The organism is Rhizobium etli CFN 42, from assembly GCF_000092045.1.
Lineage (GTDB): Bacteria > Pseudomonadota > Alphaproteobacteria > Rhizobiales > Rhizobiaceae > Rhizobium > Rhizobium etli.
In genome coordinates this window covers 65,001-122,377 of the sequence record NC_007761.1, presented here as the reverse complement: position 1 = coordinate 122,377, position 57,377 = coordinate 65,001, and the positions used below count along the sequence as shown (strand labels likewise).

47 protein-coding genes, 2 tRNA genes, 2 rRNA genes and 1 pseudogene (1 of these 52 only partly in view) are annotated in these 57,377 nt (G+C 60.8%); 20 read left to right on the top strand and 32 right to left on the bottom strand.

The annotated features are described in order from the left end of the window. The 3 genes from rpsO to RHE_RS00565 all read left to right on the top strand — a co-directional run. Positions 1 to 198, top strand: partial view of a 30S ribosomal protein S15 gene (gene rpsO, locus RHE_RS00575; protein WP_009997779.1) — the 3' portion only. It extends 72 nt beyond the left edge of the window; the window shows 198 of its 270 coding nt (coding positions 73-270); its start codon lies off the left edge, out of view; it ends in the stop codon at positions 196 to 198. A 349-nt stretch (positions 199 to 547) separates the two neighbouring features. After that, complete coding sequence (gene pnp / locus RHE_RS00570) at positions 548 to 2,686, top strand: polyribonucleotide nucleotidyltransferase (RefSeq protein ID WP_011423507.1); 2,139 nt, start codon at positions 548 to 550, stop codon at positions 2,684 to 2,686. A gap of 75 nt (positions 2,687 to 2,761) precedes the next feature. Next, positions 2,762 to 3,778: a class I SAM-dependent methyltransferase gene (locus RHE_RS00565; RefSeq protein ID WP_011423506.1), complete on the top strand. Its 1,017-nt coding sequence runs from the start codon at positions 2,762 to 2,764 to the stop codon at positions 3,776 to 3,778. A 96-nt stretch (positions 3,779 to 3,874) separates the two neighbouring features. On the opposite strand, the gene fabI is transcribed toward RHE_RS00565, so the two are convergent. From fabI to fabA, 3 genes are read right to left on the bottom strand one after another with little or no spacing between them, the layout of a single operon-like run. Then, on the bottom strand, positions 3,875 to 4,681 hold the full coding sequence (fabI, locus tag RHE_RS00560) for an enoyl-ACP reductase FabI (protein ID WP_011423505.1): 807 nt from the start codon (positions 4,679 to 4,681) through the stop codon (positions 3,875 to 3,877). A gap of 4 nt (positions 4,682 to 4,685) precedes the next feature. Continuing rightward, positions 4,686 to 5,918: a beta-ketoacyl-ACP synthase I gene (fabB, locus tag RHE_RS00555; RefSeq protein ID WP_011423504.1), complete on the bottom strand. Its 1,233-nt coding sequence runs from the start codon at positions 5,916 to 5,918 to the stop codon at positions 4,686 to 4,688. A 45-nt stretch (positions 5,919 to 5,963) separates the two neighbouring features. After that, a complete protein-coding gene (gene fabA / locus RHE_RS00550) occupies positions 5,964 to 6,479 on the bottom strand; it encodes a 3-hydroxyacyl-[acyl-carrier-protein] dehydratase FabA (RefSeq protein ID WP_011423503.1) in 516 nt (171 codons plus the stop codon). Positions 6,480 to 6,780: 301 nt separating this feature from the next. On the opposite strand from fabA, the gene irrA reads away from it, so the two are divergent. Continuing rightward, positions 6,781 to 7,200, top strand: a complete 420-nt coding sequence (gene irrA / locus RHE_RS00545) for an iron response transcriptional regulator IrrA (protein ID WP_011423502.1) — start codon at positions 6,781 to 6,783, stop codon at positions 7,198 to 7,200. Between the two features lie 120 nt (positions 7,201 to 7,320). On the opposite strand, the gene RHE_RS00540 is transcribed toward irrA, so the two are convergent. After that, on the bottom strand, positions 7,321 to 7,956 hold the full coding sequence (locus RHE_RS00540) for a trimeric intracellular cation channel family protein (protein ID WP_011423501.1): 636 nt from the start codon (positions 7,954 to 7,956) through the stop codon (positions 7,321 to 7,323). 115 nt (positions 7,957 to 8,071) lie between these two features. On the opposite strand from RHE_RS00540, the gene RHE_RS00535 reads away from it, so the two are divergent. Then, a complete protein-coding gene (locus RHE_RS00535; protein ID WP_011423500.1) occupies positions 8,072 to 8,545 on the top strand; it encodes a hypothetical protein in 474 nt (157 codons plus the stop codon). A 2-nt stretch (positions 8,546 to 8,547) separates the two neighbouring features. On the opposite strand, the gene RHE_RS00530 is transcribed toward RHE_RS00535, so the two are convergent. Both RHE_RS00530 and RHE_RS00525 read right to left on the bottom strand, forming a co-directional pair. Further along, entirely contained in the window at positions 8,548 to 9,336 is a 789-nt protein-coding gene (locus tag RHE_RS00530) for a YdcF family protein (RefSeq protein ID WP_011423499.1), read from the bottom strand. Between the two features lie 67 nt (positions 9,337 to 9,403). Then, the gene (locus RHE_RS00525) at positions 9,404 to 10,126 is read right to left on the bottom strand and encodes a YoaK family protein (protein ID WP_011423498.1); all 723 of its coding nucleotides are present in this window, start codon (positions 10,124 to 10,126) and stop codon (positions 9,404 to 9,406) included. A 235-nt stretch (positions 10,127 to 10,361) separates the two neighbouring features. Between RHE_RS00525 and RHE_RS00520 the strand changes: the two genes are divergently transcribed. Next, complete coding sequence (locus tag RHE_RS00520) at positions 10,362 to 10,598, top strand: DUF2798 domain-containing protein (protein WP_011423497.1); 237 nt, start codon at positions 10,362 to 10,364, stop codon at positions 10,596 to 10,598. 126 nt (positions 10,599 to 10,724) lie between these two features. On the opposite strand, the gene RHE_RS00515 is transcribed toward RHE_RS00520, so the two are convergent. The 3 genes from RHE_RS00515 to RHE_RS00505 form a co-directional block, all read right to left on the bottom strand. Further along, the gene (locus RHE_RS00515) at positions 10,725 to 11,018 is read right to left on the bottom strand and encodes a GIY-YIG nuclease family protein (protein ID WP_042117687.1); all 294 of its coding nucleotides are present in this window, start codon (positions 11,016 to 11,018) and stop codon (positions 10,725 to 10,727) included. Between the two features lie 101 nt (positions 11,019 to 11,119). After that, positions 11,120 to 11,195, bottom strand: a tRNA-Ala gene (locus RHE_RS00510). Positions 11,196 to 11,344: 149 nt separating this feature from the next. Then, positions 11,345 to 11,728: a TIGR02300 family protein gene (locus RHE_RS00505; RefSeq protein ID WP_011423496.1), complete on the bottom strand. Its 384-nt coding sequence runs from the start codon at positions 11,726 to 11,728 to the stop codon at positions 11,345 to 11,347. Positions 11,729 to 12,111: 383 nt separating this feature from the next. Between RHE_RS00505 and cmk the strand changes: the two genes are divergently transcribed. Beyond that, positions 12,112 to 12,759, top strand: coding sequence for a (d)CMP kinase (cmk, locus tag RHE_RS00500; protein WP_020920063.1), 648 nt, complete (start codon positions 12,112 to 12,114; stop codon positions 12,757 to 12,759). A gap of 173 nt (positions 12,760 to 12,932) precedes the next feature. Then, on the top strand, positions 12,933 to 14,636 hold the full coding sequence (rpsA, locus tag RHE_RS00495; RefSeq protein ID WP_011423494.1) for a 30S ribosomal protein S1: 1,704 nt from the start codon (positions 12,933 to 12,935) through the stop codon (positions 14,634 to 14,636). A 76-nt stretch (positions 14,637 to 14,712) separates the two neighbouring features. On the opposite strand, the gene RHE_RS00490 is transcribed toward rpsA, so the two are convergent. The 3 genes from RHE_RS00490 to RHE_RS00480 all read right to left on the bottom strand — a co-directional run bounded on the left by RHE_RS00490 (position 14,713) and on the right by RHE_RS00480 (position 17,975). After that, complete coding sequence (locus RHE_RS00490; protein ID WP_011423493.1) at positions 14,713 to 16,230, bottom strand: hypothetical protein; 1,518 nt, start codon at positions 16,228 to 16,230, stop codon at positions 14,713 to 14,715. Between the two features lie 224 nt (positions 16,231 to 16,454). Further along, complete coding sequence (locus RHE_RS00485) at positions 16,455 to 17,081, bottom strand: ribonuclease D (protein ID WP_011423492.1); 627 nt, start codon at positions 17,079 to 17,081, stop codon at positions 16,455 to 16,457. Positions 17,082 to 17,165: 84 nt separating this feature from the next. Further along, entirely contained in the window at positions 17,166 to 17,975 is an 810-nt protein-coding gene (locus RHE_RS00480; RefSeq protein WP_011423491.1) for a MerR family transcriptional regulator, read from the bottom strand. 164 nt (positions 17,976 to 18,139) lie between these two features. Between RHE_RS00480 and RHE_RS00475 the strand changes: the two genes are divergently transcribed. Both RHE_RS00475 and RHE_RS00470 read left to right on the top strand, forming a co-directional pair. After that, complete coding sequence (locus RHE_RS00475; RefSeq protein ID WP_011423490.1) at positions 18,140 to 19,420, top strand: 4-aminobutyrate--2-oxoglutarate transaminase; 1,281 nt, start codon at positions 18,140 to 18,142, stop codon at positions 19,418 to 19,420. A gap of 62 nt (positions 19,421 to 19,482) precedes the next feature. After that, positions 19,483 to 20,967 carry an NAD-dependent succinate-semialdehyde dehydrogenase gene (locus RHE_RS00470; RefSeq protein WP_011423489.1) on the top strand — a complete coding sequence of 495 codons (1,485 nt, stop codon included), beginning with the start codon at positions 19,483 to 19,485 and terminating at the stop codon, positions 20,965 to 20,967. A gap of 43 nt (positions 20,968 to 21,010) precedes the next feature. On the opposite strand, the gene RHE_RS00465 is transcribed toward RHE_RS00470, so the two are convergent. Then, the gene (locus RHE_RS00465) at positions 21,011 to 21,220 is read right to left on the bottom strand and encodes a SlyX family protein (protein ID WP_011423488.1); all 210 of its coding nucleotides are present in this window, start codon (positions 21,218 to 21,220) and stop codon (positions 21,011 to 21,013) included. 179 nt (positions 21,221 to 21,399) lie between these two features. Between RHE_RS00465 and uxaC the strand changes: the two genes are divergently transcribed. Both uxaC and RHE_RS00455 read left to right on the top strand, forming a co-directional pair. Beyond that, the gene (gene uxaC / locus RHE_RS00460) at positions 21,400 to 22,815 is read left to right on the top strand and encodes a glucuronate isomerase (protein WP_011423487.1); all 1,416 of its coding nucleotides are present in this window, start codon (positions 21,400 to 21,402) and stop codon (positions 22,813 to 22,815) included. Continuing rightward, positions 22,812 to 24,269 carry a mannitol dehydrogenase family protein gene (locus RHE_RS00455; RefSeq protein ID WP_011423486.1) on the top strand — a complete coding sequence of 486 codons (1,458 nt, stop codon included), beginning with the start codon at positions 22,812 to 22,814 and terminating at the stop codon, positions 24,267 to 24,269. The genes uxaC and RHE_RS00455 overlap by 4 nt, the downstream gene beginning before the upstream one ends. A gap of 267 nt (positions 24,270 to 24,536) precedes the next feature. Here the strand turns inward: RHE_RS00455 and RHE_RS00450 are convergent, their stop codons facing one another. From RHE_RS00450 to RHE_RS00420, 7 genes are all read right to left on the bottom strand, one after another. Further along, complete coding sequence (locus tag RHE_RS00450) at positions 24,537 to 26,987, bottom strand: GcvT family protein (RefSeq protein ID WP_011423485.1); 2,451 nt, start codon at positions 26,985 to 26,987, stop codon at positions 24,537 to 24,539. Continuing rightward, positions 26,988 to 27,863, bottom strand: coding sequence for a choline/ethanolamine kinase family protein (locus RHE_RS00445; protein WP_011423484.1), 876 nt, complete (start codon positions 27,861 to 27,863; stop codon positions 26,988 to 26,990). A gap of 99 nt (positions 27,864 to 27,962) precedes the next feature. Further along, the gene (locus tag RHE_RS00440; protein ID WP_011423483.1) at positions 27,963 to 29,039 is read right to left on the bottom strand and encodes an ABC transporter ATP-binding protein; all 1,077 of its coding nucleotides are present in this window, start codon (positions 29,037 to 29,039) and stop codon (positions 27,963 to 27,965) included. Between the two features lie 30 nt (positions 29,040 to 29,069). Further along, positions 29,070 to 30,167: a Gfo/Idh/MocA family protein gene (locus RHE_RS00435; RefSeq protein ID WP_406867023.1), complete on the bottom strand. Its 1,098-nt coding sequence runs from the start codon at positions 30,165 to 30,167 to the stop codon at positions 29,070 to 29,072. Further along, on the bottom strand, positions 30,167 to 31,054 hold the full coding sequence (locus RHE_RS00430) for a carbohydrate ABC transporter permease (protein ID WP_011423481.1): 888 nt from the start codon (positions 31,052 to 31,054) through the stop codon (positions 30,167 to 30,169). Before RHE_RS00430 ends, RHE_RS00435 begins: the two co-directional genes overlap by 1 nt. Further along, positions 31,047 to 32,006 (bottom strand): carbohydrate ABC transporter permease, encoded by a 960-nt coding sequence (locus RHE_RS00425; protein ID WP_042117684.1) that lies wholly within the window; start codon positions 32,004 to 32,006, stop codon positions 31,047 to 31,049. Before RHE_RS00425 ends, RHE_RS00430 begins: the two co-directional genes overlap by 8 nt. Before the next feature lie 6 nt (positions 32,007 to 32,012). Continuing rightward, positions 32,013 to 33,299, bottom strand: a complete 1,287-nt coding sequence (locus RHE_RS00420) for an ABC transporter substrate-binding protein (RefSeq protein ID WP_011423479.1) — start codon at positions 33,297 to 33,299, stop codon at positions 32,013 to 32,015. Positions 33,300 to 33,563: 264 nt separating this feature from the next. On the opposite strand from RHE_RS00420, the gene RHE_RS00415 reads away from it, so the two are divergent. The 5 genes from RHE_RS00415 (at position 33,564) to RHE_RS00395 (ending at position 38,869) form a co-directional block, all read left to right on the top strand. Then, entirely contained in the window at positions 33,564 to 34,241 is a 678-nt protein-coding gene (locus RHE_RS00415; RefSeq protein ID WP_011423478.1) for a TetR/AcrR family transcriptional regulator, read from the top strand. Between the two features lie 130 nt (positions 34,242 to 34,371). After that, positions 34,372 to 35,520 carry a Gfo/Idh/MocA family protein gene (locus RHE_RS00410; RefSeq protein WP_011423477.1) on the top strand — a complete coding sequence of 383 codons (1,149 nt, stop codon included), beginning with the start codon at positions 34,372 to 34,374 and terminating at the stop codon, positions 35,518 to 35,520. A gap of 3 nt (positions 35,521 to 35,523) precedes the next feature. Next, positions 35,524 to 36,687 (top strand): dihydrodipicolinate synthase family protein, encoded by a 1,164-nt coding sequence (locus RHE_RS00405; protein WP_011423476.1) that lies wholly within the window; start codon positions 35,524 to 35,526, stop codon positions 36,685 to 36,687. 28 nt (positions 36,688 to 36,715) lie between these two features. Next, positions 36,716 to 37,546, top strand: a complete 831-nt coding sequence (locus RHE_RS00400) for a sugar phosphate isomerase/epimerase family protein (protein WP_011423475.1) — start codon at positions 36,716 to 36,718, stop codon at positions 37,544 to 37,546. Between the two features lie 45 nt (positions 37,547 to 37,591). Next, positions 37,592 to 38,869 (top strand): Gfo/Idh/MocA family protein, encoded by a 1,278-nt coding sequence (locus RHE_RS00395; RefSeq protein ID WP_011423474.1) that lies wholly within the window; start codon positions 37,592 to 37,594, stop codon positions 38,867 to 38,869. 23 nt (positions 38,870 to 38,892) lie between these two features. Here RHE_RS00395 and RHE_RS00390 read toward each other — a convergent pair whose 3' ends face one another. The 3 genes from RHE_RS00390 to RHE_RS00380 are packed head-to-tail and all read right to left on the bottom strand — an operon-like array spanning position 38,893 to position 42,794. Continuing rightward, positions 38,893 to 39,903, bottom strand: a complete 1,011-nt coding sequence (locus RHE_RS00390; RefSeq protein ID WP_011423473.1) for a hydroxyacid dehydrogenase — start codon at positions 39,901 to 39,903, stop codon at positions 38,893 to 38,895. Beyond that, positions 39,900 to 41,756, bottom strand: coding sequence for a DUF2264 domain-containing protein (locus RHE_RS00385; RefSeq protein ID WP_011423472.1), 1,857 nt, complete (start codon positions 41,754 to 41,756; stop codon positions 39,900 to 39,902). The genes RHE_RS00390 and RHE_RS00385 overlap by 4 nt, the downstream gene beginning before the upstream one ends. Positions 41,757 to 41,765: 9 nt before the next feature. Continuing rightward, entirely contained in the window at positions 41,766 to 42,794 is a 1,029-nt protein-coding gene (locus tag RHE_RS00380) for a LacI family DNA-binding transcriptional regulator (protein ID WP_011423471.1), read from the bottom strand. A gap of 146 nt (positions 42,795 to 42,940) precedes the next feature. On the opposite strand from RHE_RS00380, the gene RHE_RS00375 reads away from it, so the two are divergent. Next, positions 42,941 to 44,227, top strand: coding sequence for an ABC transporter substrate-binding protein (locus tag RHE_RS00375; RefSeq protein WP_011423470.1), 1,287 nt, complete (start codon positions 42,941 to 42,943; stop codon positions 44,225 to 44,227). A gap of 156 nt (positions 44,228 to 44,383) precedes the next feature. Here RHE_RS00375 and RHE_RS00370 read toward each other — a convergent pair whose 3' ends face one another. The 5 genes from RHE_RS00370 to RHE_RS00350 are packed head-to-tail and all read right to left on the bottom strand — an operon-like array spanning position 44,384 to position 49,786. After that, on the bottom strand, positions 44,384 to 45,355 hold the full coding sequence (locus tag RHE_RS00370; RefSeq protein WP_011423469.1) for a glycoside hydrolase family 26 protein: 972 nt from the start codon (positions 45,353 to 45,355) through the stop codon (positions 44,384 to 44,386). A gap of 3 nt (positions 45,356 to 45,358) precedes the next feature. Next, positions 45,359 to 45,877 (bottom strand): DUF995 domain-containing protein, encoded by a 519-nt coding sequence (locus RHE_RS00365; protein WP_011423468.1) that lies wholly within the window; start codon positions 45,875 to 45,877, stop codon positions 45,359 to 45,361. Between the two features lie 36 nt (positions 45,878 to 45,913). Beyond that, a complete protein-coding gene (locus RHE_RS00360; protein ID WP_011423467.1) occupies positions 45,914 to 47,782 on the bottom strand; it encodes a glycosyltransferase family 2 protein in 1,869 nt (622 codons plus the stop codon). Beyond that, complete coding sequence (gene galE, locus RHE_RS00355) at positions 47,779 to 48,762, bottom strand: UDP-glucose 4-epimerase GalE (protein WP_011423466.1); 984 nt, start codon at positions 48,760 to 48,762, stop codon at positions 47,779 to 47,781. The genes RHE_RS00360 and galE overlap by 4 nt, the downstream gene beginning before the upstream one ends. Before the next feature lies 1 nt (position 48,763). Continuing rightward, complete coding sequence (locus tag RHE_RS00350) at positions 48,764 to 49,786, bottom strand: UDP-glucuronic acid decarboxylase family protein (RefSeq protein WP_011423465.1); 1,023 nt, start codon at positions 49,784 to 49,786, stop codon at positions 48,764 to 48,766. 380 nt (positions 49,787 to 50,166) lie between these two features. Here RHE_RS00350 and RHE_RS00345 point away from each other — a divergent pair, with 380 nt between their 5' ends. Next, on the top strand, positions 50,167 to 50,490 hold the full coding sequence (locus RHE_RS00345; RefSeq protein ID WP_020920042.1) for a hypothetical protein: 324 nt from the start codon (positions 50,167 to 50,169) through the stop codon (positions 50,488 to 50,490). 110 nt (positions 50,491 to 50,600) lie between these two features. On the opposite strand, the gene RHE_RS00340 is transcribed toward RHE_RS00345, so the two are convergent. Then, positions 50,601 to 51,383, bottom strand: a complete 783-nt coding sequence (locus tag RHE_RS00340; RefSeq protein WP_011423463.1) for a helix-turn-helix transcriptional regulator — start codon at positions 51,381 to 51,383, stop codon at positions 50,601 to 50,603. A 577-nt stretch (positions 51,384 to 51,960) separates the two neighbouring features. On the opposite strand from RHE_RS00340, the pseudogene RHE_RS00335 reads away from it, so the two are divergent. Next, a pseudogene (locus RHE_RS00335) lies at positions 51,961 to 53,578 on the top strand (DEAD/DEAH box helicase); the annotation flags it as partial. A gap of 225 nt (positions 53,579 to 53,803) precedes the next feature. Here RHE_RS00335 and RHE_RS00330 read toward each other — a convergent pair. From RHE_RS00330 to RHE_RS00320, 3 genes are all read right to left on the bottom strand, one after another. After that, a tRNA-Met gene (locus tag RHE_RS00330) sits at positions 53,804 to 53,880 on the bottom strand. A 94-nt stretch (positions 53,881 to 53,974) separates the two neighbouring features. Beyond that, positions 53,975 to 54,089 (bottom strand): 5S ribosomal RNA (gene rrf, locus RHE_RS00325). 199 nt (positions 54,090 to 54,288) lie between these two features. Then, positions 54,289 to 57,166 (bottom strand): 23S ribosomal RNA (locus RHE_RS00320). Between the last annotated feature and the right edge of the window lie 211 nt (positions 57,167 to 57,377).

Here is a 57,377-nt window from a genome sequence, read left to right as displayed (position 1 = left end):
CCGGAAGTTCAGGTCGCGATCCTGACCGAGCGCATCAATAACCTGACCGAACACTTCAAGGACCACAAGAAGGATAACCATTCCCGACGTGGCCTGCTGACGATGGTTTCGAGCCGCCGCTCGCTTCTTGATTATCTCAAGAAGAAGGATGAAGGCCGCTATTCCAAGCTGATCAACAGCCTGGGTATCCGCCGCTAAGATTGTCCGGCGGGCGCTTTTAAGCGTCCGCCGGATCTGTTTCGGGACGATGTTCCGATGAAATGTTCCGGCCGCGCCCTATCTCAAGCGGTGGAACGACCGGCAGACCCGGATGGGCCGGTTCTGCCAAACCAACCGCTGACCTGTCATGGGGCAGGATTGCCGGATGCTTTCGGCCAAAGTTCTCCAAGGCTTTGGCCCAAGTTTCTCAGGAACTCTCAAGTTCGGGAAACTGCCGATGAAAAGCCTCCCGTTGTCTTGCCCGTGATACGTCACATTGATTGCGGTCGACTGTGCGCTGCGCCCTGATATCGGCGATGGCGCGTGCTCCCGCATTGAAGGACAAGATATGTTTGATACACACACAGTGGAAATCGAGTGGGCCGGCCGCCCGCTGAAGCTCGAAACCGGCAAGATCGCCCGTCAGGCCGACGGCGCGGTTCTCGCCACTTATGGTGAGACCGTTGTTCTCGCCACCGTCGTCTCGGCCAAGGCGCCGAAGCCCGGTCAGGACTTCTTTCCGCTGACCGTCAACTACCAGGAAAAGACCTACGCGGCCGGCAAGATCCCCGGCGGCTATTTCAAGCGAGAGGGCCGCCCGAGCGAAAACGAGACCCTCGTTTCCCGCCTGATCGACCGCCCGATCCGCCCGCTCTTCCCGGAAGGCTACAAGAACGACACGCAGGTCGTCGTCACCGTCGTCCAGCACGACCTTGAAAACAATCCCGACATCCTGTCCATGATCGCCTCTTCGGCGGCGCTGACGCTTTCCGGCGTTCCCTTCATGGGCCCGGTCGGCGGCGCACGCGTCGGCTACATCAATGGCGAATATGTTCTCAACCCGCATCTTGACGAGATGGATGAGTCGAGCCTCGACCTCGTCGTCGCCGGCACCTACGACGCCGTGCTGATGGTCGAGTCCGAAGCCAAGGAACTGCCCGAAGACGTCATGCTCGGCGCTGTCATGTTCGGCCACAAGGGCTTCCAGCCTGTGCTCGACGCGATCATCAAGCTCGCCGAAGTCGCCGCCAAGGAGCCGCGCGACTTCCAGCCGGAAGACTATTCCGAGCTCGAAGGTGAGATGCTGAAGCATTTCGAAGCCGAACTCCGCGAAGCCTACAAGATCACCCAGAAGGCCGACCGCTACGCCGCGGTCGACGCCGTCAAGGCAAAGGTCAAGGCTCACTTCCTTCCCGAGGAAGGCGAAGCCAAGTATACGGCCGAAGAAGTCGGCGCGATCTTCAAGCACCTTCAGGCCAAGATCGTCCGCTGGAACATCCTCGACACCAAGAGCCGCATCGACGGCCGCGACCTTGAAACCGTTCGTCCGATCGTTTCGGAAGTCGGCCTTCTGCCGCGCACGCACGGTTCGGCGCTCTTCACGCGCGGCGAAACGCAGGCGATCGTGGTTGCCACGCTCGGCACCGGCGAAGACGAGCAGTATGTCGACAGTCTGACCGGCATGTACAAGGAACGCTTCCTGCTCCATTACAACTTCCCTCCCTTCTCGGTTGGTGAGACCGGCCGCATGGGCTCCCCGGGTCGCCGCGAGATCGGCCACGGCAAGCTCGCTTGGCGTGCGATCCGTCCGATGCTGCCGTCGGCTGAGCAGTTCCCCTACACGCTGCGCGTCGTTTCCGAGATCACCGAATCCAACGGCTCGTCCTCGATGGCAACCGTCTGCGGCACGTCGCTGGCGCTGATGGATGCAGGTGTCCCGCTCGCAAAGCCGGTAGCCGGTATCGCCATGGGCCTGATCCTCGAAGGCGATCGTTTCGCCGTCCTCTCCGACATTCTCGGCGACGAAGATCATCTCGGCGATATGGACTTCAAGGTTGCCGGTACGGCCGATGGCATCACTTCGCTGCAGATGGACATCAAGATCGCCGGTATCACCGAAGAGATCATGAAGGTCGCTCTCGGTCAGGCCAAGGGCGGCCGCGCCCATATCCTCGGTGAAATGGCCAAGGCCATCACCGAAAGCCGCGGCCAGCTCGGCGAATTCGCTCCGCGCATCGAAGTCATGAACATTCCGGTCGACAAGATCCGCGAAGTCATCGGCTCCGGCGGCAAGGTCATCCGCGAAATCGTCGAAAAGACCGGCGCGAAGATCAACATCGAGGACGACGGCACCGTCAAGATCGCCTCCTCTTCCGGCAAGGAAATCGAAGCGGCCCGCAAGTGGATCCATTCGATCGTCGCCGAGCCTGAAATCGGCCAGATCTATGAAGGCACTGTCGTCAAGACCGCCGACTTCGGCGCCTTCGTCAACTTTTTCGGCGCCCGCGACGGCCTCGTCCATATCTCGCAGCTCGCTTCCGAGCGCGTCGCCAAAACGACTGACGTCGTCAAGGAAGGCGACAAGGTCTGGGTCAAGCTGCTCGGCTTCGACGAACGCGGCAAGGTTCGCCTGTCGATGAAGGTGGTCGACCAGGCCACCGGCCAGGAGATCCCGAACGAGAAGAAGAAGGAAGAAGCGGCCGAATAAGCTGCCTCTGCCAGCTTCAATTCCGGGCGCGGGAATCTTCCGCGCCCTTTTTCTATTCTAAATGAGACGAGATCGATGAGCCGCGAAACGCTGAAGACCCTGTTCCATCCCTTTGCCAGCGGCACAATCGCGGCGCCCGGCGAAGGCGAGCGTGTGCTCTTCCTCGGCGCCGAGGCTGGCTTTCAGCTGCCGGAAAGCTTTGCTGCCTCGCTCAGCGCCGTCCAGGGCTTCCGGCCGCTCTACCGCCAGCTGCTGGCGCAACGGATCGAAGCGACGCCTGAGATCGACGGCGAGGACTATGACGCAGCACTCGTGCTCTGCACCAAGCACAAGGGCGAGAACGAAGCCAGCCTCGCCGCCGCAATCGCCCGCACGCGGGCCGGCGGGCTTATCGTGGTCGCCGGCGCCAAGGAGGACGGCATCCAGCCCTTGCGCAAGCGTATGGAAGGTTTCGGCCTGGCCATTGACCACATGCCGAAATATCACGGCGTCGCCTTCTGGTTCGGCCGGCCGGCCGATACCGGTGACATCATCTCGAAACTGGCGAAGGCGCCGGTGCGCGTCGACGGTCGCTTCCATGCGACAGCCGGCATGTTCTCGCATGACCGGATCGATGCCGGATCGGAACTGCTCGCCACGCGCCTGCCGCAGGATTTCAGCGGCGATGTCGCCGACTTCGGCGCCGGATGGGGCTATCTCTCGGTCGAGATGGCGCAGAGATCGCGCGGACTGGCCCGCCTTGACCTCTATGAGGCCAATCACGCGGCCCTGGAGGCCGCGCGGGACAACCTGGCGGAGAACTGCCCGGACGCGCCGGTGCGCTTCTTCTGGCACGATCTGGTGGGCGAGCCGGTCAAGGACAAATACGACCTCGTCGTCATGAACCCGCCTTTCCATGAAGGACATGCCGCCGAGCCGTCGCTTGGCCAGGCGATGATCAAGGCCGCCGCCTCCGCCCTTCGCGGCGGCGGCCGGCTGATGCTCGTCGCCAACCGCGGCCTGCCCTATGAGCCGGTTCTGGCCGCGAACTTCAGGGAAAGCGGCGAAACCTGCCGCAATGCACGTTTCAAGGTGCTGTGGGCGAAGAAATAAGGCTCAAGGCCGCTTCGCCCCGATCGTTCTTATCCGCCAAACAAAAGGCCGTGCGCAGAGGATGCGCACGGCCTTTGAATTTCCAATCAGCGGCGTTTATTCGACGTCGGCCTTGCGCAGGGTGTCCAGCGTCGGCATGGAGGTGATGTTGAAGCCGGCATCGACGAAGTGGATCTCGCCGGTGACGCCGGCGGAGAGGTCGGAAAGCAGGTAAAGCGCCGAGCTGCCGACCTGATCGATGGTGACCGTCTTGCGCAGCGGTGCATTGCGCTGGTTCCAAGAGAGGATGGCGCGCGCATCCGAGATACCGGCGCCGGCAAGCGTGCGGATCGGGCCAGCGGAAATCGCGTTGACGCGGATGCCGCGCGGGCCGTAGTCGGCGGCAAGATAACGCACCGAAGCCTCGAGCGCTGCCTTGGCGACACCCATGACATTGTAATTCGGAATGACGCGCGTCGATCCGTTATAGGTCAAGGTCAGCATCGCGCCACTGCCTTCCATCAGCGGAGCGCAGCGCTTGGCGATCTCGGTGAAGGAGAAGCAGGAGATGACCATGGTGCGGCTGAAATTCTCCCGCGTCGTATCGGCGTAGAGGCCCTTCAGCTCGTTCTTGTCGGAGAAGCCGATGGCGTGGACGATAAAATCGAGCTTGCCCCAGCGCTCGCCGAGCGCATCGACCACGGCGTCGACCGAAGCGATGTCCTCGACGTCGCACGGCAGTACGAAATCCGAGCCGACTTCGGCGGCAAGCGGCCTGACGCGCTTGCCGAGCGCATCACCCTGATAGGTGAAGGCGAGGTCCGCGCCCTCAGCGGCGAGAGCCTTTGAAATCCCCCAGGCGATCGAGTGGTTGTTGGCGACGCCCATGATGAGGCCGCGCTTACCCTGCATGATTCCAGTCATGTTGTTATCCGTTATAGCGCTGGAAGACGAGCGTGGCGTTCGTCCCGCCGAAGCCGAAGGAATTGGAGAGAGCGATATCGATCTTCGCATTGTCGATTCGCTGGCGCACGATTGGCACGCCTTCGAATTCGGGATCGAGCTCGGCGATATGGGCGCTTTCGCCGATGAAACCTTGCTGCATCATCAGCAGGGAATAGATCGATTCCTGCACGCCGGCTGCACCCAGCGAATGGCCCGTCAGCGATTTGGTCGATTGGATATGCGGGATCTTGGCGCCGAATACCTCGCGGATAGCGCCGATTTCTTTGCTGTCGCCGACCGGCGTCGACGTGCCGTGGGTATTGATGTAGTCGACATCGCCTTTGACGGTGGAAAGCGCCTGGCGCATGCAGCGGATGGCGCCCTCGCCGGAGGGGGCGACCATGTCGTAACCATCGGAGGTGGCACCGTACCCGACGATTTCGGCGTAGATCTTGGCGCCGCGTGCCTTGGCGCGTTCGAGCTCCTCGAGCACCAGCACGCCGGCGCCGCCGGCGATGACGAAACCATCGCGATTGACGTCATAGGCGCGCGAGGCGGTATCGGGCGTGTCGTTATATTTCGAGGACATGGCGCCCATGGCGTCGAAGAGATTGGACATCGTCCAGTCGAGATCCTCGTGGCCGCCGGCAAACATCATGTCCTGCTTGCCCCACTGGATCATTTCAGCGGCGTTGCCGATGCAATGAGCAGAGGTCGAGCAGGCCGACGAGATCGAATAATTGACGCCGTGGATCTTGAACCAGGTGGCAAGGGTGGCCGAGGCGGTGGAGGACATCGCCTTCGGCACGGCGAAGGGGCCAATGCGCTTCGGGCTATTGTTCTTGACGGTGATATCGGCCGCCTCGATGAGCGTGCGAGTGGACGGTCCGCCGGAGCCCATGATGATGCCGGCGCGCTCGTTCTGAGCGTAGTCCTTCTCTTCCAGGCCGGAATCGGCGATCGCCTGCTTCATGGCGACATGATTCCAGGCGCCGCCCTGCGACAGGAAGCGCATGGCGCGGCGATCGACCAGTTCGCCAAGTTCCGCCGGGCCGAGCTTGGGGCTGCCCCAGACCTGGCACTTGAAGCCGTGTTCGGCGAAATCGTTGGAAAAGGAAATGCCCGACTTTGCCTGGCGCAAGGATTCGGTGACTTCGGCTGCATCGCTCCCGATCGAGGAAACGATACCCAGACCCGTGACAACTACCCGTCTCATCTGATCAAACCTTTATTGTTTTCGTCAGCCGCGCGAAATGCGGTTTCAGGCGGTCTTGTCTTTCGATAGACCGACGCGAAGGTCGGACGCCTGGTAAATGGTCTCGCCATCCGCCTTCAGCCAGCCGTCGGCCGTGCCGAGCACGAGACGGCCGCGCATGACGCGCTTGAAGTCGATGCCGTATTCGATCAGGTTCGTATGCGGCCGGACCATGCCCTTGAACTTCACTTCGCCGGTTGAAAGCGCCATGCCCCGACCTTCCTCACCGAGCCAGCCGAGGAAGAAGCCGGTCAGCTGCCACATGCCATCGAGGCCGAGGCAGCCCGGCATGATCGGATTGCCTTCGAAATGGCAGGGAAAGTACCAGTCGTCGGGGCGCACGTCGTATTCGGCCCTGAGATAGCCCTTGTCGAAGGCGCCGCCCGTTTCGGAAATGTCCGTGATGCGGTGAACCATCAGCATGGGCGGCAGCGGCAGCTGCGCATTGCCGGGTCCGAATAGCTCGCCATGGGCGCAAGCGATGAGTTCTTCATACGAGAAGCTGGACTGTCTGGTGGTCATAAAATTTCTTTTTCCCCCCGCGTGAAGCCGATGGATGTGAACGTGTAGTCCAAGTTCTTCAGAAAATGAAGCACAAGCAAGGCAGCTTCATTCATCGGCTTGGACCAGGCTTACGCCATTATTTGGTGGTCGCATACAGGAAGGCCAGAGCTGCGACCAGACCTATTTGCATCAAAAGCCCGTTTTTGCCGCCTTTATCAGGCTCTCGTCCCCACTGAACTATTGAAAGGCTCCGATGCAAAAGTTATACCGCTTGAAGAAACATGATTGCTTTATGCAGGAATAACCGGAGTTGGTATTGATGACGGGTGCACCCCCGATCGCAATAGAGGTAAGGCTGCGCGGCGCGGGCCTGCGACCCACCCGCCAGCGCGTCGCGCTCGGCGACCTCCTGTTTGCCAAGGGCGACCGGCATTTGACCGTCGAGGAACTGCATGAGGAGGCGGTTGCCGCCGGCGTGCCGGTTTCGCTGGCGACGGTCTACAACACGCTGCACCAGTTCACCGAAGCCGGTCTCATCCGCGTTCTCGCCGTCGAGAGCGCCAAGACCTATTTCGACACCAATGTTTCCGATCACCATCATTTCTTCGTCGAAGGTCAAAACGAGGTGCTCGACATTCCCGTCAGCAACCTGACGATCGACAACCTGCCGGAACCGCCCGAGGGCATGGAGATTGCCCATGTCGACGTGGTGATCCGCCTGCGGGCCAAACAGGGCTGACGGCGCCTTAGAACAGGATGATTTTAGGTCGGTCGACCTAAAATCATCCTGTTCTAGTTTAGATAGCTAGAGCATGATGTCGTCCAAAAACCGCTTACACTTCGGCATCATGCTCGGTCTCTACATGACATCGTCGGGGTGCCGGCCGGGCTTGTGCTTGTAAATCGGGAAGGTCCAGCCGAACCACAGCGCTCCGCCGCGAACGGCAAAGGCTGCGGCGACGCCGCAGCCGGAGGCGAGATAAAGCGGCATCCCCAGCGCATTGGCGAGCGTGAACACGCCGGCGCCGATCAGGGCCGCCGTCACATAGATTTCCGGCCGCAACAGCACCGAAGGCTCGTTTGCCATCAGATCGCGCAGGATGCCGCCGAAGGTTGCGGTCAACGTGCCGGTGACAATGGCGATGGTCGGCGAGCCGGTGGCGGCAAGTCCCTTGGCAGCGCCGAGCACGCAATAGGCGGCAAGGCCGATCGCATCCAGCCAGATCAGCAGGCGATAGCGTGATTCCAACAGGTGGGCCGTGAAGAACACGATGACGCCCATAATGCAGCAAACGAGAATATAGGCAGGGTTCAGCACCCAGAAGACCGGCACGCGGCCGAGCACGATATCGCGCACGGTGCCGCCGCCGGTTCCCGTCACCATCGCGAAAAACAGAAAGCCGATCAGGTCCAGTTGCTTGCGCGAGGCGGCGAGCGCCCCTGTCGCGGCAAACAGCGCAATGCCGGCATAATCGAGATAGACGAGCAAGGACATGGAGACCCCGGAGCCGGCGAACAGTTTCCGGAAAGAACCACGGCGGCAAGGGCGGCGCAAGGCGGCGCGGCCATAAAGCCAAGCTGATAGAGCTTTATCCAACAGAGGAAAGCCCGTGAAAACGCTGGTGCTCGCCGTTCTAAATCTTCTCCTGCTTGTTATCATGCCGGCGGCGGCCCTTGGCCAGCAATCGCTGATCTCCGACCCGGAGATCTACGAGAAGAAGCATTTTCAGGCGCAGTGCAAGGCGGCCGAATTCGCCGACGGCTTCATCATCCGGCAGGACATCAACAATGACGGGCTGATCGACGCGGTGGTCAACGAAGGCGAACTCACCTGCGACGGACAAAAGGGGCCGCAATGCAACGACGACGGCTGCACCTATAATTTTTATCTGCAGGTCGCCGAAGGCGGTTATTTCATGATCGCGACGGCGCAGATCTACGGCTACGACTTCGTCAAGCGCTTCGGCAACATGGTGCTGGCGATGAAGATGCATCCGCGTTTCTGTGACCGCACCGAAGGCGATCCCTGCATCGTGACCGCGCGTGTGCGCGGCACGAAATTCGTCACCATCTCGAAGAAATAAGCTTAACGCGGATAGAGCTCCGACGTCCGGCCGGCGAGATAGTAGCCGATCAGGCCGTACCATTCGCGAATCGCCGTCGCCATGCTCTGGGCATTGAGGTTCGGCTGGGTGAAATCCAGGCCCGGCCTCACCTGTCCGTCGGTGCGATAATCGGTCGGCCAGGGCACGATATCGATGCCGAGCTTGCGGAAGATGCCGACGGAGCGCGGCATATGAAAACCCGATGTGATCAGCAGGCAATGAGATAGCCCCTGGCTTGCCAGGAATTCCCTAGTGTTGACGGCGTTTTCGAAGGTCGTGCGCGATTGCCGCTCTTCGATCAGGCGATCCTTGCCGATGCCGAAGAGCGGGAAGAAGCGCTCGGATGCCGCCGCATCGCCTTCGTAAATGCCCGAAATAGAGCCGTCGCCGCCCGAGATCAGGATGCGCGACTGCGGAAATTTCTGCGCGAGCCGCAAGGCTTCGATGAAGCGGTCGGCGCCGCCGTTGAATTCGATGCCGTGGCGCGCCGTGTTCACCTCGTTTTCGAAGGCGCCGCCGAGCACGATCACGCATTGCAGGTTCTCCGGGTCGGCGGCAGGCTTTGCAAACCGCTGCTCGAGGCCTTGCATCAGAAGGTTGCCGGCCGTGGTGTAGAGCGTGACGAAGAGGATGAGCGCGCTAGCCGTTGCGCCAAGGATACTCAAGGCACGCCAGCGCAGAAGGATGGCGATGAGGGTGAAGAAGACGAGCAGGAATGCCAGCGACAGCGGCTGGCAGAAAATCCAGACGAGCTTCGAAATCAGGAACACGATCTACTCCTTGAGGACGGACAGCGACCTTCCTATCCGATTCGAGGGTAACAGGAATGCGACGCTTCTATTTGCCGCGCACTGCGGCCGAGCGATGCGAGGCAAGCTTCTGGTTGAAGCGCCGCTGGAGCGGCCGGGGAATGAAGATGGCGGCAAACGCCAGCGCCATGGCGAAGACGGAGACCAGCCACAAGGCATGGGCGCCGGTCAGCCGCGTCAGGACGGCGCCGGCGATCGCGCCGAGCACCATGCCGCCCCAGGGCACGATCTGGATCGTCCATTCGACACGACGGTCGCCGATGATCCAGCGGCCGATGCCGCGGCCGAAGCGCGACAGGGCGCCGGTGACATAAGTCAGCCCGATCGGCAGGCCTTCGATATGCTCGACGGCGGCGTTCACCATGCCCATGGAACAGACGATCAGGTAGAAGCTCGCCAGCATCATGCTCTGCCATGTCGTCATCGATGCGAGCGCCAGGACAAGGCCGACGCAGCCGAGCACGACGAATATCCGGCGCTCGGAGACATGGGCGATAACGATTCCGGCTGCGTTGCCGAGCACGAAAACGACAATGGCGGAGATCAGCACCGCCGCATGAAAAAGGTTGCCGTCACTGACGGCGAGGGCCGCCCGCGTCGTGTTGCCGGTCATAAAGGAGACGAAATCGCCGGTCAGCAGCAGCCCGGTCGCATCGGTCATGCCGGCAAGAAACGAAATCGAGGCGACGAGGGCGATCCCGGTGACGGTTCGTCGTGTACGAATGATGCGGCGGCGTCTTGCTCTGGTCATTTGCGGGTCCTGAAGCCGAATCGCTGAGTTTCCGGAAGAAGATAAATCCTCTTCAGTGAGGAATTCGCAAAGAGGGATTGAAAGTGGTTGGGGCGGGACTTGAGAAGAGCGATATTTTCCGCCATAAAACGGCGTCGCTTCAGACCGAAGCTCCGTAAGCGTTTACGTCAATCAACGCGCAACCCGCCGATCGGCGCTGCGCTGTTGTTCTGATCGGCATCTTACGGAGACAAAAATGTCCAAAGGCAAACTCCCCAAACGCTACAATGCGGTCGTCATGCCGCTCATCCTTTCACTGCTGATGACGTCAGTCGTCTCGGCGATCAGCATCCTCAGAGCACAAGGCCTGACCGCAGCCGCCCTTGCCATGTGGCCGTCCGCATGGGCGCTGTCCTGGGCGATCGCCTTTCCCGTCCTGCTGCTTGTGCTGCCAGTGGTGAGGCGGGTGACGGCGGCCATTGTCGAGAGTTAAGCGAGGCGCCGGTGGGCTGTGGGGGCGGCCTACCGGTGTTGAGGGGATGGCTAGAGTCGTTTCTTTGCAAATGCCTCGCGCATATCAGGTGATCCAGCTGAACAGTTTTCGCGCACGCACCGGCACTTATTCGGAATCGGCCTTCAGGTTATCGAGGCGACCTGGAACCAGATTCGGTTGGATCAATCTCTTGCTGGCAAACGCCCTGCCGGAATGCGATTTCAGGTAGGTTTCGAATTCAAGCGCTTTGTGCTGGTCGGGAAAGGCGCAATACCAGAGCAATTTCCAGGGTACGATTTTGGCGGTGTGGGTGGATTTTCCGGCACTATGCGCCGCAAGGCGCTGCTTCAGATCTGCGGTAGAGCCGGTATATTCCTGATCGGGAAAATCGACACTGCGGAGAATATAGACATACCACATCAGTGTTTCAGCCCGTCGTCGCCCTTCGGGCTATGCCGGGCACTGCTTCGGCCTAACGGTTTCTCGCGGCTGCGCCACGCGAAGCCCGTAAGGGCGAAGCGTGGTGGAGCTAAGCGGGATCGAACCGCTGACCTCTTGCATGCCATGCAAGCGCTCTCCCAGCTGAGCTATAGCCCCATCAAGGCGGTCCGGCCGAGCGCCGGTCCTGGGATCTCCTCGGGGTGTTGCCCTCGGAGTGGCGGCTTCTTACTTGCGGTTTTCGCAGATAGCAAGCCTAAAAAATCCGACCCGGAATTTTTTTGTAATCCGGGCCGGCATTCGTCTGATCAGACTTCGTCTTCGTCGCCGGTCACGCCGATGATGTCGCTCATGTCGTCATCGTCGTCGTCTTCGTCGGGTGTGAGGAAGGTGTCGTCATCGTCGTCGCCTTCGATTTCGACATCGTCGTCGCCCATATCCGGAATGTCGTCGCCGCTGGCGCCATCATCGGCATCCTCGAGCGAAACCAGTTCGACTTCGGTGTTTTCGGTATCGACTTCCGCAACCTCGTCTTCCTCGGCAACATCGGCGATCGCCGAAGTTTCCTCGAAGAAGGACAGGGGATAGGACTTGCCGGTATAAGGGGAAACGATCGGATCCCGGTTCAGATCATAGAACTTCTTGCCGGTTTCCGGATCGGTGCGCTTGGTTCCAAGTTCCGCTTTCGCCACTATAAGCCTCGTGAGAATGGCCGAATCCGCGATTCGGCAAAATGCCGTGCAAGCCGGCGTTCCATCGGAAATTATAAGCCGGTCCCCTTAATCGCTGTGGCTTCCCATGTCAAAGCCAAACTTTATCATCTCCGTGCGGCCGTTTTCGCCGGCTGGCGGATGACCGCTGATGGCGTTTGTGGTAACGAGCCGCGGCAGTAGAAAAAACGGGCGAAGGCAGCAGCCGGCCAGGCCGACGCTTCGGAAGAAATGCGATGCAGTTACAGAGGATTACGCGATGCATGGCTCTGCGCCGCAGCCCGCCGCCAACTTCCTGTTCCAGCCGCATCCGCGCAATACGACCCCTTTGGCGCCTCATGGCGCATCATTGCAGGATTGATCTCATGGCAACAAAGAGTTTCACCATCGCCATCGACGGCCCGGCGGCAGCCGGTAAGGGGACGCTTTCGCGTCTCATCGCTGAACGATACGGCTTTCACCATCTCGACACGGGGCTCACCTATCGCGCGACGGCCAAGGCGCTGCTCGACGCCGGCCTGCCGCTCGACGACGAAGCGGTGGCGGAAAAGATGGCGCGGGAGGTTGAACTTGCCGGGCTGGATCGCGATATCCTTTCTCGACACGAAATCGGCGAAGCCGCCTCGAAGATCGCCGTCATGCCGGCAGTGCGCCGGGCCTTAGTAGAAGCGCAGCGCCGTTTTGCGGCAAGGACGCCGGGAACGGTGCTCGACGGACGCGATATCGGCACGGTCGTTTGTCCGGATGCGCCGGTGAAGCTCTATGTAACGGCGTCGCCGGAGGTACGCGCCAGACGCCGTTACGACGAGATCCTCGGCAAGGGGGCAACGGCGGATTTCGAGGCGATTTTCGAAGACGTCAAGCGGCGCGACGAACGTGACATGGGACGGGCCGACAGCCCTTTGAAACCAGCTGATGATGCGCACTTGCTTGACACGTCGGAAATGAGTATAGAGGCCGCGTTTCATGCCGCTCATTCGATCATCGATGCGGCCTTGAGCCGAAATGCCTAAATTCAAGCGATTTCGCGTGCGCAGAAGCACGATATCGCTTTTATGCAGCCTGAAATTCCGTCCAAGCGCCGGATTGCCTTCGTAAGAGAGGGCGGACTGGGTTCAGGCCCGTTCAACGCAAACCACCGGCGCATACGTGTCCGCTCTGCCAATCAGGACACGCAGGAGATTTTATGTCAGTAGCTACCCCCTCCCGCGAGGATTTCGCGGCTCTTCTCGAAGAGTCCTTTGCCAAGAATGACCTGGCCGAAGGCTATGTCACCAAGGGCATCGTCACGGGCATCGAGAAGGACGTCGCCGTTGTCGACGTCGGCCTCAAGGTTGAAGGGCGCATCGCGCTCAAGGAATTCGGCGCACGCGCCAAGGACGGTTCGCTGAAGGTCGGCGACGAAGTCGAAGTCTATGTCGAGCGCATCGAAAACGCGCTTGGCGAAGCCGTTCTGTCGCGCGAGAAGGCTCGCCGCGAAGAAAGCTGGATCAAGCTTGAAGCCAAGTTCGAAGCCGGCGAGCGCGTCGAAGGCGTGATCTTCAACCAGGTCAAGGGCGGCTTCACGGTCGACCTCGACGGTGCGATCGCCTTCCTGCCACGTTCGCAGGTCGACATCCGTCCGATCCGCGACGTCACGCCGCTGATGCACAATCCGCAGCCCTTCGAAATCCTCAAGATGGACAAGCGCCGCGGCAACATCGTCGTTTCGCGCCGTACGGTTCTGGAAGAATCCCGTGCCGAGCAGCGTTCTGAAATCGTTCAGAACCTCGAAGAAGGCCAGGTTGTTGACGGCGTCGTCAAGAACATCACCGATTACGGTGCGTTCGTCGACCTCGGCGGCATCGACGGCCTGCTGCACGTCACCGACATGGCATGGCGCCGTGTGAACCATCCGTCGGAAATCCTGAACATCGGCCAGCAGGTCAAGGTTCAGATCATCCGCATCAACCAGGAAACCCACCGCATCTCGCTCGGCATGAAGCAGCTCGAGTCCGATCCGTGGGATGGCATCCAGGCCAAGTATCCGGAAGGCAAGAAGATCTCCGGTACCGTCACCAACATCACCGACTATGGTGCATTCGTCGAGCTGGAGCCGGGCATTGAAGGCCTGATCCACATCTCGGAAATGTCCTGGACCAAGAAGAACGTTCACCCCGGCAAGATCCTGTCCACGAGCCAGGAAGTCGAAGTCGTCGTTCTCGAAGTCGATCCGTCCAAGCGCCGTATCTCGCTCGGCCTCAAGCAGACGCTGGAAAACCCGTGGGCAGCATTCGCCCGCAGCCATCCGGCCGGCACTGAAGTCGAAGGCGAAGTCAAGAACAAGACCGAATTCGGCCTGTTCATCGGTCTCGACGGCGATGTCGACGGCATGGTGCACCTCTCCGACCTCGACTGGAACCGTCCGGGCGAACAGGTCATCGAGGAGTACAACAAGGGTGACGTCGTCAAGGCTGTCGTTCTCGACGTCGACGTCGAGAAGGAACGCATCTCGCTCGGCATCAAGCAGCTCGGCAAGGATGCAGTCGGCGACGCCGCTGCTTCGGGCGATCTGCGCAAGAACGCCGTCGTTTCCTGCGAAGTCATCGCCATCAACGATGGCGGCGTCGAAGTGAAGCTCGTCAACCACGAGGACATCACTTCCTTCATCCGTCGCGCCGATCTCGCCCGCGACCGCGACGAGCAGCGTCCTGAGCGCTTCTCGGTCGGCCAGGTCGTCGACGCCCGCGTCACCAACTTCTCCAAGAAGGACCGCAAGATCATGCTGTCCATCAAGGCTCTGGAGATTGCGGAAGAGAAGGAAGCCGTCGCTCAGTTCGGTTCGTCCGACTCGGGCGCTTCGCTTGGCGACATTCTGGGCGCAGCCCTGAAGAACCGCGGCGGCGAATAAGCCTCGCTCCCTCTTTGAACTGAAGAACCCGCCGGAGCGATCCGGCGGGTTCTTTATTTTCAGGTAATGAAAACCGCTATTCCCAGCCGACCATGCGCTGATAAAGCGCGTAGACTGGATCGGCCGCCGTGTCCGGCCGATACGCCGACGGCTCGGTATCGATCATCCTCGGCGTCCTGCGCTCGGGTGCCGCTTCCGCCCCTTCAGCATCGGGCTCGGCATCCTCGCCGCCGTATTGCGACTGCTGCTCGTCCTGCGGCGCACCGTCCTGGTGATGGTGATGCTGGTGGCTCGTTTCGCCGGCTTTTTCATTCGACGGCGTATCCTTGGCGAACTGATAAGGCAGCTGGGCATAGGCAAAGCCCTCCGGCACCTTGGCCGCGAGCGGCACATAAGAGGCTTCGGCCATCTGGGGAAGCGGCACCGGTTGCGGCTGTGCGGCAATTTCTTTCGGCTGTCGGGCGGCCGCAGCCGTAGCCCCGGTTTCCATCTGCGACGAGTGGAGAACTGGCGACTGTCGAGCATCCGCGGCGGCCAGATCTGCCGGCTGTCTCGTCAAGGACTCGTTCGCTTCGCTGATGACGGCCTCATCGAGAATGGCATCGACCTCTACCGCCGCCTCGACAGCACCATCCTCCAGCACGTTTTCCAAGTCCTGCTCACGGATGATGGTGACGATCATCTCGGAGACCTCTTCGGTCATGGAGGCGACGATTCCCGTCCAGTTCCGGGGAATGACGGGATCGGCTTCTCCCGACGCTGCGCGAGGCTGAACGACCGGCGGCTCCGCCACCTCGGCCGTGTCGTCACCCGCGTGCTGCTCTGCAGGCGCCGATTGCCGGGCTTCGACCCTCGGGGCAACCTCTGCTTTTGTCACCGAAGCGGAGCGAATCCGGTTCTCAGACTGCGAAATTTCGGGGTCAACGGCTTCGGCGGTGAGCGCTTCCGCGCTTGTCGCAGGCAGGGCGGTCTCGATCAATTTGCCGGCTGGTTCAGTTCGCTTTTCCACCGGCGGGCGGATCGCGGCGGGCAGACTGTCTTCATGCAGCTGGATCTCGGGCCGCGCTTCGGCGCGCATCGGCGAAGCATCGTTCTGACCATAGGATCGGACGACGGCGCGGGCAGCGAGATCGCGGTCCTTGTAGCGCACGATTTCCAGATAGGCGACGATACGCGCCGCCTCAGGCCCCGTCGGATTCTTCAAGGCTTCGGCGATCATCCGAAGCGGCAGACTGTGCCCCTGCGCGCTCAGCTGGCCTTCGACCTCATCGATCCTGGCGGCCGGCAGCCCGCGGATGGCATCGGCCAGCCGGGAGGCGAAGGCGGAATTGCTCTCGTCCTCGCCGCGATCGAGCGAGATCGAGCGGCCAGCTGCATCGATGACATCGAAAAGGGCTTCAACCATGCGCTCGCGCGCCGCAAGGAGCAGGATATTGAGCTTGCCGGCAATGGCGGAATTCAGGTCGGCGGCTTCGACGGCATTGACGGGCGCGGGGGCAATCACCGAACGGTCAAGACTGGCGGCCAAGATCGCCGCGGTCTGGCCTTGAGATGAAAAGCTTGCATTGGACGCTGCACGAACGGGGGTCAGCATGGCATGCCCTTTCGTAAAGTGACGATGAAAGCAGGCTCTATGAAAGGACCGCGCTCATCCGGTCCCTTGCATCCCGAGCAGATCCCCCTGTCCGCATGACGCAAACTGCGCCATCGAATGCCTAAAAATTAAATCGAATATTAAGAAACAGAGATTAACGAAACCCTAACGTCGGCGGACCAGTTCATCCGCGACTGCAGACAGTGAAGATGACGGCAATTCGCTCAGCTGTGAGCGAAGATATCGGCCTCTTCCCAGCCGAGAAGGTCGAGCTTGGCGCGGGTCGGCAGGAATGCGAAGCAGGCCGTGGCGTGGTCGAACCGGCCGTCGCGGATCAGGCGGGCCGTCAGCTTATCTCGAAGCGCGTGCAGATAAAGCACGTCGGAAGCGGCATATTCGAGCTGGGCCGGCGACAGCGTCTCAGCCGCCCAATCGGAAGATTGCTGCGCCTTGGAGACATCGACGTCAAGCATCTCCTTGAGATTGTCTTTGAGGCCGTGGCGATCGGTGTAGGTGCGGCAGAGGCGCGAAGCAATCTTGGTGCAGAACACCGGATTGGTCGTGACGCCGAAGGTATGAAAGAGCACGGCAATATCGAAGCGGCCGTAATGAAAGATCTTCTGGTGCGTGGGATCTTCGAGAAGGGCGACGAGATTGGGGGCCGCTTTCTGGCCGGCGGCGATGCGGATGATGTCGGCGGTGCCGTCACCCGGAGAAAGCTGGACGACGCAGAGACGATCCCGCCGCGGCACCAGGCCCAGCGTCTCGGTATCGATCGCGATCGCGCCGGTGTAGCGGGCCGCGTCGGCCGCGGAAATATCGCCTTCGTGATAACGGATGGTGGCGGCCATGAGACTGTCTTTCGTTCGGATATTCTCCACTCGCGCTATAGCGCAAAGGTACACATTGCGAAACTGCTTCCTGCTGCGGCTGGTTCAGAATGTCGGCGGCGTGTTGATCCAGAGAAGCACGGTTTCGCCATCGTGGCGGTTGCGCCAGGAATGGTAGCGGCGGCTTTCGAAATACAGTGAATCGCCCGGGCCGAGATCGAAGAACTGATCGCTGTCGAGCACCAGTTCCAGTCGGCCGGACAGGACATGCATGAATTCCTCGCCTTCGTGGCGATAGGCGCCCTGGCTGGCAGCGCCCGGAGCCAGCACGAAACGATGGCAATCCATCATCCTGCGACCTTCGGCAAGCAGCTGCACCGTAACCCCGGGGGTCGTTTCCGGCCAGGTGCGCCACTCGCCGGCGCGTATCACTGCCGGCACCTCCTCGCTTTCCTCGCCCGAAAGGCGGGAGACGGTCGTAGCGTAATATTCGGCGAGATCGTGCAGCGTCTTGAATCCGACGCCTTGCGAGGTGCGCTCCAGCGTCGAGAGCGTCGAAGCGGTGATGCCGATATCGCTGGCCACCTGATCGAGGGTCTTGCCTGCGGCGTGGCGGAGGCTCCGCAGTTTCCGGCCGAGGCCGGAACCCTGGCCGGGTTCGGCACTGTCGGCGGAAGGTTCCTCGCTCTCCAGCGCCTCTCGGATTGCTGCCGGATTGAGACCGCGCTCGACCCGGTACCAGGAGATGCGCTTCAGCCGCGCCACATCGTCGGCGCTATATTGCCGATGGCCGGTGTCGGAGCGGCCGGGAACGACCAGACCCTGGCTTTCCCAGAGGCGCAGCGTCGAGGCGGAGACGCCCGCCAGCCGCGCGGCCTCCGCCACCTTGTAGCGCACAGGCCCGTTGTCACTCATCAGCCAATACCCCGAATCTCGTTGCGCGAGCATTCATCAAATCGCGTGATGTTTGAAGAAAAAAATGCCGCTTGTTTTCTTGCAGAAAAAATATAGGAATTTCCAGAGTGTCTTACAGAATTTATGTAAGATAATTCCAAAACCTTCAACACGGGAACAGATCGATGACCGCGACAAGCCTTACCGACCGGAAGAACGCCGCGATTTCACGCGGCGTCGGCATGACCACCCAGATCTATGCGGACCGCGCAGAGAATGCCGAAATCTGGGACAAGGAGGGCCGCCGCTATATCGATTTCGCCGCCGGAATCGCGGTGCTCAACACCGGCCACCGACACCCTAAAGTCATTGCGGCGGTCAAGGATCAACTCGACCACTTCACCCATACTTGCCATCAGGTGGTGCCTTATGAGAACTACATCAGCCTCGCCGAGCGGCTGAACGTGCTGGTGCCGGGGGACTTCGAGAAGAAGACGATCTTTGTCACCACGGGCGCCGAAGCCGTCGAAAACGCCATCAAGATTGCGCGGGCGGCAACGGGCCGCTCCGCCGTGATCGCCTTTACCGGCGGCTTTCACGGGCGCACCTTCATGGGCATGGCGCTGACCGGCAAGGTCGTGCCCTACAAGGTCGGCTTCGGCGCCATGCCGGGCGATGTCTTCCATATTCCTTTCCCCGTCGAACTGCATGGCGTCTCTGTCGATCAGTCGTTTGCGGCGCTGAAGAAACTCTTCGCCGCCGATGTCGATCCGCAGCGGGTCGCGGCCATCATCATCGAGCCGGTGCAGGGCGAAGGCGGCTTCTACCCGGTGCCGGCGAGCTTCATGAAGGCGCTGCGCGAACTCTGCGACCAGCACGGCATCCTGTTGATCGCCGATGAGGTGCAGACCGGTTTTGCCCGCACCGGCCGGATGTTTGCGATGGATCATCACGAGGTGGCGGCCGACCTGACGACGATGGCAAAGAGCCTTGCCGGCGGCTTTCCGCTTGCCGCCGTCACCGGTCGCGCCGAGATCATGGACGCGCCGGGACCGGGCGGGCTCGGCGGCACCTATGGCGGCAATCCGATCGGCATCGCCGCCGCGCATGCCGTCCTCGACGTGATCAAGGATGAAGACCTCTGCAACCGCGCCAACCTGCTCGGCCAGCGGCTGAAGCAGCGGCTGGAATCGCTGCACGAGAGGGTGCCGGAGATCGCCGATATTCGCGGACCCGGCTTCATGAACGCCGTCGAATTCAATGACCGGAGGACGGGATTGCCAAGCGCTGACTTCGCCAACAAGGTGCGGTTGGCAGCGCTCGACAAGGGGCTGATCCTGCTGACCTGCGGCGTCCATGGAAATGTCATCCGCTTCCTCGCGCCTATCACCATCCAGGACGATGTCTTTGGCGAGGCGCTCGATATTCTCGAGACCTCGATGCTGGAAGCGAGTGCGGCCTGCTAGCGCCGATCGAATCCGGATTTCAATGGCGCCGCGATCGGCAGCCGTTCCCAAGGAGATATGACATGGCTTTCACCACCGCACTGACCAGGCACGTTGCCTTTTCCTCGCCGCTGCTGCGCGATGCCGGCTATATCAACGGCGTCTGGACGCCGGGCGACGCCGCCGCAAAGACCTTCGATGTGCTGAACCCGGCAACCGGCGAGCTGCTCGCCTCCCTGCCCGATATGGGCGCAGCCGAAACGCGAGCGGCGATCGATGCGGCCTATGCCGCCCAGCCGGCCTGGGCTGCCCGCCCGGCCAAGGAACGCAGCCAGATCCTGCGCAAATGGTTCGACCTGATAGTCGCCAATGCCGATGCGCTCGCGGCGATCCTGACCGCCGAAATGGGCAAGCCCTTCCCCGAAGCGCGCGGTGAGATCCTTTATGCCGCCGCCTATATCGAATGGTATGCGGAAGAGGCCAAGCGCATTTACGGCGAGACGATCCCGGCGCCGTCCCAGGACAAGCGCATGATCGTCATCAAGCAGCCGGTCGGCGTCGTCGGTACGATCACGCCGTGGAATTTCCCGGCGGCGATGATTGCCCGCAAGATCGCGCCGGCGCTTGCCGTCGGCTGCACTGTCGTGTCGAAGCCGGCCGAGCAGACGCCGCTGACGGCGATTGCCCTTGCCGTGCTCGCCGAACAGGCCGGCATTCCGGCCGGCGTCTTCAATCTCATCGTCGGGCTCGATGGCCCGGCGATCGGCCGCGAGCTCTGCGGCAATGACAAGGTGCGCAAGATCAGCTTCACCGGCTCGACCGAGGTCGGCCGTATCCTGATGCGGCAATGCGCCGACCAGATCAAGAAGGTGAGCCTGGAGCTCGGCGGCAACGCGCCGTTTATTGTCTTCGATGATGCTGATCTCGACGCTGCCGTCGAGGGCGCGATCGCCTCCAAATATCGCAATGCCGGCCAGACCTGCGTTTGCGCCAACCGCCTCTATATCCAGTCCGGCGTCTATGACGCCTTTGCCGCGAAGCTTGCCGCCAAGGTCGCCGACATGTCGGTCGGCGACGGGTTCAGGCCCGGTGTCGAGATCGGGCCACTGATCGACGAGCAGGGTCTTGCGAAGGTGGAGGACCATGTCGGCGACGCAGTTGCCAAGGGCGCCAAGATTCTGACCGGCGGCAAGCGCATCGACGGCGCCGGCACCTTCTTTGCGCCGACAGTGCTGACCGGCGTCACCCGCGATATGACGGTGGCGCGCGAGGAAACCTTCGGGCCGGTGGCGCCGCTCTTCCGCTTCGAGACGGCCGAGGACGTCATCACTCAGGCCAATGATACGGAATTCGGCCTGGCCGCCTATTTTTATGCCGGCGACCTCAAGAAGGTCTGGCGGGTGGCGGAAGCACTCGAATACGGGATGGTCGGCATCAATACCGGGCTGATGTCGTCGGAGATGGCGCCATTCGGCGGCATCAAGCAATCGGGTCTCGGCCGCGAGGGCTCGCGCCACGGCGCCGACGATTATCTGGAGATGAAATATCTCTGCATTGGCGGCCTCTGATTGGTCCCTGTAGCGAGGGCACGCGGCATTCCGCCGCGTGCTTTCAATAATGCGGCGGGCGGGTAATTGCCGGGGCTTCCAGCGACTGCTCCTCCAGTGACAGGAAGCGTTCTGTCAACCTATCAAGCTTGGTGCGCATCTGCTCCACGATCTTCCATTGTTCGGCGAGCTGATCGGAAAGCTCCTCGATCGTGTTTGCCTGATAGGCCAGCATTTCCTCCAGCCGGGTGATGCGGTTGGTCTCGTCGGACATCGAACCTCCTTTGCCGACACCGGCAGAACAGATGGTTTTTCCAAAGCCGAAATAGGCCGCCGCGTCAATGTTTTCGACCCTCGACGCGGCCATGCGCAAAACTGAACCGTTTGGTTACTAAAAGACCTTGCCGTGCCTGATGTTGTGGGGTAGGCCCTATCCATCAGGGAGGATTACTGATGGATGCAGGCAATGGCTTTCTTCATCCGGACCGGCTCTTTCCGGCCGATCCGGCGACACGGACTATTGCGCGGGACCTATACGAGACGGTGCGCAATCTTCCGATCGTCAGCCCGCACGGCCACACTGAACCGTCCTGGTTCGCCGACGATAAGCCCTTTGAAGACGCGGCTTCGCTGCTTGTCATTCCCGATCACTATCTGTTCCGCATGCTGCACAGCGTCGGCGTCGGCTTGGACGAGCTCGGTGTTCCCAGGCTCGACGGCAATCCGGTGGCTGAAGGGCGGGAGATCTGGCGGACCTTTGCCAAGCATTACCATCTCTTCCGCGGAACACCCTCGAGCCTCTGGGTCGATCATGCAATGTCGGCCGTGCTCGGCTGCACCGAGCCACTGACGGCTGATAATGCCGATGCGCTCTACGACCACATCAACGCCCAGCTCGCCCGTCCCGAATTCCGCCCGCGGGCGCTGCATCAGCGATTCGGGATCGAAACGATCGCGACGACGGAAGGTGCGCTCGACCCGCTTGTCCATCATCAGAAGATGGCGGCCGACGGCTGGATCGGCAAGGTGCGTACCACGTACCGGCCGGACAGCGTCACCGATCCCGATGCCGTCGGTTTCCGCGACAATCTGATAAAATTCGGAGAGATCACCGGCGCTGATGTGACGCGCTGGGACGGCCTGATCGAGGCGCATCGGCGCCGGCGCGCCTATTTCCGGCAGTTCGGCGCGACTGCGACCGATCACGGCGTGCCGACAGCCTTTACATCAGATCTGCCGCTTGCAGAAAAGCAGGCGCTGCTCGACAAGGCGCTGAAAGGGCCGCTTTCGGCTGTCGATGCCGAGCTTTTCCGCGGTCAGATGATGACCGAGATGGCTGGTCTTTCGGCCGAGGACGGCATGGTGATGCAGATCCATGCCGGCTCGCGGCGCAATACCGACAGCGGGCTCTTTGCCACCCGCGGCCCCAATATGGGCGCCGATATCCCGACACGCACGGACTGGGTCGGTGGCCTCAATGCGCTGCTTTCCAAATACGGCCATGCGCCTGGCCTGCGCATCCTGCTCTTCACGCTTGACGAGACGACCTATGCCCGGGAGCTGGCCCCGATGGCCGGCCATTGGCCCTGCCTGATGGTCGGCCCGCCCTGGTGGTTTCATGACAGCCCGCTCGGCATCCGCCGCTATCTCGACCAGGTCGTCGAGACAGCCGGTTTCGCCAATATGGCAGGCTTCAACGACGACACGCGCGCGCTGCTGTCGATCCCGGCCCGCCATGACGTCTGGCGCCGCGAAGTTTGCCGCTTCCTCGCCGGGCTCGCCGCCGAGCACCGGATCTCGAAGAAGGAAGCCGAGATCGTCGCGCGCGAACTCTCCTATGACAATGCGAAGAAGGCCTACAAGCTGTGAGCGATAGACTGCAAAACGTGACCGGCCTTGCGCCGACGGCAAAGGTTCCCGCCTATGACAGGAATAGCCTGAAGGCCGGCATCCTGCATCTCGGCCCGGGCGCCTTCTTCCGCGCCCATTTCGCACCTTTCACGGATGGTGCGCTCGCAGCCGCGGGCGGCGACTGGGGCATTGAGGTGGCAAGCTTGCGCACGCCCGATGTCGCGGACAATCTCTCCGCCCAGAACGGGCTCTATACGGTGCTGATCCGCGACACGTCCGGCACGACGGCCGAAGTGATCGGCTCGATCCTGAAGGCGCATGTGGCGCCGCGCGATTCGGCCGGGCTGTTGGCGCGGCTCGAGGATCCAGCCATCCGCATCGTCAGCATGACGGTAACGGAAAAGGCCTATGGTTTCGATCCCGCAACCGGCGGCCTCGACCTCAAACATCCCGATATCGTCGCCGACCTCGCCAACCGACATGCGCCGCGCGGCGTCATCGGTTATCTCGTCGAGGGCCTCGCGCGCCGCCGGCAGACGGGCATCGCACCCTTTACGCCGCTCAGCTGCGACAACCTGCCGAGCAATGGCGCCGTGCTGAAGCGCCTCGTGCTGGAATTCACCTCCCGCGTCGATGCCGACCTGCATCGCTGGATCGAAGCGAATGTACCCTTCCCCTCGACGATGGTCGATCGCATCACGCCCGCAAGCACCGAGGCGACCTATGCCGATGCCGAGCGCCTGACGGGGCGCACCGACATGGCGGCGATCGAGACGGAGCCCTTTACGCAATGGGTCATCGAAGACCATTTCGCCAGTGGCCGTCCGGCCTGGGAAAAGGTGCGCGGCGCGCTGATGGTCGAGGACGTCTCGGCCTATGAGAAGATGAAGCTCCGGATGCTGAATGGCGCCCATTCGCTGCTCGCTTATCTCGGTTATATCGGCGGCTATGAATTCATCCGTGACGTGATGGACGATGCTGCCCTGGCAGCGCTTGCCTACCGCCACATGCACGCGGCGGCGCGCACCCTCGACGCGGTGCCGGGCATCGATCTCGATGACTATGCCAATGAATTGATAGCACGCTTTGCAAATAAGGCGATCGCCCACCGCACCTACCAGATCGCCATGGACGGTACGCAGAAACTGCCGCAGCGGCTGCTGGAGCCGGCGTGCGAGGCGCTGGCCCTTGGCGACCGGGCGGAGACCTACGCGATCGCCGTCGCGGCATGGATGCGTTATGCGATCGGCGAGCGTGGCAATGGCGAGCGCTATGAGCTGCGCGATCCCCGGGCCGCGGAGATCGCCGCGCTGATTGCCGATATCCCGCGCACCGGTCCGGCGATCTCGGCGGCGCTGTTCACTCTTCCCGGACTTTTCCCGAAGGCTTTGACGGAACACCGGGCCTGGTCGCAGGATGTGTCGGACAAGCTGGAAATCCTGATCCAGGACGATCGGCTGCCGCTGTTTTGAGGTTTTTCGACAGAGAGGGTGTGCCGCGATCGCCCCCTCTGCCCTGCCAGGCATCTCCCCCACAGGTGGGGAGATCACAACTGGCCAAACCTTCGGCACCGTCTGTCGTTGCGCCGGGCTGTGACGCCAGTTGTTTGGGGGCCAGTGAGCCCAGCCAATCTCCCCACCTGTGGGGGAGATGCCCGGCAGGGCAGAGGGGGCTGTCACGGCGTGCCCTCTCGTCATGCGTACCCTCGGAGTGCTCGAGCGCACAGGGAATTCACCCCATCAAGCCTTCACACGCGCCATACCAGGATCGTAGAGCGGCGCCAGCGACACCTTGCAGGGAATGCGCTCCCTGGCGACGTCCAGCTCATAGCTGCCGGAGAGGATGAAATCCTCCGTGACGCCCCCGGCATTGCGGACGTAGCCGTAGCCGATCGCCTTCCCAAGCGTATAACCGAAGCCGCCGCTCGAGAGCCAGCCGACACGTTTGCCGTCGCGATAGATGGTTTCGCGGCCGAGCAGCACCGTATCGGGATCGTCTGGAATGAAGCAGGCAAGGCGCTTCTTCACACCTTCCTTGAGCTGCCGTTCGATCGCTTCGCGGCCGCGGAAGGGGATGTTCTTGCGGATCTTCACCGCCCAGCCGAGGCCGGCTTCGACAGGCGTATGATCGGGACCGATATCGGATCCCCAGGCGCGATAGCCCTTTTCCAGGCGGCAGCTCTCGATGGCGCGATAGCCGGCATTGACGAGGCCGAATTCGCCGCCGGCTGCCATCAGCACGTCATAGACCGTCGTTGCATATTCCACCGGGATATGCAGCTCGTAGCCGAGTTCGCCGACATAGGTGATGCGCAATGCCCGCACCGGGCAGCCCGATATGCCAATGGTCCTGACCCGGCCGAAGGGGAAGGCCGCATTGGAGACATCGCTGCCGGTCACCTTTTCGAGCACCGCTCGCGAATTCGGCCCCATCAGCGACAGAACGCAATAGGCGGAGGTGACGTCGACCAGTTCGGCATGCATCCCGGCCGGAATATTGCGTGCGATCCAATCGAAGTCGTGCGTGGCAAAACCCGTGCCGGTGACGATGTAATATTCGTTCTCGGTGATACGGGCGACCGTCAGGTCGCACTCGATGCCACCTCTGTCGTTCAGCATCTGCGTATAGATGAGTGATCCCACAGGCCTCGCGACATCATTGGAAGCCATCCAGGACAGCGCCGCCTCGGCATCACTGCCCTTCAACACGAATTTGGCGAATGAGGTCTGGTCGAAGATGACCGCCGCCTCGCGCACCGCCTTGTGTTCACGGCCGGCGGCCTCAAACCAGTTCTGTCTGGCGTAGCTGTAGATATCCTTCGGCTCCTCGTTGGCGAACAGATCGGCAAACCAGTTCGGCCGCTCCCAGCCGAGCTTTTCGCCGAAACAGGCACCCTGCGCCTTCAGCCGGTCATAGAGCGGCGATTTGCGGCACGGGCGGCCGCTCGAATGCTCCTCGAACGGCCAGGCCATGGTGTAGTGTTTGCCATAGGCTTCGAGCGTACGGGTGCGCACCCAGTCGGTATCGAAATGCGGGCGCCCGAAGCGGCGGATATCGACCGGCCAGAGATCGTAGGGCGGCTCGCCCTTCGCCACCCATTCGGCAAGCGCCATGCCGGCGCCGCCGGCAGAGGCGATACCGAAGGCGTTGAAGCCGGCGCCGACGAAGAAATTTTTGAGCTCCGGCGCCTCGCCGAGAATGAAGTTGCCATCCGGCGTGAAGCTTTCGGGTCCGTTCAGCAGTTGCTTGACGCCGACATTCTCCAGCGCCGGGACGCGGCCGAGCGCCTGCTCCATGATCTGCTCGAAATGCTCGAAATTGCTGTCCAGCAGGGTGTAGTGGAAGCCTTGCGGGATCCCGTCTTTCGCCCAGGCAATCGGGTTCGGCTCATAGCCGCCCATGACGATACCGCCGACCTCCTCCTTGTAATAGGTCAGGCGATCGGGATCACGCAGTGTCGGCAGGTTGGAGGGCACACCGAAGGACTCGGTGATAGTATATTGATGCTCGACCGAGACCAGCGGCACGTTCACGCCGAAGCGGGCAGCGAAGGCGCGCGTCCATTGACCAGCGCAGACGACGACGCGCTCGCATTCGATACGGCCCTCAGCGGTCATGACGGCGCGGATTTTTCCCTTGTCGATGTCGAGGTCAAGAACTTCGGTGTCCTCGAAGATCGAAACGCCGGATATGCGGGCGCCTTTGGCGAGCGCCTGGGTGATGTCGGAAGGGTTGGCCTGTCCGTCCGTGGGAAGGAAGGCGGCGCCGACCAGATCGTCGATTGTCATCAGCGGCCAGAGATCGAAGGCTTCTTGCGGCGTCAGCAACTGCATTTCAAGGCCGAAGGACTGGGCGGTGGTCGCCTGGCGCTTGACTTCCGTCCAGCGCTCCTCGTTGCAGGCAAGCCGCAGGCCGCCATTCATCTTCCAGCCGGTGCCGAGGCCGGTTTCTGTCTCCAGCCGCTTGTAGAGATCGACGGAATAACCGAGCAGCTGGGTGATGTTGGCGCTCGTGCGCAGCTGGCCGACGAGGCCGGCGGCGTGGAAAGTGGTGCCGGAGGTCAGCTTCTTGCGTTCGAGCAGGACGGTATCGGTCCAGCCGAGCTTGCCGAGATGATAGGCTGTCGAGCAGCCGATGATGCCGCCGCCGATGACCACGGCCTTTGCCGTCTTCGGTAATGCTTTTGTCATTTATCGATCCTGTTCAAAGCCTTGATAGGCGCGCTCGAAACGCCCGAGATTTTCGGCGGTATAGGCGGCATAGTCGAATTGGATGGTGGAATGAATTTCCGAAACCATGCTCCACAGCGTCTCGCGCAGCAGCGACGCGCATTTCATCGCGCCGTAGCGCCGGCTGAGCTCATCGGTCAGCGGCCTATCGAAATAGGTCTCGAGCATCGTCCGCTCGGCAGCTTGGACGAACTCATTGTTGGAGGCCAATCCGCCTAGATCGAACAGCGGCGTGTTGAAGCCGGCATAATCCCAGTCGATCAGCCAGAGCCGCTTGCCGTCATCGAGAAAATTGGCGGCCAGAAGATCATTATGGCCGAAGGCGATCTCGAACGGTGCTGCGGCCTTTTCCAGCGTCTCGGCCTTGGCAATCAGCTCCGGCAGCAGCGAAAGATAGGTGCTTCCCGACTCCTTCAGGCTGGCGGCGTAGTCGCGGATGACGTGGAAGACCCAGAAGATCATCGCCGGGCCGCGGAAATGCCGCGCGATATCGTGGTGGCAGGCGCGCACCAGCGGCACGATCCGGGCCAGCATTTCCGGCGTCCTGATATCCTCGGGCGACAGCGCCCGCGCCTCGATATAGTCGAGCACCAGCACGCCGGGCGAATGGTGGATGACGGCGGGCGACAAGCCGGCGGCGTGCGCCGCACGGCTGGCGGCAAGCTCGTTCTGCCTGATGATGTGGTGGATCGGAATATCGGTGCCGAGTCTCACCACGCAGCGCGCGACGGCATCGCTGACCAGATAGTTTCTGTTGGTGATGCCGCCAGATATCGGCGAAATTTCAATCGGACCCTGCCAGATGCCAAGCGCATGAATCCTATCCTCAGGCGTCATGCTATCCCCCTTGCGGCGCTGGCAAAATGATGGGGCAGAGGAGGATAGGCTGTCAAGCAGCCGCGCGCGTCCTTCCGGACGCGCAAAGGCGCTGTAGGGTCAGATGGTCTTGCCGGCGGCGTCGAAGACGTGGCAGCGGGCCGGGTCGAAGAAGGTCTTCACATTGGCGCCGCGCTCGACCTTCTGCTGGCCGTCGAGGGCAATCGTCAGGAGCTGGCCATCCGGCGTCGTAGTGTAGAGCATGGTGGCGCCGCCGAGATTTTCGACGAGATCGACATTGACCGTCGAGAGCGTGATCGCACCCTCCGCAAGAGAAAGATGCTCGGGGCGAATGCCGAAGGTGACGGCCTCGCCGGCCTCGCCTTTCAGCCGGCGCGGCAGGCGGACGGAGTTGCCGCAGACGTGAATGCTGGTTTCGGCGTCGCCGACCCCTTCGATGCGAGCCTTCAGGAAATTCATTTTTGGGCTGCCGATGAAGCCGGCGACGAAGCGGTTGGCGGGATTGTTATAGAGGTCGAGCGGCGCACCGACCTGCTCGATGCGACCCGAATTCAAGACGACGATCTTGTCGGCCATCGTCATGGCCTCGACCTGGTCATGGGTGACATAGATCATGGTATTGCCGAGCTGCCGGTGCAGCCTGGAAATTTCGACGCGCATCTGCACGCGTAGCTCGGCATCGAGATTCGACAGCGGTTCGTCGAACAGGAAGATGCGTGGTTCGCGCACGATGGCGCGCCCGATCGCGACACGCTGGCGCTGGCCGCCGGACAGCGCCTTCGGCTTACGCTCCAGGAGCTTCTCGATCTGCAAGATTTCGGCGGCGCGTTTGACCTTCGGCTGGATATCTGCCTTTTTGTAACCCGCCGTCTCCAGGCCGAAGGCGAGGTTCTTGTAGACCGACATATGCGGATAGAGGGCATAGGACTGGAAGACCATGGCGATGCCGCGCTTGGCCGGCGCCACCTCGTTCATGCGCTCGCTGTCGAGCAGCAGCGCGCCGCCTGATATTTCCTCGAGACCGGCGATCATCCGCAGAAGGGTCGATTTTCCGCAGCCGGAGGGACCGACGAAAACGACGAATTCGCCGGGATCGATCGTGAGGTCGATGCCGTGGATCACATCCATCGCGCCGTAGCGCTTCTCGACCTTCTGAAGAACGACACTGGTTGCCATCTTCTCAAAACCCTCTCGTTTATTTGTCGGTTACTTCGTTCTTGCGCGCCAGTCGGCGTATTTCGGACTGTCCGGACCGACCGGCAGCGGCACTTCAGCGCCGCTGTCGGAGGATTGGTAGATTGCGGTGACAAGTTCGAGCGCGCGGCGCGCATCCGCTGTTGTCACCGGCAGCGGTCCATTGCCGCTGAGGAAGGCGTGGAACTGTCCCATCTGCGTGGTGAATCGCGGCGCGACCGGCTGCCAATCGCCGACCACTCGGTCGATCTTCTGCCTGACGTCATCATTGGCCGCGATAATTTTCCAGGGGTCCTTGCCCGGCGTATAAGGTTCGTGCGTGCTTTCGAAGGTGACGTTTTCGAAGTGCAGCCTCAACCGGCTGATCTGCTCCTGCGAACCCAGCGTGCAGGACAGCGAGACAAAGGCGCCGTTTTCCATCAGCAGGCTTGCAGAGGCGCAGTCCTCGACCTCGATATCGTTGACGCGGGTGGCGACGCGGCCGAAGACCCTTGCCGCCGGGCCCATCAGATGCATCAGCATGTCGTGCAGATGCAGCGCATGGGTGACGAGCACGCCGCCGAGTTCCGTCGCCCATTTGCCGCGCCAGGGCACGGCGTAATATTCCGGTTTGCGCAGCCAGAAGGTTTCGACGGAAGCCGTATAGGGCTTGCCGGCGATGCCGGCATCGATGATCCGCTTGGCCTTCTGGATGCCATCGCCGTAACGGTACTGGAAGATCGGCATCAGCACGCCCTTGGCTGCCTTTTCCGCTTCCATGATCCTATCGACTCCTGCCAGCGAGCCCGTCAGTGGTTTCTCGCAGACGACGTGTTTGCCGGCACCGAGGGCGGCGACCACTTGCTCCAGATGCACGCCCGGGGGCGTGCAGATATCGATGATGTCGATGGTCTCGTCGGCCAGCAACTCCTCGAAGGAGGTCGTGCGGCGCTCGATGCCGAATTCGTCGCCGACGGCAGCCAGACGTTCTTCGTTCAGATCGCAGATCGCCGCCACCTTGAACTTGTCGGAATGTGGCAGATAGCCTTCGACGATATGCGAACGGCCGATGCCGCAGCCGACGATCGCGACGGTCTTGATGCTCATGTCTCTCTTTTCCATCGCCGCCATCAGCGTTTCATGCCCGTCGTGGCGATGCCCTCGATCAGCAGGCGCTGGAAGAACAGGAAGAAGAAGAACACCGGCACGAGCGTCAAGGTCGACATGGCGAACAAGCCGCCCCAATCCGATGCGCTGGTTGAATCGACGAAGGTACGCAGGCCGAGCTGAATCGTGTAGGTGTTCATGTCGTTCAGGTAGATCAGCGGGCCGAAGAAATCGTCCCATGTCCAGATGAATGAGAAGATGGCGGCCGTTGCCAGCACCGGCAGCGACAGCGGCAGCATGATCTTCCAATAGATGCGCCAGGCGCTGCAGCCGTCCATCATCGCCGCCTCGTCGAGTTCACGCGGAATACCCCGGAAGAACTGCACCATCAGGAAAATGAAGAAGGCGTCACTTGCCAGGAACTTCGGCACGACGAGCGGCAGGATGGTATTCACCCAGCCGAGATCGAGGAAGAGAACATATTGCGGGATCAGCGTCACGTGATAGGGGATCATCAGCGTGCCGAGCATGATCGCAAACCAAAAGTTCCGGCCGGCAAACCGCAGCCGCGCGAAGGCGTAGGCCGTCAGCGAGCAGGCGATGACATTGCCTGTCACGACAAGCACCGAGATGACGAGCGAATTCCAGAAGAACCGGCCGAAGCTGACATCGAGCCCGGTCCAGCCGCGCACATAAGAGGAGAGATCGATCGACGACGGGATGAGCGAAGTCGATGAGAAGATCTCGTTTTCCGGCCTGACCGATGCCGAAACCATCCACAGCAGCGGATAGAGCATGAGAAGCGAGGCGGCAATCAGCAGCGCGTGGACGACGAGCGAGGCCGGCAGGCTGCGTTTGGTAATGTCCGATGGCGGCCGGGCCGCGGTGACGGAAGCGGTCGTCTCAGTCATCGTAGTGCACCCAGTAACGCGAGGTCAGGAAGGAGAAGGCGGTGAAGATCGCGATGATCACCACCAGGATCCAGGCAAGCGCCGAGGCGTAGCCCATGCGGAAATTGCCGAAGGCTTCCTGATAGAGATAGAGCGTGTAGAAGAGCGTCGAATTGATCGGGCCGCCGGTGCCGCCGGATATGATGAAGGCCGGCGTGAAGGCCTTGAAGGCTTCGATCGTCTGCACGACGGCGTTGAAGAAGATCACCGGCGTCAGAAGCGGCAGGGTGATCTTGTAGAACTGCCGGAATTTCGAGGCGCCGTCGAGGCTCGCGGCCTCATACATATCCTGCGGGATCTGGCGAAGACCTGCCAAAAAGATGATCATCGGCGAGCCGAACTGCCAGACCGACAGCGCCACCAGCGTGTAGATCGAATAGTTCGGGTGCGAGATCCAGCTTGGACCTTCGATTCCGAACTGCGAGAGCGCGGCGTTGACGAGACCATCGCTGGCGAAAAGCTGACGCCATAGCACGGCGATCGCGACGCTGCCGCCGAGGAGCGACGGCAGATAGAAGATGGCGCGATAGACGGTCAAGCCGCGCAGGCCGCGGTTGAGGGCCATGGCGACCAGCAGGGCGAAGGTCAGCTTGAACGGTACGGAGAAGACGACGTAAGTCAGGGTGACGTCCATGGCGGCCGAGAATTTCGGATCCGCCGTGGCGATGCGCACGTAATTCGCCATTCCCACCCACCGCGGCGACTGAAGCATGTCGAAGTCGGTGAAGGAGAGGTAGAGCGAAATCAGGGCCGGCCCGAGCGTCAGCCCGAAAAAGCCGACGAGCCATGGCAGAAGGAAGAGATAGCCGGGAGCATTGGCATTCCAGAGACGACGCAAGCGTCCCTCGGCCACGGCTCCCTGATATCTTTCCACTGATATAGCCCCTGCGGGCGTGCGCATCGCATTGCTCATACGGGATCAGCCTCTTGCGAGAATCTGCGTAATTTCAGTGACAAGCTGTTTGCCGCCATCGGCGGGAGACAGCTGTCCGAAACCGACCTGTTCGGCAATGTTTCGCAGCATCAGCTCGCCTTCACCGGCACCAGCCGGGGGCGGCGGAGGCAATTTGCCGGCGAGATCGCCGAGACCGCTGACATAGGCCAGTGCCACCTTGCCGTTTTCATCGAGCTTCGTCGCGACGACCTCGCGCATGGCCGCCGATTCCGGAATGCCGCGTTCGACATCCAGGAGCAGCACTGCCTCTGGATTCTTGACGAAGAAATTGACGTAGTCGACGGCTAGGTCGATTGCTTTCGACTGGGCCGAGACCGAGAAGAACATCGAAGGCTTGCGATAGTGGCCGCCCTTCGAATCCGGCTTGACTCGCATGTAATTGGTGAGCGCCAACTTATCCTTGTTCATTGCCTGATAGGCGACGAACTGGTTGGAATGGGCGAAACCGGCGGCCGATTTGCCGAGCGAAACCGTGTTGGTTTCGATATCATTCTTGTCGAGAGCCTGAATATCGGCGGGAACGCAGGCGCCCGCCTCACGGAACTTGGCCCACATGTCGTACCATTCCGATGCATCCTCCACACCGAAGCCGATCTTGCCGTCGGCGGTATAGAGCGCCTTGCCGCGTTGACGCAGCCAGTTCTCGAACAGCGGTTCAGCGCCGCTGCCGTCGGCTATACCGAACATGCCCTTGCGCTTACCGGCCTTCGTGATCTCCGCACCCATCCGGGCGAATTCATCCCAGGTGGTCGCCTGCGTCGGCAGATCGACGCCGGCCTCCTTGAAGGCGGTGGTGTTGAGCACCGTCGCGGCGGAATTGGCGCCGAGGCTGACGCCATAGAGATGGCCGTCGACGCTGCCGCCCTCGATCTGGGCCTTGTCGAAATCGTCGAGATTGAGCTTGGCCGGCATATAGGATTCGAGCGGGGCGAGCGCGCCACGCCGTGCATATTGGACGATATAACGATAGTCCATCTGGATGACGTCGGGCGCATTGCGGCCCGCGACCTGGGTCGCAAGGCGCGGCCAGTAGTCGCCCCAGCCGAGGAACTCGCCGGTGATCGACGTGCCGGGATTCTTGGTCTGATAGAGCTGCGACACCTTGTTGGTTCGGTCGGCGCGCGGCTGCGAGCCCCACCACAGGAGACGCAGGCGCTTTTCCTGGGCCAAGGCGCTGGTGCCGAGCGCCGAGAGCGACAGAAGTGCTGCGCCTCCGGCCACGAAATTACGTCTGTTTACACGCAGAGTCATTTTTTCCTCCTCCAAAGGGAAGCGCCTCCACACGCTTCCAAACCAGTTTTGCTTGCGCAAATAACTAATTGGTTACAAGCTACGAGCAAAGCGGCAAGCCTGTCAAGCGGTGTCGGTTAGAGCATGATGGCGAAAAGTCTCGATGGTTTCAGGCGACGTCATACTCCGACCCTTCTGTTCCGGTGGGCCGCCCTTCCAAATTCGGTTTTTACAATTTCGCACCGAAGGCTTATGAGCGCAGCACGTGGATACAGGGGTGGAGCGATGAACGACAGCGGGGGAAACAGGGAAAAGAAACAGGCCCGGCGACCGTCGACAGAACGGACGGCGCAACGGGATCCGGAGCGGACACGCGCCGCGATCCTTGAAGCGGCAACCCGCGAATTCGCCGAAAATGGCATGGGCGGAGCCCGCGTCGACGCCATTGCCGAACGGGCCGGCACCAATAAGCGCATGCTCTACCACTATTTCGGCGACAAGGAGCAGCTCTACCTCAAGGTGCTCGAGGAAGCCTATGTCGGCATCCGCACAGCCGAGCGCGCGTTGCATATCGGCGATCGCAGCCCCGAGGAAGGCATTGGCGAGCTGGCGCTCTTCACCTGGCGTTATTTTCTCCAGCACCCGGAATTCCTAAGCCTGCTCGGCACCGAAAACCTGCACCGCGCCCGGTGGCTGCGTCAGTCCATCCGGCTCAAGGAACTGCATTCGCACCTGATCGGCGAGCTTTCCCAAGTGCTCGAGCAGGGCAAGAAGCAGGGCGTTTTCATCGAGACCGCCGATCCCCTGCATGTCTATCTGACGATCGCCTCGCTCGGCTATTTCTATCTCTCCAACCAGTACACGCTTTCGACGATCTTCGGCCGCGATCTGATCGAGCCGGCTCATCTCAATGCCTGGGAGAGGCATATCGTCCACGTCACCCTCGCCTCGATCAAGCGCTGAATAGCGAAAGCAGGATTTGACTATTGACAGGCTCGCCGCTCTTCTGCCATCAAGTAACCGTTTAGTTACCGGCTTGGGAGGGCCGGGCCAGCTGCCCGCTCCCGCCGCAGAAGATTGCAGGGAGGAAAAAATGGCACGCTTGGGGATCATCTTGCACGGCGTCACCGGCCGCATGGGTTACAACCAGCACCTGGTTCGCTCTATCCTGGCCTTCCGCGACCAGGGCGGCATCACGCTGAAATCGGGCGAGAAACTCGAGATCGACCCGATCATCGTCGGCCGCAACGGCGCCAAGATGGAAGAGCTCGCGAAGAAGCATAACATCAAGCGCTGGTCGACCGATCTCGATGCCGCGCTCGCCAATCCCGACGACACGATCTTCTTCGACGCCGGCACGACGCTGATGCGCGCCGAGCTTCTGTCCAGGGCGCTCGACGCCGGCAAGCACGTCTATTGCGAAAAGCCGATTTCCGACAATCTGCAGGTGGCGATCGATCTCGCCCGCAAGGCGCGCCGCTCCGGCCTCAAGCATGGCGTCGTGCAGGACAAGCTCTTCCTGCCGGGCCTGCGCAAGCTGGCGCTGCTCAAGGATTCCGGCTTCTTCGGCAAAATCCTCTCGGTGCGCGGCGAATTCGGCTACTGGGTGTTCGAAGGCGATTGGGGCGTGCCGGCGCAGCGCCCCTCCTGGAACTACCGCAAGGGTGACGGCGGCGGCATCATCCTCGACATGCTCTGCCACTGGCGCTACGTGCTCGACAATCTGTTCGGCGAGGTCAAGGCCGTCTCCTGCCTCGGCGCCACGCATATTCCGCGCCGCATCGACGAGCAGGGCAAGCCCTATGACTGCGACACCGACGATGCGGCCTATGCCACCTTCGAACTCGAAGGCGGCGTGATCGCGCAGGTCAATTCCTCCTGGGCGGTGCGCGTGCGCCGCGACGATCTCGTCACCTTCCAGGTCGACGGCACGCATGGTTCGGCCGTCGCCGGCCTGACGAAATGCTGGAGCCAGCACCGCGTCAACACGCCGAAGCCGGTGTGGAACCCCGACCAGCCGCAGACGATCGACTTCTACAAGACCTGGGACGAGGTCCCGGATACGCAGGCCTTCGACAACGGCTTCAAGGCGCAGTGGGAAATGTTCATCCGCCATGTCGTCGAAGACGCGCCGTGGCCCTACGGTCTCGAAGCCGGCGCCAAGGGCGTCCAGTTGGCCGAACTCGGCCTAAAATCCTGGGCCGAGCGCCGCTGGCTCGACGTTCCCGCCCTGGAGTTCTGAGCCGTGACGACGATCAATCTTCCCCTCGACGGCAAGATCGTTCCCTATAAGCTGGCCGGCACGCCGATCGAACTGAAGAAGCGCGACGCCAAGGCCTTTCCGCGCATCGCCTTTGCCGCCGCCCATGTCGTTGCCGACCCGCTCGCCGACAACGACCCCTGGCTGACGCCGGCGATCGACTGGGACCGCACGCTCGCTTTCCGCCACCGGCTCTGGGATCTCGGCCTCGGCGTCGCCGAAGCGATGGATACGGCGCAGCGCGGCATGGGTCTCGGCTGGCCGGAGGCGCGCGACCTCATCCGCCGGGCGCTTGCCGAGGCCGCCGGCCGCAGGGATGCATTGATTGCCTGCGGCGCCGGCACTGACCATCTGTCGCCAGGTCCCGACGTGACCGTTGATATGATCATCAGGGCCTATGAAGAGCAGATCGAAACGGTGGAGGCGGCCGGCGGCCGCATCATCCTGATGGCAAGCCGGGCACTTGCCGTCGCGGCAAAAGGCCCGGACGATTATATCAGGGTCTATGACCGCATCCTTCGCCAGGTCACGGAACCCGTCATCATCCACTGGCTGGGAGAAATGTTCGACCCCGCGCTCGAGGGATACTGGGGCAATGGCGACCATCTGAAGGCCATGGGAACTTGCCTTGAGGTGATCGAAGCCCATGCCGCCAAGGTCGACGGCATCAAGATCTCGCTGCTTTCCAAGGAGAAGGAAGTCACCATGCGCCGGCAACTGCCTAAGGCCGTGCGCATGTATACCGGTGACGACTTCAACTATGCCGAACTGATCGCCGGCGACGAACGGGGTCATTCGGACGCGCTGCTCGGCATCTTCGACGCCATCGCGCCGGCGGCTTCAGCTGCTCTCGAGGCGCTCGGCCGCCAGAGCAACCACGAATTCTTCGACTTGCTCGAGCCGACCGTGCCGCTATCGCGCCATATCTTCAAGGCGCCGACCCGCTTCTACAAGACCGGCGTCGTCTTCCTCGCCTATCTCAATGGTCTGCAGGATCATTTCGTCATGGTCGGCGGGCAGCAGAGCACGCGTTCGCTCACGCATCTGGCCGAACTCTTCCGCCTGGCCGACAAGGCGCGGGTTCTGGCCGATCCGGAACTCGCCGCAAGCCGCATGCGCCAGGTGCTCGCCGTCCACGGCGTTCATTGATCAGGCATGGCGATGGAAGGAGAATGACATGCAGGTCGAAGGACTTTCGATCAATCTGGCGACGATCCGCGAGCAATGCGGCTTTGCCGAAGCGGTCGACATCTGCCTGAAGCACGGCATTACCTCGATCGCGCCCTGGCGCGATCAGGTCGCCAAGGCCGGCCTCGACGAGGCGGTCCGGATCGTCAAATCGAACGGCATCAAGCTGACCGGCCTTTGCCGCGGCGGCTTCTTTCCGGCGGCAAACGATGCGGACTGGCAGAAGAACCTCGACGACAATAGGCGCGCGATCGACGAGGCGGCGGCTTTTTCCGCCGACTGCCTCGTACTCGTCGTCGGCGGCCTGCCGGGCGCGTCGAAGGATATCGTGGCGGCCCGCCAGATGGTGTTCGACGGCATTGCCGCTGTGCTGCCGCATGCCCAGGCTGCAGGCGTGAAACTCGCGATCGAGCCGCTGCATCCGATGTATGCCGCCGACCGGGCCTGCGTGAACACGCTCGGCCAGGCGCTCGACATGTGCGAGCCACTCGGTGCGGATGTCGGCGTGGCGATCGACGTCTACCATGTCTGGTGGGATCCCGATCTTGCCAACCAGATTGCTCGCGCCGGCCGGATGAAACGCATCTTCGCCCATCACATCTGCGACTGGCTGGCGCCGACGAAGGACATGCTGCTCGACCGCGGCATGATGGGCGATGGCGTCATCGATCTCAAAGGCATAAGACGAATGATCGAGGCCGCCGGTTTCTACGGCGCGCAGGAAGTGGAGATCTTTTCGGCCGAAAACTGGTGGAAGCGTCCGGCCGACGAGGTGATCGCCACTTGCGTCGAGCGCTTCCGGAACTCCTGCCAGATCTGATTTCAAATCCAATTGTTTCATCACGTATGAAAGAGGAGTCATTCGATGGAGAAACGCCGTTTTGCCCTCATCGGCACCGGAAACCGCGGTACCACCATGTGGGGCAAGGACCTGCTTGCCGGCTGGCGCGAGCATGTCGACCTCACAGCCATCGTCGAAAAGAACCCGCTGCGCGGCGAGCGCGCCCGCAACATGATCGGCAGCAATGCGCCTCTCTATGCAAACATCGATTCCATGCTCGCCGAGCAGAAGCCGGATCTCGCCATCGTCTGCACACCCGACCAGACACATGACGATATCATCGTGCGGGCGCTGGAATCCGGCATCGACGTCATCACCGAAAAACCGATGACTACCTCGGTCGAGAAAATTCGCCGAATTCTCGACGCCGAAAAGCGCACCGGCCGCCGGGTCGACGTCTCCTTCAACTATCGCTATGCGCCGACGGCCGCCAGGATCAAGGAACTGCTCAATGCCGGCGAGATCGGCCGCGTAACCTCCGTCGACTTCCACTGGTATTTGAACACCAAGCATGGCGCCGACTACTTCCGCCGCTGGCATGCCTATACGGAAAATTCCGGCAGCCTGTTCGTTCACAAGGCCACCCATCATTTCGACCTGCTGAACTGGTATCTCGACAGCGATCCCGAGGCCGTCACCTCCTTCGCCGACCTGCAGAACTATGGCCGCAAAGGTCCTTTCCGCGGCCCCCGCTGCAAGCTCTGTCCGCATGCGCATGAATGCGACTATTATTTCGATATCGAAAAGGATCCGTTCCTCGATCAGCTCTACGAGGATCCTTCGAAGATCGACGGCTATTTCCGGGACGGCTGCGTCTTCCGCGAAGATATCGACATCCCCGACACGATGGTCGTGTCCATCCGTTACCGCAACAACGTCCATGTCTCCTATTCGCTGAACACCTTCCAGCCGATCGAAGGCCATCACCTTGCCTTCAACGGCACCAAGGGACGCATCGAAATTCGCCAGTACGAGGCCCAGCCCTGGGAAGAGCCGAAGGAAGATACGATTCTGCTCATCCGCAACTTCCCGAATGGCAGGCAAGCCGTCGAGCGCATCGTCGTTCCGCATTTCACCGGCGGCCATTACGGCGGCGACGACCGGATGCGCAACATGATCTTCAAGCCCGACATGGAAGACAGGCTCGGCCAGCGCGCCGGCACACGGGCGGGCGCCATGTCCGTGCTCTGCGGCATTGCGGCGCTGACGAGCTCGCGCACCGGCAAGGTGGTCGACATCGCCGAGCTGATGCCCGAGCTTGCCAATGACGGTTCGCCCAATTCGTTGAGGACACCGCGCTGACGCGTGTCCCCGGACGGGATGCGTCAGGCGATATTTTCGAGATCCTGCCGGCGGATCTGGTATAGCAGCGGCCGGCCGGTCGTGAAACGCTCGACCTCATCCGCCGCCATCGCGCCGAGACGCGCCCGTTCCAGACCGATGGCGCCGGCAATGTGCGGGGTCAGGAAAACGTTCGGCAGATCGTAGAAGGCCGAACCCGCCTCCGGAATTTCCGGATCGGTCACATCGATGACCGCGTCGATGCGGCCGGTCTTCAGCTCCGAAAGCAACGCGGCCTCATCGATGAGGATACCGCGCGCGGTGTTGATGAGCGTTGCCCCGTCCTTCATCAGCGACAGTCTTCGCGCATCGATCATGTGCTGCGTCGACGGCAGTGATGGCGCGTGCAGGGAAACGAGATCCGCTCGCCGCATCAATTCGTCCAGATCGACCTTTTCGGCTCCCAGGCCGGCCGCTTCGGCGGCATCGAGCATGGGATCGAACAGCAGCAGCTTGTAGTCGAAAGGTTTCAGGAGCTCGATCACCCGCCTGCCGATGCGCGAGGCGCCGACGATGCCGAGGGTGCGGCCATAATTGCCGATCGCTTCGCGCTGCATCGGATAGGTCCGATCGCGGTTGCGGTCGCCGACATAGAGATCGCGGAAGCGGAACGCCCGTTTGCCGGCGAAAATAATCGCGGCAAGCGTAAACTCGGCAACGGGCACGGCATTGGCCTCGGCCGCGTGGCTGACCGCTATACCGGCTTCGAAGATGGCGTCGTCGATGATCCCCTTCACCGTGCCCGCCGCATGGACGACGAGGCGGAGCCGCTGGGCGGCAGCGGGAATCTCAGACCCGATGCAGGGCGCACCCCAGCCGGTGATCAGGATCTCCGCTTCTGAAAGCAGGCGTCTCGCCCGGGCGTCGTCGAGGCGCTGCAGCGGCTCGGAATCGAGCAGGCGCCCGATCGTATCGAGCCGGCGCAGGATCTCATCTGGCAGGACGTGCTCCGTACGCGACGGCTCCATGGCAAGGACGATGGCCGGGCGGCTCATGGCATCTGACCCGGCGCTTCGATGGCGCTGACGGTCACGCCCTTTTCCCGCACCAGCGCCTCCAGCGCCGTGATATCAGGCGCTTTCGGCGGCCGCGTCCAGGCGGAGGCGACGGCAGCGGGATCGCCGAGCGCCAGCACCGCCGTCATCAGAATGGTTTCGCCGGCCGGAATCCGGCCGCGCAGCTGCGGCACGATGGTCTTGGCGAAGATCACATTGGTGTTGGGTTGAGCCTTCTGCGCAAGCCCGACGCGTTCGATAGACGAACCCAAGTCGAGAATACCACTGAAATCGGCTTCGCCGATAGCATAGGCCGCCCGATTGGACGCCGACAGCGTGTCCAGTTCGAAATCCCGGCGGGCGATGGCAAAGCCGCCTTCGGCGACCCTCAGCGGCCGGGCCGCCCTGATCCGGTGGAGGCGGATATGCCAGGGGGCCGCGGGCGCCAGCCAGCTTTCGACGCTGACATCAGGGAAAGGTGACCATTTCGCATAAAGCACATCACCCGCGAGCCTCGCTTCCTCATTCGTCTCGCGCACGCGGTAGTGTAGTCCGTCCTCGCTGAAGGCCAGCATCGAATCGAAAGCGGCGAGTGCAAAGCCGCGCTCATCGGATTCGACGCTGAAGCCGTAACGGGTGGAATAGGCGAATTTCGCATATTTCTCTGTGCCGAAACGCATCTGCAGGTTTTCCTGACCTGAGGATAACGCCACGACATCGCCGCCTGCCCGCATGAGAACCATGCCGGGATGGCGCTGGGGAACGACCTCAGGCGCCGCCTCCGGCGCCTTTTCCTCGGAGGTCCAGAATGGATGGTCCTCAGCGATCGCCAGCGGCAGAAAGGCCTTCAAGGCCCAGTAGGGCGAGCCGGCGGAATTGTAGCTCTCCGACATCAAGAGGTTCGGATAGCCGAAACCGATCGACAGCACGCCGTCGCGATCAGCAATCGGCTTGTCCCTCCACCAGCGCAAATGCTGCAGACAGAGATACTTGACCTCACCCCAGGGCAAAGCCTCGACCTCGGCAAAGGCGAGCGCCGACCAGAAGCCGGCGCAGGCAAAGCGGTAGGTCAGGCTGCGGCCGAAGGGAATCGTCGCGCCGTCGGCGGCAAACCAGTGGCGGAAATCCCGGGCGAAGAGGATGGCGCGGTCGCGATAACGTTTCGCATAATCGTCATCGACGAGCTTCGAATAGATCAGCCCATAGAAATGCATGGCGAATGGAATGTAGTGGTCGATGCGGCGCACTTTTCCGTCGCGATACCAGCCGTCGCCGATATAGAAGCCTTCGAGCTCCTGCAGATATTGCCGCGTCAGGCTGCGGTCGAAATCAGCGCCGAGACGATCGAGGGCGATGTCGACGAAGATGCGGAAAAATTTCCAGTTGTTGTCGGCATAGTCGAACTGCCTGGCATGTTTGAGATAGGCGACGACATTGCCGCGGGCGCGCGCATCGAGCGGCTCCCAGATCTTTTCCGGCACCAGCGCCAGGGCAAAGCCGAGAGCAGCAAGCTCGACCATCCGCTGGTCGCGGCCATTGACCGTTCCCCAATATTCGGGATGGGCGGGGTCCGTGCCGTTTGCGAGGCCTTCGACAAAACGATGCCAATGGGCGAAATCTCCACCACCGGCGCCAAACGGCGCCACTCCCCAGAGCGGGCGGGCAAAACCCTCGAGATCGGCAGCCGCCCGGTCGAAATGGGCGGCGGCGCCGTTGAGCCTGACGCGAGCATTGCCCTTCGAAAAACAGGGAAGCAGCGGATCGAAGAGAGCGAGCAAAGCGCGGCTCATATCGGCGCGGGTTTCAAGCGGATTGCCGGCAAGCGGATTGGCGCTGGCGGGATCATAGGTCATCGGCACCTCTTACGGGTTCTCTGCGTTGGCAATGGTCCCTCCCGAAACGGGAACGACCGCCTGGCAGATGTGGCGCGCAGCCGCTGTCCTGTTACGGAAACGGGACAACATCAGCGACACGGCCTCGCGCCCGAGGGCAGCCCGGTCGACCCGCATGGTGGAAAGCCGCGGATTGGTCATCAATGCACAGGGCAGATCATCAAAGCCGACAATCGCGAAATCCTCCGGCACCCGCAGGCCGGCCTCGGTGACGGCCTCCAAAACGCCGACGGCAATGAAATCATTCATGCAGAACGCCGCGGTGAAGCCGGCATTCTCGGCTAGCACTGCCGTGGTGCGTTCGTGGGCCTCGCGGCTGGCGCTGCCCTGGAGCGCCAGCGAGACGAATCGTCCCTCCGCGCCGGGGACGGCGGCGATCGCCGCCTCGAAGCCACGAATGCGCTCGCGAATCGTATGGCGGTGAGAGCCGCTCAGATGCAGGATGCGGCGATGGCCGGCCCTCATCAGCCGGCTGACCGCCTCATAGGCTCCGAAGAAATTAGCCGGCGATACACCGTCAAACTGCATCCTGGGATCAGTACCGTTGACAAGCACGGTCGGTGTCGTGGTGACCTGCAGCCAGTCGCGCAAGCTGTCGTTGGGGTCGATGCCGACGAGAAAAAGACCCGCGGCCCCCGCGGCCTGCATATAGTCGCGCACGGCATCCGGCGTGATCCGATCCTCTCGGACCAGCCGAATTTCGAAGGGCATGCCCGCTTCGGCGGCTCCGGTGCGCAAGCCGTCAACGATCGCTTCATAGAAGACGCTGAGGCCGCCGGTGACGCCGTCGCTGGCAATCAGCGCCAGCCCGCCGGCAACGGCTTCGGCAGCAGGCTTGACTGGATAACCGTGTTCGGCCGCCACCTTCAATATCTGCCGCCGGACGGTTTCGCTGATCCCGGGTTCGTTGGCGAGCACGCGCGACACCGTCGAGACGGAGACGCCCGCTAATGTGGCTATGTCGGCCTGTCGCGGCCGTCTGACTTTTTCATCGCTCATAGGCAAACTTTATGCAAATAGCGCAAATTTGCAATACAAACGTTATTTCTTGCAATAAATTCTTTTTTGCGTAACCTGTCTGGCGAAAATGCCCGACGACGCCATGGAGGATGGCCGCGGACATATTGGGACAAGGGAGGATAACCATGCAGGTCAATCGCCGTTCATTTCTGATGGGTTCAGCCGGTGCAGCCGCCGGTCTTGCCTTTGGCGCCGGAAGCGCCATCCCGGCCTTTGCCGAAGACACGCAGCTGCGAGCCATGTGGTGGGGGTCGAACGACCGCGCCAAGCGGACGCTCGATGTCGCCAAACTCTACCAGTCGAAAACACCCGGCGTGACGATCGTCGGTGAATCGCTTTCGGGCGACGGCTACTGGACGAAGCTCGCCACGCAGATGGCCGGCCGCTCGATCGCTGACGTCTTTCAGCTCGAGCCGGGAACGATCTCCGATTATTCCAAGCGCGGCGCCTGCATGCCGCTCGACGAATTCGTCCCCTCGACGTTGAAGGTCCAGGCCTTCGGCGCCGACGTGCTGAAATTGACCACCATCGACGGGAAACTCTATGGTGTCGGCCTCGGCCTCAACTCGTTCTCAATGTTCTTCGACACGGTGGAATTCGAAAAGGCAGGCATTCCGGTGCCGACACCCGATCTGACATGGGATGAATATGCCAAGCTTGCGGTGGAACTCACCAAGTCATCGGGCAAGGCAGGCGGCCCTTATGGGGCTCGCTACGCCTATGTCTTCGATGCCTGGCTGCGCCAGCGGGGCAAAAGCCTCTTTGCGAAGGAAAAGGTCGGGCTCGGTTTCACGGCCGACGATGCCACGGAGTGGTTCGACTATTGGGAGAAGCTGCGCAAGGCGGGTGGCACGGTTGCTGCCGACGTCCAGACGCTCGATCAGAACACCATTGACACCAACGCCCTCGGTCTCGGTAAATCGGTGATCGGCATGGCTTATTCCAACCAGATGATCGGTTATCAGTTGATCATCAAGAACAAAATCGGCATCACCATGCTGCCGCGGGAAAAGAAGGGCGGGCGGTCGGGCCACTACTATCGCCCTGCGCTGATCTGGAGTGTCGGCGCCACGACGAAGAACGGCGAAGCGGCCGCCAAATTCATCGACTTCTTCGTCAACGACATCGAAGCCGGCAAGATTCTCGGCGTCGAGCGCGGTGTGCCGATGTCGCCAGCCGTGCGTGAAGCCATTCTGCCGCAGCTGAACCCGACGGAGCAGGAGACGGTCAAATACGTCAACATGCTCAAGGATCAGGTCGGCGAATATCCGCCGCCGGTGCCGATGGGGGCAACCCAATTCGACCAGCGCGTGCTGCGCCCGATCTGCGACGAACTCGCCTTCGAACGGACCTCGCCCGCCGATGCGGCGACCCGGCTCGTCGAAGAGGGTAAGGCAACGCTCAAGGGATGATCGCTTGCCTGATATGAAAGGAGCGGCCCGCAAAACCCCGGCGGGCCTCTCTGACTTCCGGACTGAAGCGCGTGCGGGCTTTGGCTTCGTGCTACAGCTCTTGTTTCTTCCAGCGTGGCTCTCGCAAACCGCGGATGATTTGCGCGACATGGCTCCTCAGTTGGCGGCGGGGCTTTCGACCACGCGCCAGTCAGGCCGGCCGAGATTGAACGGCCAGGCGTGCACATCCCGGTCATTGAAATAGACTACTTCCCGAAGGTTCGGGAAGGCGCTCTGTTTCAGAGTCGCGGTTTCGATCCAGGGCCTCATATAGGCGTCGCCGCCTTCGTAGCCGAGCTCTGCGACCCAGATGGGCTTCCCATAGCCGGCGACGAGATCATATCCCTGCTTCAGCGCTTCCGAAAAGGTCCGGTGCTTGTTGTAGGCAAGCTCGTCGTAGCGCTCCAGCCCGAAAACCGAGAGCCCGACAAGATCGACGTAGTCGTCGCCGGGATAATAATCCTGTAGGCCTGTCAGGCCCTTCGGTGACCACATTATCTCAGTGCCGGGCGCCTCCTCGCGGAGGATGTCCATCATTCGTTTGTAGGCGGTGATATAGTCTTGCGGGTTCCAGCCGGCCCACGAAAACCGCCCGGATTTGTCTTCCATCTCCTGTCCCCAGCGGACGATCACGGGGCTTTTCAGCTGGGATATCATCTGCGCGACCGCCCGCATGTTGACATCGTAGTCGCCGCGCAGAACCTTTGCGCGAAGCTCGCCCGAGGTCAGCCGCCAATCGACGTCCCAGGACCAAGGCTCCACCGTTATCAGCAGGTTGCGGCCCCTGGCCAGCGCATAGGCATCCGCAAGGCGCAGCGTCTCCAGGTCAACGTCTTCCCACGGCAGGAACAGGGCTTCGGTCGAAACATTGGCCTGAGCGCCGAAATCCCCATGCGGGTCGTAGGCACCGAACTTGATGCCGTCGGCATGAACGACCGGGCGTTTGTCGATGATCGTCCGCGCGCTCGCCGCCGGGTTAGGCGCAATGCCCGCATATTGCACCTCGCTTCGGCCCGGCAGTCCCGCGACGCACAACAGCACCAGCGCGATCGCGGCGGTAGAGAGGTGATTTTTCGTCAGCTTCTTCATGGCTCACCCTCCTTTTCGGGCTATTTCCTGATTCAGCAGGAGCTGCTTCAGTTCATACGCCTTGGCGCTGACGGTATCCGTGGAGACGAGCTTGCGGAATTCGTCATCCTGGCGCAGGGAAGAATGACGGAAGACGTACCAGTTGCCGTCCGGCTGACGGCGTTGGTAGATCGTGTTGCCGATCTTGCGGTGACCGAAACAGGTGCTGGCACGCGCTGCTCCCTCGGCATTCGTCCAGGTCGCGCGCATGCAGAGCTGGCCGAGATCGTCGACCACCCATTTGCCTTCGGCGAAGGACTGCTTGCCCTTGTCGTTGGTCCAGGCAACGAACCGCCGGCCTTCATCGAAGAAACGGCCGCCGCCGGTGCCCCAAGTCCAGGTCTTGTCACCATAGATGCGATAGAGTTCATAGGCGCTGAGCGGCGTCGGCGGCTTCTTAGCGGCCTCGATAGCGTGCGCCGCCACAGGCAGACACAGGCTGAGAGCCAGGGTTGCGCCATACAATCTCGATCCGATGCTCATTATATGCTCCTCCTCGACACGTGCCGGTTGGCCGGTTCAAACACCCTGTTGGTCCCGTCCCGCGCTTCCGAAGCCATTCCACCTGAGGCGAAACTTCACGGTCCTGGTCTTGCCGCCGAGGCCGGCCCCGGCGACGGCAAACTGCGATTGGCTGAAACTGACGAGTGTCTGGCCATGGGAAAGGGCTTCGAGGCCGCGCAGGCCGTGGTTGCCCGCCTGCATGCCGCCGGTGACACAGATCGCCAAACCCGTTGCCGTCGCGAACCAGAGGCCGCGGGATTGCGGCAGCAGCGGCAGGCCGTTTTCGATCGAATGGCGAATGACGATCAGCACCGTCAGCGACAGATAGATCGCGAGGTTCATCGCAGCGAAGAGATAAAAGCCCTGAGCGGCGGCGGCCTCGCCGGCGAGCGCCATGGCCGCGGCGCAAAGGCCCGCGAGAGCAAGATAGGGCGCAACGACGCGCAGCGGCAAAGACTGCTGCTGCTGCCTTCCCTTCGGGGTGATGCGAAAGTCGACGAAAGAACCGGAGATATGGTCGCGAATGGCCGCCAGGCTGCCGGCCAGCGACCACGGCCAGCGCAGAAAGATGAAGGCGAGCCCTTCCCAGCCAAACAGTTTCGCGTCGTGCGGCCGGAAGGTTCCCGTGGCCCGCCAGAAGAAAGCAAAGAGCGTCAGCACGATCGACATCGGCGCAAAATGCAGCAGAAAATCCGGATAGGTCACGTTGACGAAGACCTGGCCCGTCAGCAAGGCGGCAACCGGCAGCAGGAACATCACTGCCATGACAGCGGAAAAGAGCGGATACCACAGCTGCGAAAAGACGAACTGGAATTTCAGCCGCCAGGGCAGATGGATGACGTAGCGGCGGGAATATTGCAGCAGGATGGTGACAAGGCTGCGCGACCACTGGAATTCCTGCACGGCGAGATCGACGAAATTCGCCGGGCCGTCGCCATGAGCGATCGCATCGATCGCGTGAACGCCGCGCCAGCCGCCGGCGTTCATCATCAGCGTGGTCGAATGATCTTCGGCAAGCTCTGGCCCAAGGCCACCGATCTGGCGAAGGGCTGATGTGCGGACCGCATAGTGGGAGCCGATGCAAAGGGGCGCCCAGCCATTGTTGTAGCCGGTCTGCAGCGAGCCGTGCAGACTTGCCTCTGCATAGAGCCTGCCGCGCGCGACCCAACTCGCCGCGGCATTCGCATCACAGATGCTGGGAGCGGAAACATAGCCGACGCCAGGATCGGCGAAGGGGCGCAGGACTTCACGGAGATAGGTCGGTGTCGGCACATGATCGGCATCGAACTGGGCGACGAAATCGTAACGTGCATAGCCGAAATGGTCGTAGAAATAGGCAAGATTGCCTTCCTTGCACCGGGTGCGGCGCGGCCAGGTCGTGCGGTGATACTCCGCCACGCCCTTGCGGGTGGAGATCAGCACGCCGTGCTTGGCGCACCAGCGTCTGGTTTCCGCGGAAGGATCCTCGTCGGCCAGCCAGACATCGAATTCGACGCCGATCTGATCGAGCATCGCCTGCAGCGTGGCGCGGACGACGGCAAAAGGCTCGGACGGCGCCTTGGTGACGACCATTGCCACTCGCCCTTCCGGCGGCCGTACACGCGAAATGATGGTCCGTGCGTCGAGGAAGATCAGGATGAAATAGGCCGGGACGAGCGTGATCCATGCGAGCACGGCGGTGATGAGTACGAAGGCAGTCCAGGAAATGACATGGGCGGACTGGCACCACCAGATCCAGAAAAACGCAAGCGCGGCCAGCCAGCAGAGGATGCCGAAGCCATAGGCGATGCGTTTGCGGCCGGTGAATACGGGATCGAATGCCTCGCTCGTGGCGGCGGCTTTCGCCGTCGCGAGGCCATAGCCGATGTGCGACGCGTCGCTCATGCCGTCACCTCCAGCCCGAAGGTGGGGCCGGCGGTACGGATGATCGTATCGATATCCGAAAGTATCGGAGCGAAGCCCAGCTCCGCCTTCGCTCTAGCCGTGTTGGCAAAAAGGATCGGCGGGTCGCCGGCACGGCGGGAGCGGTACCGGACCGGCACTTCATGGCCGGTGGTGCGATAGATGGCTTCAAGAATCTCGCGCACCGAAGTGCCCCGGCCGGAACCGAGATTGACGCTGAGGGAATCGCCGCCTGCCATCAGGTGGTTGACGGCGGCCAAATGCGCCTGCGCGAGATCGCTGACATGGATGTAGTCGCGAACGCAGGTTCCATCCGCGGTCGAATAATCGGTGCCGAAGATATCGAGCCGCTCCAGCCTGCCGGCGGCGGCGAGAAGGGCGCGCGGAATGAGATGGGTCTCGGGCTCGTGACGCTCGGCAAGCTCGCCCTCCGGATCGGCGCCGGCGGCGTTGAAATAGCGAAGTGCAGCGAAGCAGATGCCATAGGCGGCGGCAAAATCTTCGAGCGCCATCTCGAAGATCAGCTTGGTACGCCCATAGGGATTGACCGGCTGCTGCGGGCTTTCCTCCCGTATCGGCAACGAGGCGGGGACGCCATAGGTGGCGCAACTGCTGGAAAAAACGATCTTGTCGATTTCCTGGTCGAGGCAGGCTTCGAGCAGCGTCAGACTGCCGACGACATTGTTGCGGTAGTATTTCCTCGGCATCTCGACGGATTCGCCGACATAGGCGTTGGCGCCGCAATGGATAACGCAATCGGGCGAAAATTCGGCCATCGTCCGGCGCAGCGCCATCGCATCGCCGAGTTCACCCCGGATGAGCGGGCCCCAGCGGACGCTGTCGGCATGTCCCGTCGACAGGTTGTCGTAGGTAACCGGGATCATGCCGGCGCGCGCGAGCGCTTTGCAGATATGACTGCCTATGAAACCGGCACCGCCGGTGACGAGAATGTAGCGGGACATTTCATACGGCCTCCGCCCTCTCCGGCCCGGCAAGCAAGCCGTCGAAATATTCGACGGTGCGCGCAAGGCCGGCTTCGAGCTCGATTTGAGGCTGCCATCCGAGCTCGGTCATCGCCCGGGAAATATCCGGCCGCCGTTGGCGGGGATCGTCGACCACAGCCGGCAGGTGCACGATGCGGGAACGCGAATTCGTCAGGTCCCGGATGATCTCCGCCAGGCGTCGAACGGTGAACTCGCCCGGGTTACCGAGATTGATCGGACCGTGGCAGGTGCTGCCGGCTGCCGAGAAACGCAGAAAACCTTCGACGAGATCATCGACATAGCAGAAAGAGCGGGTCTGCTGGCCATCGCCGTAGATGGTCAGGTCGGTGTTGCGCAGGGCCTGCACGATGAAATTGGAGACCACCCGCCCGTCATCCAGGCGCATGCGGGGCCCGTAGGTGTTGAAGATGCGGCCGACCTTGATGTCGACGCCGTAGGTCCTGTGGTAGTCAAAGAACAGGGTTTCGGCGCTGCGTTTTCCCTCGTCGTAGCAGGCTCGCGGCCCGATGGAATTGACATTGCCGCAATAGGATTCGCGCTGCGGGCTCTGGGTCGGGTCGCCATAAACTTCCGACGTCGACGACTGAACGACGATCGCGCCGGTCTTGCGCGCACAATCCAGGGTGTTGACGGCGCCGAGTACGTTGGTGAGCAAGGTGCCAACCGGATCCCGTTGATAGTCGGGCGGAGAGGCAGGAGAGGCGAAATTAAAGATCAGCGACGCTTCGATATCGAAGGGCTGACGGACATCATGCTCGATAATGCGAAAGTGGGGATGCGACGTGAGATGCTCGACATTTGCACGGCGGCCGGTGGAAAAGTTGTCGAGGCATATGACGCTGTGGCCGCGCAGCAGAAGCCTTTCGCAGAGATGCGAGCCAAGAAATCCGGCTCCGCCATTTACAAGAGCGGCGCCCAGATTCTTGAGCACCGCTATGTTCTTTACTTCAGAATAGCCTTCGCCGGGAACGAAACTACGCATTACAAACCCCTCCCCACGCTTTAGTCTTTTGTGTTATTTACGCACACCACACCTCCTGATTCTTGTAGATATTCATGTAACTGAGTACATATACATGAATATGCTGGAGGTTATGCTTCGGATAACTCTTTTACTATTGAAATGATAAGACAATTGTTATCAAGGTCAACTTTAAAAGCACAAAATATCCCAAATAATTACGTATTTGTTCTTCTGAGTAACAAATGATTAATCATTTTACTTATTTTTTCACGTGAAACGGGAATCATGCCGTTGCTCAAACTTTGCTCAATAAAGTTGGGTTAGAAGAGGGGTTCGGCCGCAGCAGGGCTGCGCGACCGGTCTTGCATCCGGAAGCGTCATATGCGAGGGATTTGGGCATGTTCAAAAATCGCGCCGCAGCCCAGCCGAAAGGCTGGCGTCTATTTCATTTTGCGATGCTTGCCGGGGGAGCGACGCTTCTTGCAATTGGAGCGACGGCTTGTGCGGTCGTTGACGACGACATGGCCGTCATCGCAAAAAAGAGTGTTGTCGTCGTCGAGACGCCGCCCGTCTCGAAGGCCTACACCTACCCGGAAAATCGAACTGCTCGGCCGACCGCGGCACGAGCACGCATCGTCGCCTATCACGGGTCCGCGCCGTATATCTGCTCCCCAAGCGGCTTCGGGCAGAAGTCGCGCTGCTTTGCGCGTCCCTCGATCTGAAGCAAAAGAGCCGCCGCATATTCCTTAAGTCGGAATCGATTCAAGGATAAAGCATGCACAGCGCAAAGTGGGACAGCGCTCCCTGGGCGAAGGAGGTGCGGCGCTGTCGATCAGTTGTGCCACCGGCTGGACATGTCGTCATCGCCGACCGGATGGTCGTTGAAGAAGCGGGACGCTGCTTCCGTGCGGTTCCGGACGTTCATCTTCTTGTAAATGTTGCGGACGTGAACCTTCACCGTGTTTTCGGAAAGATGTAGCTTGTCGGCAATAATCTTGTTCTGCGTCCCCTTGCAGATGAGATCCAGGATCTGAACCTCTCGCGTCGTCAAGGCGGAGATGCTGTCGCGTCTCAGTTTGAGCGCATTGTTGCGGGCGGCATCAACCGATTTCGTCTGATAGAGTGAGGGCTCCAGTTGGGCGCCCTTGTTGGTGAGGCGGTTGAGAAGCGCCGACGGAAAATGCTCCCCGCCTTTCATCAGCAGATCCACCGCGGCCATGAAGACATCAAGTCGAAGATTAAGCGGCAGGACGCCGTCGATGATCCTTGCCTCCACCAAGCGGCTGACATAGGGTTCCATCATGTCGATGGCCTCGACGACAAGTCCGATTGAGGTTTCCGGGTGATTTTCTCTGACCGCCTGCAGCGCGTCTTGCAGCTCAGGCGCAGGTATATGGTAAAATAAAACGAGCTTTATATCGCTGGTATCCTTTTCCAGCATCGGATTTCCGTTCGTTATGCTTGGCACATCGCAGTTGGGAAATTTCTTTGCCAGCGCCTCCACCATGCATTCTGAAAACAGATCAGCCTTGGCTACTACAAGAATAGTATCTCCGGACGGGCTAGACTTTCTTGCCTGGTCCGCATTCTCCATTCCTGAACCTGTCATGAACATATACGCCTCCCCTAGCGGTACACTTTACTCAAACATGAAGCGATGGCAGGTATAAGATAGTATGAAATGCCGGCCCTATTGTGTCATCGCCTTTTTCTTTAGACATTTCTTAATTATGTTAATACGGATTGAGAAGGAAGGAAATGGCCCAAAGTGATTAGTTTTAGGGAGCGAGAAACAATAAGATACTACGTGTCGGTTGTATTTTTGCTTATCCTGGTACTTCCAGGTTATATTTCCTCCCACTATAAATAATTCAGTGAATGTAATATTTCAGTACAAATTGTAATATTTTTTGTCATCTGGCCCTGAAGATTACAAAACTCGCAAGTTTTCGCTCAACCCGGTCACTCCTGGCAGAAGCCCAACATCTGCTTAAGCGGGCCGTGATCCCTGCAGGGCCAGCGCTGCGCTCGAACGTCTCCGGTCGGTCGCCGAGGCAGCGCATCGCAAGGCTGATATCGTCCCGGAGACCCTCGTGCGCTGGAACAGGGGGCGCCTGCAAGGTGAAGAAAAGCGGCCGCGTCTGCACTGGCGCGCTTGCGCGGCTGTTGAAATGTACCCGACCTGGCGGCGCCGCATCGCTGATGGTTTGTCTTACCTGAAGGAAGAGGAACAGCTGCTCGATCGCAGCGCTCCTGCGCGGTGGAAGAGAGTGCTCTCGACCAACCCGGCCCGGCAGCATCGCCAGGACGTCAGCGCCAATGCGCGAAAGCAGCTGGAACTGCGCAAGGCGCTGGCCGAATGCGAAGATCGGCTTGCGAAAACCGATAAACCCGCGCTGGAACAGGCTTTGCGAGAGCATGACGGGGCCGAACGGGCACTGCGATCACGACGGAAAATCTGGTCTGCGAAAAAGGAGGAGCTCGAGCGGCTGGGGGAAATTCTCGATCACCCAGCCGCACCGGAGCGTCTCGCCGATCTCGATCAGGACCAGGTGCAGATCGACGGTCTTTGGCATCAGGACGAACTGGCGGCTCTACGTTCGGCATTGCTGGAAGCAGCGCTGACACTGCATGAAGCTTGGTTGGCCGATGTCGGCAGGAAGGGCGGAGGTTTTGGCGGAAACATCGTTGCCATCACCAAGCTGCTTTCCAACAACAATCCCGTCGATGACAAGCACATTGCATCGATCTGGCAGAGCCTTTTCATGATCGTTCCGATCGTGTCGACGACGTTCGCATCCTTTGCCAAGCAGTTCCGCGGGCTCGGGCCCGGCTCGATCGGCTGGGTCTTCATCGATGAAGCCGGCCAGGCCGTGCCGCAGGCGGCGGTCGGGGCCTTGTTGCGTGCACGTCGCGTCATGGTGATTGGCGATCCCTTGCAGATCGAACCGGTTTTTACACTTCCCAGCGCGCTGATTGCCGGCGCTTCGGCTCTTTCACCCCACACGGCGGCAGGCCAATATTCGCCGAACAGGGCGTCGGTGCAGATGCTGGCCGATGCCGCCAATCGCTACGGAACGACGCTTCAGGGCGAGGAGGCAGATGGGCTCTGGATCGGCAGCCCGCTCAGAGTCCATCGACGCTGCATCGATCCGATGTTCAGCCTTGCCAATCAGATCGCCTATCAGAACAAGATGATCTTCGGGCTGCAAGAGCGCCGACCGGCGGGCGACGCATCGCCCTTTTTTTGGCGACAGCGCCTGGATCGACGTCAGGGGCAAAGTATCGGGCAAACAGGCCGTTGCCGAACAGACCGACTTCGTCGTCGACCTCCTCGCCGCGACCTATCGCCGGGATGGTGCATTGCCGGACATCTATCTCATCTCGCCGTTCAAGGAGATCAAGACCAGTTTGAGACGGGCTCTTTCTCAGGCGGTCCGGATCGACCAAGACGGATATGCGCACGGATCTCCAGCGAAACTGCAGAAATGGCTTCAGGAACGGGTGGGCACGGTCCATACCTTCCAGGGCAAGGAAGAAGATATCGTTTTCATGGTCCTCGGCGCCGATGCCGAACATCGCGGAGCGGCCGGCTGGGCCGCATCCAAGCCAAACCTGTTGAACGTGGCGCTGACGCGCGCTAAGCGCCGTTTTTACATCGTCGGCGACCGCACGCTCTGGCAAACGCTTCCCTATTTCAGAGAGGCAGCAAATGCATTGCCGACGATCCAACCCGCGGAATTCCTGGCCCGCAATGAGCGGAACGTGAGAGATCGGAATCCGGCGCCGTTCGCTGAACGCCTGCTCTGACGATTTGCAGGAATCAAAAAAAGCCCGCGAGCTGCGGGCTTTTTGTATTTGGTTGCGGGCATGATTTGTCCCGTTCGGGTCTTAAAACAGTCCACTGGACTGTTTTATCGGGCTTTGCCCGCCCTACCGCTCTTCAGCGAACGACGCGCTACCATCGCCAGCGAAGATGAAGTCTTCGCGCCAGCGATAACTGATGCTGGTGTTCCTGGAAGATATGGAAAGGACTGGTTGCGGGGGCAGGATTTGAACCTGCGGCCTTCAGGTTATGAGCCTGACGAGCTACCGGGCTGCTCCACCCCGCGGAATTATTTTACAGCAGAAAGGGCCGCTGTCGCGACCCTTTTGTGTTGGCCTGGGCCGGATTGTGATTGAGAAGATTTTAGTTGCGCTTTGCAGACCTGGCAGCGACCTACTCTCCCGCGTCTTAAGACGAAGTACCATGGGCGCAGGGGCGTTTCACGGCCGTGTTCGGAAAGGGAACGGGTGCAGCCACCCCGCCATAACCACCAGGTCGGCAAAGCGCAACTTTTTGTTTGAGAAGCTGGATTTGGGTTTGAGCGAATAGGGAGTAGCAAATAGCGAATAGATTTCGCTGCTGCTCTTTCGCTGGTTTTGAACACGTCTTTGGAGCGGATGAGGAGCAACTATTCGCTACTCCCTATTCGCTATTCGCATTATCGAACTTTGTTCGATGAGCACAGTCAATGAGAACGATCAAGCCGATCGAGCTATTAGTACCGGTAAGCTTCATGCGTTGCCGCACTTCCACACCCGGCCTATCAACGTGGTCGTCTTCCACGGCTCTGATAGGGAACACTCGTTTTCAGGTGGGTTTCCCGCTTAGATGCCTTCAGCGGTTATCCCGTCCATATATAGCTACCCTGCTATGCCCTTGGCAGGACAACAGGTCCACCAGAGATATGTCCATCCCGGTCCTCTCGTACTAGGGACAGATCCTGTCAATATTCCTACACCCACGGCAGATAGGGACCGAACTGTCTCACGACGTTCTGAACCCAGCTCACGTACCGCTTTAATTGGCGAACAGCCAAACCCTTGGGACCTGCTCCAGCCCCAGGATGCGATGAGCCGACATCGAGGTGCCAAACAACCCCGTCGATATGGACTCTTGGGGGTCATCAGCCTGTTATCCCCGGCGTACCTTTTATCCGTTGAGCGATGGCCCTTCCACGCGGGACCACCGGATCACTATGACCGACTTTCGTCTCTGCTCGACTTGTCAGTCTCGCAGTCAGGCGGGCTTATGCCATTGCACTCGACGACCGATTTCCGACCGGTCTGAGCCCACCATCGCGCGCCTCCGTTACTCTTTCGGAGGCGACCGCCCCAGTCAAACTACCCACCATACACTGTCCCGGACCCGGATGACGGGCCGCGGTTAGACATCCATGACGATAAGGGTGGTATTTCAAGGATGGCTCCACGGAAACTGGCGTCCCCGCTTCAAAGCCTACCACCTATCCTACACATGCCGACACGAATGCCAGTGTAAAGCTATAGTAAAGGTGCACGGGGTCTTTCCGTCTGACCGCAGGAACCCCGCATCTTCACGGGGAATTCAATTTCACTGAGTCTATGTTGGAGACAGCGGGGAAGTCGTTACGCCATTCGTGCAGGTCGGAACTTACCCGACAAGGAATTTCGCTACCTTAGGACCGTTATAGTTACGGCCGCCGTTTACTGGGGCTTCGATTCAAAGCTTGCACCTCTCCTCTTAACCTTCCAGCACCGGGCAGGCGTCAGACCCTATACGTCGTCTTGCGACTTCGCAGAGCCCTGTGTTTTTGATAAACAGTCGCTACCCCCTGGTCTGTGCCACCCCATCATAGTTGCCTAAAATGGGGTCACGCTTCTTCCGAAGTTACGCGTGCAATTTGCCGAGTTCCTTCAACATAGTTCTCTCAAGCGCCTTGGTATACTCTACCTGACCACCTGTGTCGGTTTCGGGTACGGTCTATACGGTGGAGCTATTTCCTGGAACCGCTCCGCTGCCCTGATAATCCAATAAACCAGAACAACTTGTGCAATCCGTCACTACCACCAGGCCCACGAATATTAACGTGGTTCCCATCGACTACGCGTGTCCGCCTCGTCTTAGGGGCCGGCTAACCCTGCTCAGATTAACTTTAAGCAGGAACCCTTGGTCTTTCGGCGAGAGGGTCTCTCACCCTCTTTATCGTTACTCATGTCAACATTCGCACTTCCGATACCTCCAGGACCCCTCACGGGTATCCCTTCATCAGCTTACGGAACGCTCCGCTACCACGTGTATTGCTACACATCCTCAGCTTCGGTGCATGGCTTCAGCCCCGTTACATTTTCGGCGCAAAGACCCTTATTTAGACCAGTGAGCTGTTACGCTTTCTTTAAATGATGGCTGCTTCTAAGCCAACATCCTGGTTGTTTTGGGATCCTCACATCCTTTCCCACTTAGCCATGACTTGGGGACCTTAGCTGGAGGTTAGGGTTGTTGCCCTTTTCACGACGGACGTTAGCACCCGCCGTGTGTCTGCCGAGTAGTACTCCCCGGTATTCGGAGTTTGGTTAGGATCAGTAAGACGGTGAGTCCCCATAGCCCATCCAGTGCTCTACCCCCGGGGGTATTCGCTCGACGCTCTACCTAAATAGATTTCGCGGAGAACCAGCTATTTCCGAGTTTGATTGGCCTTTCACCCCTAGCCACAAGTCATCCCAATCTATTGCAACAGATGCGGGTTCGGTCCTCCAGTTGGTGTTACCCAACCTTCAACCTGCTCATGGCTAGATCACTCGGTTTCGGGTCTAATGCAACAAACTATATCGCCCTGTTCAGACTCGCTTTCGCTGCGCCTACACCTACCGGCTTAAGCTTGCTTGTTACACTAAGTCGTTGACCCATTATACAAAAGGTACGCCGTCACCCTTGCGGGCTCCGACTGTTTGTAGGCATCCGGTTTCAGGTTCTATTTCACTCCCCTTGTCGGGGTGCTTTTCACCTTTCCCTCACGGTACTTGTTCGCTATCGGTCATGCACGAGTACTTAGGCTTGGAGAGTGGTCTCCCCATGTTCAGACAGGATTTCTCGTGTCCCGCCCTACTCTAGGACAATCGTGATATCTACGCGTACGGGGCTGTCACCCACTACGGCCGCACTTTCCAGAGCGTTCCACTTTAATCACAATTGCCACTGGCCTGGTCCGCGTTCGCTCGCCACTACTTGCGGAGTCTCGGTTGATGTCCTTTCCTGCAGGTACTTAGATGTTTCAGTTCCCTGCGTTCGCTTCTTACACCCTATGTATTCAGGTGCAGATACCTTATCACAATGCTTGGAACCTGGCGTCGCTTCGCGACGCTGGCGAATAGTTGGTAGCGAGTAGCGAACAGTTTTTAAATTCTATTCGCTATTCGCTATTCCTATTCGCGGCGCCTGCGGCGCCAGATTCCCAAGCATTTAAGGTGGGTTGCCCCATTCGGAGATCCATGGATCAAAGCTCATTCGCAGCTCCCCACGGCTTTTCGCAGCGTATCACGTCCTTCATCGCCTGTGCATGCCAAGGCATCCACCAAATGCCCTTACGACACTTAATCGTTCTCATTGCCAATGCTCATCTATATTTGGATTTGGCAAACCTTATCCACTCGGCTTTCGCCCCAGTTTGAGACGAAAGAGTGGGGGTGCCAAATCTGACCATCCGGACAACCTTGCGATTGCCGTGCAGTCAGTCCAAAATCCGGTTACCTTTTACAACCGGATCATTTCATGATGCCATCGACGTGTTCGACCTGATCACTTTATCGG

Excerpts from the sequence above, each read along its gene's own strand:
- RHE_RS00485 (WP_011423492.1), bottom strand. The coding sequence starts at position 17,081 with ATGGCCGCCACCATCCGTTATCACGAAGGCGATATTTCCGCGGCCGAC.
- RHE_RS00440 (WP_011423483.1), bottom strand. The coding sequence starts at position 29,039 with ATGGCAACCAGTGTCGTTCTTCAGAAGGTCGAGAAGCGCTACGGCGCG.
- RHE_RS00425 (WP_042117684.1), bottom strand. The coding sequence starts at position 32,006 with ATGAGCAATGCGATGCGCACGCCCGCAGGGGCTATATCAGTGGAAAGA.
- RHE_RS00360 (WP_011423467.1), bottom strand. The coding sequence starts at position 47,782 with ATGAGCGACGCGTCGCACATCGGCTATGGCCTCGCGACGGCGAAAGCC.
- RHE_RS00520 (WP_011423497.1), top strand. The coding sequence starts at position 10,362 with ATGTCCAAAGGCAAACTCCCCAAACGCTACAATGCGGTCGTCATGCCG.
- RHE_RS00385 (WP_011423472.1), bottom strand. The coding sequence starts at position 41,756 with ATGACCTATGATCCCGCCAGCGCCAATCCGCTTGCCGGCAATCCGCTT.
- RHE_RS00415 (WP_011423478.1), top strand. The coding sequence starts at position 33,564 with ATGAACGACAGCGGGGGAAACAGGGAAAAGAAACAGGCCCGGCGACCG.
- RHE_RS00420 (WP_011423479.1), bottom strand. The coding sequence starts at position 33,299 with ATGACTCTGCGTGTAAACAGACGTAATTTCGTGGCCGGAGGCGCAGCA.
- RHE_RS00475 (WP_011423490.1), top strand. The coding sequence starts at position 18,140 with ATGACCGCGACAAGCCTTACCGACCGGAAGAACGCCGCGATTTCACGC.
- cmk (WP_020920063.1), top strand. The coding sequence starts at position 12,112 with ATGGCAACAAAGAGTTTCACCATCGCCATCGACGGCCCGGCGGCAGCC.
- RHE_RS00490 (WP_011423493.1), bottom strand. The coding sequence starts at position 16,230 with ATGCTGACCCCCGTTCGTGCAGCGTCCAATGCAAGCTTTTCATCTCAA.
- RHE_RS00445 (WP_011423484.1), bottom strand. The coding sequence starts at position 27,863 with ATGACGCCTGAGGATAGGATTCATGCGCTTGGCATCTGGCAGGGTCCG.
- RHE_RS00345 (WP_020920042.1), top strand. The coding sequence starts at position 50,167 with ATGTTCAAAAATCGCGCCGCAGCCCAGCCGAAAGGCTGGCGTCTATTT.
- RHE_RS00370 (WP_011423469.1), bottom strand. The coding sequence starts at position 45,355 with ATGAAGAAGCTGACGAAAAATCACCTCTCTACCGCCGCGATCGCGCTG.
- RHE_RS00390 (WP_011423473.1), bottom strand. The coding sequence starts at position 39,903 with ATGAGCCGCCCGGCCATCGTCCTTGCCATGGAGCCGTCGCGTACGGAG.
- RHE_RS00450 (WP_011423485.1), bottom strand. The coding sequence starts at position 26,987 with ATGACAAAAGCATTACCGAAGACGGCAAAGGCCGTGGTCATCGGCGGC.
- RHE_RS00435 (WP_406867023.1), bottom strand. The coding sequence starts at position 30,167 with ATGGCGGCGATGGAAAAGAGAGACATGAGCATCAAGACCGTCGCGATC.
- galE (WP_011423466.1), bottom strand. The coding sequence starts at position 48,762 with ATGTCCCGCTACATTCTCGTCACCGGCGGTGCCGGTTTCATAGGCAGT.
- fabB (WP_011423504.1), bottom strand. The coding sequence starts at position 5,918 with ATGAGACGGGTAGTTGTCACGGGTCTGGGTATCGTTTCCTCGATCGGG.
- RHE_RS00395 (WP_011423474.1), top strand. The coding sequence starts at position 37,592 with ATGGAGAAACGCCGTTTTGCCCTCATCGGCACCGGAAACCGCGGTACC.
- RHE_RS00410 (WP_011423477.1), top strand. The coding sequence starts at position 34,372 with ATGGCACGCTTGGGGATCATCTTGCACGGCGTCACCGGCCGCATGGGT.
- RHE_RS00350 (WP_011423465.1), bottom strand. The coding sequence starts at position 49,786 with ATGCGTAGTTTCGTTCCCGGCGAAGGCTATTCTGAAGTAAAGAACATA.
- RHE_RS00470 (WP_011423489.1), top strand. The coding sequence starts at position 19,483 with ATGGCTTTCACCACCGCACTGACCAGGCACGTTGCCTTTTCCTCGCCG.
- RHE_RS00525 (WP_011423498.1), bottom strand. The coding sequence starts at position 10,126 with ATGACCAGAGCAAGACGCCGCCGCATCATTCGTACACGACGAACCGTC.
- RHE_RS00465 (WP_011423488.1), bottom strand. The coding sequence starts at position 21,220 with ATGTCCGACGAGACCAACCGCATCACCCGGCTGGAGGAAATGCTGGCC.
- rpsA (WP_011423494.1), top strand. The coding sequence starts at position 12,933 with ATGTCAGTAGCTACCCCCTCCCGCGAGGATTTCGCGGCTCTTCTCGAA.
- RHE_RS00375 (WP_011423470.1), top strand. The coding sequence starts at position 42,941 with ATGCAGGTCAATCGCCGTTCATTTCTGATGGGTTCAGCCGGTGCAGCC.
- RHE_RS00380 (WP_011423471.1), bottom strand. The coding sequence starts at position 42,794 with ATGAGCGATGAAAAAGTCAGACGGCCGCGACAGGCCGACATAGCCACA.
- RHE_RS00365 (WP_011423468.1), bottom strand. The coding sequence starts at position 45,877 with ATGAGCATCGGATCGAGATTGTATGGCGCAACCCTGGCTCTCAGCCTG.
- RHE_RS00540 (WP_011423501.1), bottom strand. The coding sequence starts at position 7,956 with ATGTCCTTGCTCGTCTATCTCGATTATGCCGGCATTGCGCTGTTTGCC.
- RHE_RS00430 (WP_011423481.1), bottom strand. The coding sequence starts at position 31,054 with ATGACTGAGACGACCGCTTCCGTCACCGCGGCCCGGCCGCCATCGGAC.
- pnp (WP_011423507.1), top strand. The coding sequence starts at position 548 with ATGTTTGATACACACACAGTGGAAATCGAGTGGGCCGGCCGCCCGCTG.
- RHE_RS00565 (WP_011423506.1), top strand. The coding sequence starts at position 2,762 with ATGAGCCGCGAAACGCTGAAGACCCTGTTCCATCCCTTTGCCAGCGGC.
- RHE_RS00480 (WP_011423491.1), bottom strand. The coding sequence starts at position 17,975 with ATGAGTGACAACGGGCCTGTGCGCTACAAGGTGGCGGAGGCCGCGCGG.
- irrA (WP_011423502.1), top strand. The coding sequence starts at position 6,781 with ATGACGGGTGCACCCCCGATCGCAATAGAGGTAAGGCTGCGCGGCGCG.
- RHE_RS00340 (WP_011423463.1), bottom strand. The coding sequence starts at position 51,383 with ATGTTCATGACAGGTTCAGGAATGGAGAATGCGGACCAGGCAAGAAAG.
- fabA (WP_011423503.1), bottom strand. The coding sequence starts at position 6,479 with ATGACCACCAGACAGTCCAGCTTCTCGTATGAAGAACTCATCGCTTGC.
- fabI (WP_011423505.1), bottom strand. The coding sequence starts at position 4,681 with ATGACTGGAATCATGCAGGGTAAGCGCGGCCTCATCATGGGCGTCGCC.
- uxaC (WP_011423487.1), top strand. The coding sequence starts at position 21,400 with ATGGATGCAGGCAATGGCTTTCTTCATCCGGACCGGCTCTTTCCGGCC.
- RHE_RS00515 (WP_042117687.1), bottom strand. The coding sequence starts at position 11,018 with ATGTGGTATGTCTATATTCTCCGCAGTGTCGATTTTCCCGATCAGGAA.
- RHE_RS00400 (WP_011423475.1), top strand. The coding sequence starts at position 36,716 with ATGCAGGTCGAAGGACTTTCGATCAATCTGGCGACGATCCGCGAGCAA.